Raw genomic sequence first — 50,379 nt, 5'->3', positions numbered from 1 at the left:
CTCCGGTATTCAGGTTCTTCTTCGTCGATGAACCCTCTACCGGAGGCCTCTTCGTCTATCGACGACCGACACACCTACTTCGAAACGCGCCCTAGGCCTCAGCGGTGCGGCCGGCCGGGTGGAGTGCCATCCGGCCGGCATCCCACCCGAGCGGGGAGCCGGCCGCTTCGTCCTGTCGCCGCGTATACCGGTGGGTGCGGCGGGCATGACGCATTTAGAGTCGGCTCGGTGGAGACCACGACCCAGATACTGCACAGGCTGACCTCCTACGAGCCGGGACGAGAGTGGGACGACGCCCTCAGCGACCCGCGCCTGGTCCTCGACCTTGAGCCCAACGACTTCGACCGTTTCCCGCTCTTCTACAAGCGGTACTCCGAGACTCTGCCGCGTTTCGCGCTGCCGCGTGCCCTGCCGTCCACCGAGCCGCCGGCCGTCGACGTGCTGGCCGGTCGCGCGGAGGTCGCCGCCGTCGACCTCGACGTGCCGCAGCTCGCCCGGCTGCTGCACCTGTCCGCCGGAGTCGTGCGTACCTCCAAGCGCAGCAACGGGATCACGCATCTGTTCCGCGCCGCCGGATCGGCCGGTGGCCGCTTCCCTCTCGAGCTCTACGTGCTCATCCCCGAGGGTCTCCCCGTGCCGGCCGGCGTGCACTGGTACGACCCGGCTGGTCACGCCCTGGTGCGAGTCGCGTCGGCACCGAGCGGCGGCGACGCGGCGATCGTGGTGACCGGCGTCCCGTGGCGCACGGGGTGGCGCTACCGTGAGCGCGGCTACCGGCACGTCTACTGGGACGCGGGCACGATGCTGGCCCAGACGCTGGCTCTGGCCCACTCGGCCGGGATCCCGGCCCGGCTCTACACCACGTTCCCCGACCGGGCGGTCACCGAGCTGGTCGGCGCGGACGGCGTCCACGAATGGCCGGTCGCCGTGGTCGCGCTCGGCTCACAGCAGCCCGCCCTGACGCCGGCCGGTCCCGCGGTCGCGGGCCAGGTCGACACCGATCCGATGGAGTTCCCGCTGATCACAGCGGCGCAGCGGGCCGGCGACGGCACCGTGCTGGGTGCGCCGTGGGCGGAGGGCGACCCGGTCGACGCGCCAGGGGCCGGGACCGAGCCGGTCGAGGCGGTCGTACTGACCCGTGGCTCACAACGGCGGATGGACCCGGCCCGCGGCGTACCGGCGGACGTGCTCACCACCGGCCTGCGGACGGCGGTGCGGGGGATCGACCTGCCACAGTTCGTGGCCGTGCACGACGTCGAGGGGGTGACCCCGGGCGTGTACCGGTGGCCCGACCTCCGTACGCCGATCCGTCCGGGCAACCACCGCGAGGAGCTCTACCGGGTGAGCCTGGAGCAAGGACTGAGCCGGGACGCAGCCTTCGTGGTGATCACCGCGGCCGACGTGACGAGCCTGGACGACCGGGGGTACCGGGCCGCGCAGCTGGGTGCGGGCCTGGTCGAGGGACGGTTGCACCTTGTCGCGTACGCGATGGGCGCGAGCGCCACCGGAATGACATTCCGCGACAGCGAGATCCCGGCGCTGGTCGGAGCGCCGCTGGACGCACTGCTCTTCACGTGCGTAGGGGTACCGGACTACCGGTCGACAGCGGGTGGACTGCCGGGCGCGCCGGCGGACGTGCGCCTCATGCAACACCGGGATTGAGGGAACGTGTCGAGCCGCCTTCACGCCGTGGCCCAATGGCTCCGAGGATCGAACCAACCTCGATCAGGGAACCATGCGATGCACCTGCCGAACGGGTGCGCCCAGACCCAGACATGGGTGACCTCGGGCGGCAACGCAGGAGGTTGATCCGGCAATCCGCCGTACTCGTTATGGAGGCTGTGAAAGGCGGACCATTCCTTCCCCAGCGGGAGCCCGACGAAGGCGTGGCGCTCGGCGGCTCCCGTCTCCTCGAGCTTCTTGCGCACGTCGGCTCGGTCAGGTGCACTCAGATACTCGGCCAGCCAGGTCATGAGCGCCAGCCAGTCCTGCTCTGCTGGACCGCCTATGCCTTGAGGATAGAGGAGGATCTTCGGCTCCTCGTCCGGCTGGGGCGGACGAGAACAGAGCCTCACGACACCGAGGCCATCGAGTCGGCGTAGCTCTTCCGTCGAGGAGCGGCCAAGGCTGCCGTCGGGCTGTGCTATTTCCAGAAAAACACCCGCGTCCTCCAAGCGTCGGAGGAATGGCTCCAGAGCAGGCTTGAGTGACTTGAGTCTGGCCGACTTCGAGACTGTGACGTACCAGATCCGGCCCAGCGAAGGAGCGGCCATCTGCTGGTCCCGAAGGACCAACTGATTCAGCTGGGCATAGTCGGGGTCGACGTCAGACACGATCTCCACAAATGCGGGTGGACGGTCGGCATACTCGATTCGAACGTCTGCCATTCCCTGCACGCTATTGTCGTCCTGGATGAACACGCGCTCACCCGTCAGCCGAGCAACGACACGTGCGGCCATGTACTCGAAGTCGCCCTCATAGCTGCGAGCGTCGCGCATTCGCATGTCAGCCGAGCGCAAGTCGATGGGGTATCCAGGCTGGAAATCGTCCATCGCCCTACGGTGCTCCTTCGCTGATATGCAGTGAAGAGTCTCCCATGGCACCGACGTTGACCATAAAAGCTGGTCGCTGTGGAGCGTCATCAACGGCCGTCGCGGCCAGCACGGCCACGGCCAGCCCAGGACGCCCAGCAACTCGGTGATGCGCGGCATCGACTGCCTTCGCGGGGAGGGCTGTCGGACGGTCGGCGCGGTGGCCTCGCCGTGAACGTCCATCAACCCCTGAACCCGGATTCGCCAGTCCATCGCGGTGCCGACGGCTCCGATCTCGGTCGGCACCGCGTAGGACCTGTCGGCACCGTCCGGAGGCGACCGTCAAGGCTCTACGCTGACAGCGCACCGCCCGCCGGTTCGTGGTGACTGACCGGACAGTCGCCGCTGGGTCAGCGGAGCGACCGGAAGGCGGCCCGCAGCTCCCGGGTGAACAGCTCAGGCTCCTCCCACGCCGCGAAGTGCCCACCCCGCCTGGCCTTGCCGTAGTACCGGAGAGTCGGATAGCTCGCCTCGGCCCAGCTGCGTGGCGCCTGGAAGATCTCGCCCGGGAAGGCGCTGAACGCCACCGGGACCGTCACCGGCGCCTGCGGGTGGCCGGCGGTCTGCGCCCTCTCCCAGTACGCGCGGGCGGCCGACTCGCCGGTCCCGGTCAGCCAGTAGACCGAGACGTTGTCGAGGACGTGCTCGCGGGTGAGGTTGCCGGACGGCGGGCCGCCGCGGAAGGCGCGAGAGATCTTGAGGTAGCTGTCGGTGTCGTGATCGAGCATCCAGGCCGCCAGGGCGACGGGGGAGTCCAGCAGGGCGTAGCCGATCGTCTGCGGCCGCGTCGACTGCTCGACCAGGTAGCCCCGGCCGGACGTGGAGAAGGCTTGCAGGGCGGCGGCCGCGGCCTTCTCCTCGTCGGTGTTCCTGGGCAGGTTGCCGGTGCCGCCCAGCGCCGGGACCAGCAGGTTCAGATGGATGCCGAGCAGTCCCCGCGGGGCCAGCCGGCCGAGGTTGTCGGTGACGGCGGCGCCGACGTCCCCGCCCTGGGCGACGTAGTGGGGATAACCGAGGCGGCGCATGAGTTCCGCCCAGGCGCGCGCCGTCCGGTTGGTGTCCCAGCCGAGCTCGTCCGGTTTGCCGGAGAAGCCGTAGCCGGGGATCGACGGCAGGACCAGGTGGAACGCGTCCGCCGCGGTGCCGCCGTGCGCGGTCGGGTTGGTGAGGGGGCCGACCGTCTCCAGCAGTTCGACGATCGAGCCGGGCCAGCCGTGGGTCATGACCAGCGGCAGGGCGTTGCGATGCTTCGAGCGGACGTGGACGAAGTGGATGTCGACGCCGTCGATCTCGGTCCTGAACTGCGGGAGAGCGTTCAGTTTGGCCTCGAACCGGCGCCAGTCGTAGCCGGTCGCCCAGAACCGGGCGAGCGCCTGCGCGGTCGCCAGCTGCACGCCTTGCGAGCGGTCGGCGACGAGCTCGCGGGACGGCCAGCGGGTCGCGGCGACGCGGCGGCGCATCTCGGCCACCTGCTCGCGCCGGATCGCGACCCGGAACGGGTGGATCCCCGTCCGGCCGGTGGCCGGGGTAGCGTGCGCCGGCGCGGGGCCGAGTGCGGCGGTTGCGGCGACGGTGACTCCGGCGGCGAGGCCGCCCTGCAGCAGTTGCCGTCGAGTGGGCTGGGAGGTCATCGGTCTCCACCTCGTGAGTTGTCGAGTGCCGTGTCGGTCTGCGGTGCTCGCAGCGGCCGGAAGGCGGCCCGCAGCTGGGCGGCGAACAGCTCCGGCTCTTCCCAGGCGGCGAAGTGGCCGCCCCGCTCGGCCTGCCCGAAGTAGGTGAGGGTCGGGTAGGACTGCTCGGCCCAGCTGCGCGGCGTCCGCCAGATCTCGCCGGGGAACGTGCTGAACCCCACGGGAACCCGGGGGTCGGGCAGTGGTGGGCGGCCCGCGGCGGGCGCGTCCGGCCCGTACGCCTCCCAGTACGACCGGGCCGTGGACGCTCCGGTGCCGGTCAGCCAGTAGGCCGTGACGTTGTCGAGGATGTGGTCGCGGGTGAGGTTGCCCGCGGGCCGGCCGTCGACGAACGCGCCGGCGATCTTGTAGTACGCGTCGGTGTCGTGGTCGATCATCCAGGCGGCGAGCGCGGCCGGGGAGTCCAGCAGCGCGTACCCGATGGTCTCCGGCCTGGTGGCCATCTCCACGAAGTAGCCGTTCCCGGTGGTCTGGAAGACCTTGATCGCGGCCAGCGCCGCGCGTTCCTCCTCGGTGTCGTCCGGCAGCGAGGCCGGGTCGTTGAGGGCCGGCACGAGCAGGTTGGTGTGGATGCCGATCAGCCCGTCCGGGCCCAGCCGGCCGATCGCGTCGGTGACCCCGGCGCCGACGTCCCCGCCCTGCGCCACATAGCGGTCGTAGCCGAGCCGGCGCATCAGCTCCGCCCAGGCCCGCGCGGTGCGCACCAGGTCCCAGCCGACCTCGGCCGGCTCGGCCGAGAAGCCGTACCCCGGCAACGAGGGCAGCACCAGGTGGAACGCGTCGCCGGCGGTGCCGCCGTGCGCGGTCGGGTCGGTCAGCGGGCCCACCGAGTCGATCATCTCGATGATCGATCCGGGCCAGCCGTGGGTCATGATCAGCGGCAGCGCGCCCGGGTGCTTCGACCGGACGTGGACGAAGTGGATGTCCACGCCGTCGATCTCGGTGGTGAACTGGGGCAACGCGTTGAGCCGGGCCTGTACGCGCCCCAGGTCGTACTTGCCCGCCCAGTACCGACCCAGCGCCTGCATGGTGGCCAGCTGCACCCCCTGGGAGCGGTCGCCGACCAGCTCCCGGGTCGGCCAGCGCGTGGTCGCGAGGCGGCGGCGCAGGTCGTCGAGCGCTGCCTTGCGGAAGTGGACGGTGAACGGCCGGATCGCTGTTCCGGCTTGCTGTTCGAGCGTGGTCATCTCACGCACACTGCCTTTCGGTCGGAATCCCGCACGACGTCGATGTCCCACCAGCCTCGCGAGGCCCGGGCGCGTAGCGCACCCGGGAGATGCCCTGGTCGACACGCCCTGGGGGTCGGTGCTTCCCTGGCCACGACCGCGGTGGTGCATGAAACGGCAGGTCAGGGACCGACCGGGCACGGTTGGTCGGATCCCGGCGACCGATCCCGGGCCGGATCGGGACCCGGGGGGACGGCCCGGGTGTCTCACCGGCGCGACGCCGCACCCGGGAGCGCGACCCTGGTGCCAAGTGCAGGGATCAGAAGGAGGAGGCGTGATGGCGAAGGTGCTTTTCGTGGTCTCAGGAGCCACGTACCTCGTGCTGAAGGACGGCACGCGATGGGCGACCGGATATTGGGCCGAGGAGTTCGCGATGCCGTACCGGGCGCTGACGGAGGCGGGTCACGAGGTGGTGGTCGCGACGCCCGGCGGCACCACGCCGAACGTCGACATGATGAGCCTGCGGCCGTCGATGGCCGGGGGCGAGCAGGGAGCCCTGGAGCTGGAGGAGATCATCCGGTCGGCCGAGGTCATGCGGCGCCCGCTGCGGCTGGCGGACGCCCGCCTCGAGGACTACGACGCGGTCTACCTGCCCGGTGGGCACGGCCCGATGCAGGACCTGGCCGTCGACGCCGACGCGGGCCGGCTGCTGACGGCGGCGCTGGTCTCGGGCAAGCCGCTCGCCATCGTGTGCCACGCCCCGGCCGCGCTGCTGGCCACCCGGATCCATGGCGAGTCGCCGTTCCGGGGCTACCGGATGACCGCCTTCACCAACGAGGAGGAAGAGGCCGTCGGGCTGGCGTCCCGGTGTCAGTGGCTGCTCGAGGACGAGCTGATGGACAAGGTCGGCGTCGAGTTCAGCCGGGGCCCGGTGTGGGAGCCGTATATCGTGGAGGACCGGAATCTGCTCACCGGCCAGAATCCGCACTCGGCTGCCACGCTGGCCGAACGACTGCTCAAGATTCTCGGCTGAGGACGCCCGCAGGGGGTTGATCATGACAGGCGTGCTCGCGCGGCAGGACTGTGCCGCCACGGTCCTCGGCGGTCCCACCGTGGTCATCGATGTCGGAGGTCTGCGGATCGTCGTGGATCCGACGTTCGACGCTCCGGGCCCGCACGGCTACCTGACCAAGGTGGCCGGTCCGGCCGCGGCCGAAGCGGAGCTCGGTGCGGTCGACCTCGTCCTGGTCAGCCACGACCAGCACCCGGACAACCTGGACGGCCGCGGCCGGGCCTTCGCAGCGGCGGCGCCCCTGGTGCTGACCGGCCCGGCGACGGCCGGCCGGCTGGGGCCGCCCGCCATCGGGCTGGCCACGTGGGCCGAACATGCGGTTCCCCGCGCCGACGGCGGCGGAGATCTGACGGTACGGGCGGTGCCGGCCGTCCACGGCCCCGAGGACGGTGAGCGTGACGCCGACGGCAACGTCAACTGCGAGGTCACCGGCTTCGTGCTGTCCGGCGCCGGCCTGCCGGTCATCTACGTCAGCGGTGACAACGCGTCGCTGCGGGCGGTGGCCGACATATCCCGGCGCATTCCGGATGTCGACGTGGCCGTGCTCTTCGCCGGGGCGGCCCGGGTGCCGGCGAAGTTCCACGGCCGTCCCCTGACCCTGGACAGCCGCCGGACCGCCGCGGCCGCCGCGGTCCTCGGCGCGGGCATGGTGATCCCGGCGCACTACGACGGCTGGACGCACTTCTCGGAGTCGGGGACGGACCTGGAGACGGCGTTCGACGAGGCCGGACTGTCCTCAATGCTGCGGCTGCGCGATCACGGGAGCTGGGTGTCTCTGCGACCGTGACCTTGGCTGAGCACTGTGGAGCAGCCGGCCCCGCCGATCAGCCGGTCAGTGCCGGTCGGGCAGCGCGAGCGCGAAGGTGCCCTCGCCCACGCCGGTGAGCGTGCGGGTGTACTGGCTCAGGTAGGTGTCGAGGAACGGTGACCGGTCGCCCTGGGTCGGCACGTCGTACCGGGGGTTCTGCAGGGCCAGGGCCAGCCGGGCCCGGCTGATCCGGATCGTGTTGCCGGACGGTGTGTCGAGCCAGCTCCCGCTGCCGATCGTCCCGACCTGGACGCCGAGCTGGTGACCCACCGCAAAGGTCCAGTCGGTGGATTTCAGGTCGAACGCCACCCGGCCGGCCCGTTCGATCAGCGAGACGTTCTCGTCGAACATCACCGCCGTACCGTCCGGAGCGACGTCCCACAGCCGCACCAGGACGTTGCCCGGCGCACTGGCCCGCAGCGTGATCCGCGGGGTGGCGGTGATCCGTACCCGGGACCTGACCGGCGTGGACCAGGTGAAATAGCTGTGGGTGTCCGCGGCCGCCGTCATCGGCGCGAGGCTCCTCGTGGCGGGCGGAGCCGGGTCCGTGGCGTGCTCCATGTCCCACTGCCGGCCGGCCGGTGCGGCCGGTGCGGCCAGGGTCGAGGCGACGCCGTCGTCGACGTACTGCCCGTCGGACAGGCGCGCCGCGGTGTACGACGACGGCATCGGCCAGGTCGGCTGAGCCCGCCACACGCCGGTGTTGTCCTCGATGGCGTACGCGGGGTCCTGGACCGACGGCTTGATGCCCTTGAGGTAGCGGTCGTAGAAGCGCATGACCTCGGCGAAGAAGCCGGCGCGGCCCTGGAGCAGCTGCCCCTGCTCGTTGGTGTCGTTGCCGCGGACGTGCTCCCACTGACCCAGCCAGCCCCGCTCCACGCCGCGGTGGTTGTCCAGGTACTCCTCCATGTCCTCCGGCTTGGTGTTGTTCTCGATGAAGCCCTGCGTGACGAACAGCGGGGTGCTCGTGCCCTTGGCCTGCGCCGCGAGGTTGCGGGCGCGCCAGTATGGTGAGCTGAGGTCGGGATTGTTGTTGTTCGTGAGGTTCTCGGTCAGGCACTCGGGGTGGGCGCTCTCGTAGGCGGCGTTGGCCCGGTAGCGCTCGGTGTCGTCGGGCAGCGCCTCGATCGTGGCGATGCTGTTGTAGGCGTCCGGTGTGGCGGTCACGTTGGGCCGGGGGACACCGTTGCTGAACAGGTAGTTGTACATGTTCCACACCGGTTCCTGGGCGACGACGGCCTTCAGCGCTCCGAGTCGCAGGTTGTTGCCGACCAGACCGGTCACCGCGTCGTACGACTTGCCGTACATGCCGACCTTGCCGGTCGACCACCGCTGGGTGGCCGCCCACTGGATCGCGGCCTTCACGTCCGCCTGCTCACCGGGACCGACCCAGTCGAGGCAGCCGGTACTGCCGCCGAAGCCGCGCAGGTCGACCATCACGTACGTGTAGCCGCGGGCGAACAGGTCCGTACCGCTGGTGAAGTCGGCGAACCGGCTGGAGGGACCGGTCCGGTCGAAGCCCTGCGGCCCGGTCTGGCCCGCATGGCTGAAGTAGGGACCGACGGCGAGGATCACCGGCGTCCTGGCCTGGGCCGGCAGGCCGGCCGGCCGGAGGACGTCGGCGTGGAGCTCGGCGCCGCTGCGGTCAGCGGACGGGAAGTAGGCCTCCGTCCACACGGCACCCTCGGGAACCCGGGGGTTCTCCTCGTGGGTGACGCCTGCTGGAGCGGGCGCCTGGACCGGCGCCTGCGCCGGAGGGGCAGCGGATGCTGCCGTGCTACTCACCGCGAGAGCCGCAATCGTGATCAGTGCGCCGGCCGCGGCGGTTGTCGTCCGCCTGCGAATGTTCATCTGAACTCCCCGAGCGATAGAGCAATGTCTCTGCGTAGGTCGACGCTAGCGTGTCGGCGCCGGGTTCGGTTGCTCGCAAAGACGTCTATATCGGGCCATTGGCCGGCTGCGGGGGAGCGCGCGCCACCATGGGCGGGAGTCGCCGGACGCAGCGGTGCCCGCCCACAACGGTGTGGGCGGGCACCGGTGGAACGCGACAGTCAGCGGCGGTTGCGGCCGTACAGCCCGGCCACGAGGGCGACGCCGACGGCGGCCACCACGACCTGGATGAGCAGCTCGATCCAGTCGATGCCGCCGGTGTCGTCGACGCCGAGCGCGGACGCGATGAACGTGCCGATGATGGCGGCCACGACACCGATGACCAGGGTGAGCCAGATCGGGATGTTCTGCTTGCCCGGCACGACCAGGCGCCCGAGCGCGCCGATGATCAGGCCGATGATGATGGCGGTGATGATCCCGGTTACTTCCACGTCAGCTCCTCGATGCGGGGTGGGCAGACAGGGGGTTCCCACTTCGAAGGGCTGATCAAACCTCGTTCCTCGTGACTTCGCCCTGGACCGGTCGCAGCTCCTGGGGGCCGATGACCGACAGCAGCTGGAGCTTGTCGTAGCTCTCGCTGCCCGGCACGGCGGTGTAGACCAGCAGGGAGTGCGACTGCTCGGGGTCGAGCAGCGCCTGGCAGCTGACCTCGAGGGCGCCCACCGCCGGGTGCACGAAGCGTTTGACGTGCTGATAGTGGACGCCTACCTCATGGTCGTTCCAGACGCTGCGGAACTCCTCGCTGCGTTCGAGCAGCAGGTGCTGGAGGTGCGCGGCCCACGACTGCGGCCCCCGTACGGTGACCACCTTGCGCAGGCCCGAGGCGAAGACGCGTGAATGCAGTTCGTGGTCGTCGGGGTGGTACAGCGTGCGGTACGCCGGATCGGTGAACCACCGGTAGCCGATGCTGCGGGCCGGGCCGCGGTAGCGGGTCAGGTCGCCGGTTAGCGCGACACCGAGCGGGTTCTGCCGCAGTGTCTCGCCCAGTTCGGTGACGATCTCGGCGGGGGTGTCGGTGAGCCGGTCGAAGATCCGCAGCATGCCCGGGCTGATGTGTTCGCTGCTCGGGCCGGTCGTCGGCGGGTGATGCCCGGCCAGGCGGAACAGGTGGTCCCGTTCCTCCCGGGACAGGTGCAGGCCCTGGGCGATCGAGGCGATCAGGCGCTCGGACGGGTGCGGGCCGCGCTCGCGCTCCAGCCGGCTGTAGTAGTCGGTGGAGAGGTGGCAGAGCGCGGCGACCTCCTCGCGACGCAGACCGCTGGTGCGGCGCCGCTGCCCGCGTGGCAGGCCGACGTCCTCGGGCTGCAACGACTCCCGGCGGCGGCGCAGGAACTCGGCGAGTCCCGGCCGATCGATCATGGCTGTGGTCCTTCACGGTTGACGGTCCTGCTTCGTTATACCGCCCATCGGCAGGCCCCAGCCTCGGACTGACAGACCGTGGTTAAGCCGGTTCCGGACCCGCATCCTGGGGTCATGTCACGTATCTCATCGACCACACCAGTTCCTGACCTCACCGGAAAGCTCGCGGTCGTCACCGGGGCGAGCGACGGCGTCGGTCTCGGCCTCGCTACGCGGCTCGCCGGGGCCGGGGCGGAGGTCGTCCTGCCCGTCCGCAACCGGCGCAAGGGCGACGCGGCCGTCGGCCGGATCAGACAGCAGCATCCGCGGGCCGCGGTCTCCCTGCGGGACCTCGACCTGTCATCGCTGGACTCGGTCGCCGCGCTGGGCGCCACGTTGCGCGCCGAGGACCGCCCGATCCACATCCTGGTCAACAACGCCGGCGTGATGACCCCGCCCGAGCGGCAGAGCACTGCCGACGGGTTCGAGCTCCAGTTCGGCAGCAACCACCTCGGCCACTTCGCGCTCGTCTCGCAGCTGCTGCCCCTGCTGAGCGCCGGCCGTGCGCGGGTCACCTCGCAGATCAGCATCGCCGCCAACCAGGGCGCCATCAACTGGGACGACCTGAACTGGGAACGGTCGTACAACGGCGGGCGTGCGTACAGCCAGTCGAAGATCGCCTTCGGCCTGTTCGGGCTCGAGCTGGACCGGCGCAGCCGGGCCGCGGGCTGGGGGATCTCCAGCAACCTGGCCCACCCGGGCATCGCGCCGACCAGCCTGCTGGCCGCCCGCCCCGAGCTCGGCCGGGCCCGCGACACCGCCGGCGTACGGATCATCCGGGCCCTGTCCGCCCGCGGCCTCATCGTCGGCAACCTGGAGACGGCCCCGCTGCCGGCCCTGCTGGCCGCGACAGCCCCGGACGCCGGCGGCCGGTTCTACGGTCCCAGCGGTTTCGGCCACCTGGGCGGCCCGCCCGCCGAGCAGGACCTCTACTCGCGGCTGCGCGGCGAGGACGACGCCCGCCGCATCTGGGACATCTCCGCGGACCTCACCCGCTGCGCCTTCCCGCCCGCGACCGTGCAGCCGCGTGATGGCCGTCCCGCTGCCTAGACTGAGCCGTGCCCGACCGACCGGAGATTGTCTGCATCTGCGGCTCCACCCGCTTCGCGGACGAGATGAACGCGGCCAACCGTGACCTGACGTATGCGGGGGTCATCGTCGTCGCGCCGGCCGTCTTCCCGCGCGCCGAGGATCACGAAGCAGCCGACATGATCACCGACGAGCAGAAGGCCGCGCTCGGCGCTCTCCATCTGCGCAAGATCGATCTGGCTGACCGGGTTCTGATCGTCAACCCCGGCGGGTACATCGGCGAGTCCACGAGCAGGGAGATCGCCTACGCCCGGGCCACCGGCAAGCCGATCTCGTTCACCGATCCCGGCTGACCGGTCCGGCACTGGCTCGACCACACCGCCCATGTCAGCGGCTGAAGATCGGGCAGACGACGTGGCGCGTTCGGGCCGCGGTGTGGCGGTAGCCGGGGCGGTGGTCGAGGACGCCGAGCGGTTGCAGGCGGAGACCGACGTCGACAACGTCGCCGCGCAACGCGGCCTGGCGAAGGCCGGTTTCCAGCGCGAGGGGTGTGGCCCGGCACGCGCAGTTCCGCAAGGGCACCGGGCACGACATGGTCGTCTACCGCCTGCTGCGCGGCGATCCCCGGCCGTGAACTGCGCCGGGGTGGCTCAGAGCCGGATGGCGATGCCGATCATGGGCGGGCGGCGCAACCGCAGCAGCTTGGCGACCCCGTTGCCGAGCCGGGAAGTGAGGTACCGCCGGCCGAGGAGCTTGCGGGCGTGGGCCGTGCCGGCCTCGTCGAGGAGCCGGGCCGTGCCGGTGGCGCTCGGGGCGCCCGGCTCCACCTTGCCGCGGAGGCTGCAGACCGTGACGACGACGTCGGGGTTGCGGCGGATCCGCTTGACCTTCCACGCCTCGGCCTCGGACACGATGACCAGCTCGTCGCCGTCCGGCACGTGCCAGACGGGCGTGGCCACCGGCGTGCCGTCCTTGCGGTAGGTCGTCAGGCTGACGTACTTGCTCCGGCGGATCTCCTGCGGCACGGTCATCGGCCGATCCTATCGACCGGCGACCGCGGCGAGAGTCGATCAGCCGCCCGTGCCGCTCGACCGGCGCGCGGACGAGGAGGGACGGGCTCAGCGCACCGCCCAGCGTTGAGCGCCGGTCCCGTTGCATTCCCAGAGCTGGACCAGCGTGCCGTTGGCGGTGCCGCCGCCGTTGACGTCGAGACACTTGCCCGAGGCGGTGACGACGATGGTGCCGTCGGGGTTGACGGTGAACTTCTGGGCCGGGGTGCCGTTGCAGGTCCAGCTCTGCACCTTCGTGCCGTTCGCGGTGCCCCTGGCGTTGACGTCCAGGCAGCGGTCGCCGAAGATCCGGAGCTCGCCCGCGGCGGTCCGGGTCCACTGCTGGTTGGCCTGGCCGTGACAGTCCCAGATGTGGGCCTGCGAGCCGTCGGCGCCGGACGATGAGGAGATGTCCAGGCAACGGGTCGACTGCGGGTTGCTCAGCAGCGCCACCGCATCCGTCGGGGGCGTCGTGAGGTGGCTCAGGCTGCGCGGCACGGACCGGAGCGCGGTGAACCAGCGGGCCGCCATCTTGTCGTAGCCGTCGGCGTTGGGGTGCACCCCGTCGGCCAGATCCGCCGTGGTGAGGGCGGAGTGCAGGTCGACCAGGTGGGTCATCGGGCCCTTCTGGGCGACGATGCCCGGCAGGGCCGCGTTGAAGGCCTGGGTCTTGGCCTCGTTGGCGGTGTTGCTGGTCGGGACGATCTGAGCGACGAAGAGCTCGACGTTGGGCGCCAGCACCCGGATGTGGTCGATGAGCGTGGACAGCCGGGCCGGCGCATTGGCGACATCGCGGTTCTGCCCGATGTCGTTGGTGCCGATGTGCAGCAGGATCGTCCGGGGGTTCGCGGTGCGAAGCCAGCCGGTGATGTTCGCGTCGAGCTCGTCGATGCGCCAGCCGGAATGGCCCTCGTGGTCGTGGTCACCGAGGTTCGCCGGTCCGTTGACCGCGGAGCCGACGAAGTCCACGGTCAGGCCGGCGCCGGCCGCCCGCTGCCACAGGCCGGTGCGGTAACCGCCGGGCACGTTGTACCCGTCCGTGATGGAATCGCCGAGCGGCATGACGCGTACGCCGCCGTTCGACTCGGCGTGCGCCGGGGTGCCGCCGCTGATCGTCAGCCACGCGGCCAGAGCGAGCCCGATCGTGGCCGCTCCCAGTCGCCTTGCACTCGTTCGCATAGCTCGGCCTTCCTGAGCGGTACGGGTCATTGGAGCGTGAGGGCGTACAGCTTGATCCGGGTGTCGTCGGGCAGGGTGACCGACCGCAGTTCCTTGCCCGGGTCGACGGCCACGGCGACCCCGAAGAGGTTGACCGCCGGCCCGTCGGTGCCCTGCCCGGCCTTGATCCGGTGCGGCATGGCCAGCACGGCCGGGCCGGTGGCGCACCAGTCCGGGACCGTCACGGTCGTCGCGGCGGTGCTGCCGTCGGCGTAGCGGACGGTCACCGTGCCCGGCACCGGGCCGTGGTCGGCCGCGACGACGAGCCGCAGCGTGCTGCGCCGCAGCGCGGGCAGCGGCAGGGTCTGGCGGCCGGCCGCGACGAAGTTCCTGGCGGTGCCCCCGGGCGGCGGCGCACTGTAGGTCACGCCCGACCAGCTCACCGGACCGGCCGCCGGCAGCAGGGCCGCGTCGTAGCTCCAGCCGCCGCCGTCGAAGTTGCCCTCGCCGGTTGCCGCGGTGGTGGCGGTGCCGTCCGTGTTGCGGGCCGAGGTGACGTCGATGCCGCACTGGGTGCCGGAGGTCAGCAGACATGCCGGGCTGTTGACCGACGGCGGTTGGTCGGCCGCGGCCGTGCCCCAGCTCGACGCGGCCGTGCCGACGGTGTGGGCGATCGTGCCGCCGCGGGCGACGGCCGGCCAGGTGAGCCAGTTCGCGTTCTGCGCGCGGCCGTTGACCTGGACGGACTGGATGTAGCGGCGGGTGTCGCTGACGTCCGGCGCGGTGATGGTCAGGGTGCCGCCCTGGTCGGTGTGGCTGCCGATCCGCACGGTGGCCGAGGGGAACTGCGGGCTGCTCACGGTCAGGAAATTGGCGCCGCTCATGGTCGGGTAGAGGCCCAGGGAGGAGAAGACGTACCAGGCGCTCATCGTGCCCAGGTCGTCGTTGCCGGTCATGCCGTCGGGGCCGGTGGTGAAGAGCGTCATCGCGGCCCGGACCACGGTGGCGGTCTTGGCCGGCGCGCCGGCCCAGTGATACAGGTACGGGGCCAGCAGATCCGGCTCGTTGTTCGGGTTGTACGTCGCCTTGCCGTAGTAGTCGTACGGCGCGGTGATCCAGTCCGTCCGCGCGGTGCCGGCCGGGTCGTTCAGCAGTTTCGGGTACGCGAAGAAGTCGTCCAGCCGCTTCTCGGTGGCCGCCCGCCCACCCATCAGCGACACCAGCCCGGCCGGGTCCTGCGGCACCAGCCACTGGTACTGGTAGGCCCCGCCCTCGTGGAACTGGTGCCCGGCGTCGACCGGGTTGTACGGCGTGACCCACGCGCCCGAGGTGGTCCGCGGCCGGAAGTGCTTGATCGAGGCGTCCCACAGGTTGTGGTACCACTGCCCGCGCGTGGTGAGCGTCCGGGCGTCGTCGGTGCGGCCCAGCGCGGTGGCCATCAACGCCAGCGCGGCATCGGCGGCCGCGTACTCCAGGGTGGCCGAGGCGGGATGCACGCAGTCGTTGTCGCCGCCCTGGTGGGCGCAGTCCGTGCCCACCGTCAGCCCGGACGGGACGTAGCCGTGGTCGCTGTAGTAGCCGTTCCCGCTGCGCCCGTTGTACGGCGAGCCGGCCGGCGGCCGCCCCAGCGCGTTGGCCCGCAACAGGGCGTACGCCTCCTGCTCGTACCCGGCCAGCAGCCCCTTGGACCAGGCCTCGACCAGGAACAGGGTGACCGGGTCACCGGTCATGATGTTGGTCTCGCTGTTGGCCAGCGCCCAGCGCGGCAACCAGCCCCCGTCACGCCCGATCGCCACCACCGACAGCGCCACGTCCCGGGCGACCTGCGGCACCAGCATTTCGAGCAGCTGGTTCTGCGGCCGGTAGGTGTCCCACAGCGAGAAGTTCTGGTACGGCGTGTACCCGCTCGCCGTGTGCACCTTGTCGTCGAAGCCCACGTAGCGGCCGTCGACGTCGCCGGCGACGTTGGGATGCAGCAGCGAGTGGTACAGCGCGGTGTAGAAGGCGCTCTGCCGGTCGGCCGTCCCGCCTGAGATCCGTACGGCGTCCAGCTGCTGCACCCAGGCCGCGCGCAGGGCGGTCCGGGTCGCGGCGAAGTCGTACGAGCTGCCGGTCTCGGCGGTGAGGTTCTTCCGCGCGCCGTCCACTCCGGTGTAGGACAAGCCGACCTTCACCACGACATCGCGGTCGGTGCCGGCGTCGAAGGTGACCCAGGCGCCGTTGCCGCCCGCGCCGGCCGCGTCCCGGCTGCCCTGGCTGCGGGTCGAGTCGCGCCACGTGCCGTACGAGGCGAAGGGCCGGTCGAAGCTGGCGGTGAAGTAGACGGTGTGGTCGTCCTTGCCGGCGCAGAAGTTGCCGGCGCGGACCCGGCCCTCGACGGTCCGGTCGCCGACGACGTGGATCTCGGAGTCGAAGACGTTCTGGTTGGCCTTGCCGGTGTTGAACAGGACGTTGGCCGCCCCGGTGGCCGGGAAGGTGTACTTCTGCCAGCCGGTGCGCGCGGTGGCGGTCAGCTCGGCGTTCACGCCGTATTTGGACAGGCCGACCCGGTAGTAGCCGGGCGTGGCCTGCTCGTCGGCATGGCTGTACGCCGAGCGGTAGACGTTCGGGTCGACACTGCTGACGGCGCCGGTGGTCGGCATGATCGGCAGCTCGCCGGCGACGCCGCAGCCGACCCCGGACAGGTGGGTCTGGCTGAAGCCGTAGATGGAGTTCTGCTGGTAGTCGTAGCCGCCCTGGCCGCCGGTGTCCGGGCTGACCTGCACCATGCCGAACGGTGCGCTCGCGCCCGGGAAGGTGTTGCCGAAGTTCTGCGTGCCGACGAACGGCCGCACCAGCTCGACCGGCTCGGCGGCGGCCTCGGCGGCGGTGCCGCCGGCGACCAGCGTGGCGGCGGTCAGCAGGGCGGCGGCAGCCAGCCGGGGGAGTCGCGATGCCACGAGGGGTGCCTCCGGATCAACGGCGGAAGAAGATGGTGACATCGTTGTCACACGAAGTTAAATGAGTCAATATCTTGGGCAGGACTTCCCGCCTGAGTGGAATGCAGGTCGCCTTCATGAAGCAGAGATTCCTCGCCTGTCTGACCACCGCGGTGCTGGTCGCCGGCGGAGTGGTCGCCACCGCGCTACCGGCCTCGGCCGCTCCGGGCGACTTCGTCACCGGGTTCGAGTCCGGCGATCCCCAGCCGACCTGGCAGAACAGCGTCGAGAGCACCGCCGGCGTCGGCGGCTACTGCTGCGGGCTCACCGGCATGGAGAGCGCGCCGCGCACCGAGACCGCGCACACCGGCTCGGCGGCACTGATGTACTCGGGCAACGACACCAGCACGACCTCGTCGTACTCGTACAACCGGGTCTTCGACGTTGATTTGCCGGTCACGGCGGCGACCACCCTGTCCTACTGGGTCTATCCGCAGTCGGGCGGGCACCTCGACGTCGCGGTCGACCTCGTCTTCACCGACGGCAGCACGCTGCGCGATTCCGGCGCCGTCGACCAGCGCGGCGTCCGGGTGCACCCGGCCTTCCAGGGCAGCGGCTCCGGCCTCGCCTTCGACCAGTGGAACTTCGTCACCTCGCGGATCGGGGACAACGTCGCCGGCAAGACCGTCGACCGCATCCTGATCGCCTACGACCAGCCGCTCAACACCGGCACCTTCCGCGGCTACTTCGACGACATCTCGATCCTGGCCGGTGGTGCCCCGAGCCGGCTGTCCGACCTGGTCGACACCCGGCGCGGGTCGAACTCCAGCGGCAGCTACTCGCGCGGCAACACCTTCCCGGGCACGACCGTCCCGAACGGCTTCAACTTCTGGACCCCGATCACCAACGGCAACAGCGACAGCTGGCTGTACGAGTACAAGGCCACCACCGTGCAGGGCTTCGGGATCAGTCACGAGCCCAGCCCGTGGATCGGTGACTACGGCCAGCTGCAGGTGATGCCGATGACCGGCGGCGTGAAGTCCACTCCGGACGCGCGGAAGTCCACCTTCAAGCACAGCAACGAGGTGGCCCGGGCGCACTACTACAAGACCCAGCTCGACACGTACGGAATCACCGCGGAGATCGCGCCGACCGACCATGCCGGCGCCCTGCGGTTCACCTACCCGTCCGCCGCCGAGTCGGTGCTGCTGTTCGACACCGTCGACAGTGCCGGCGGTTCGATCACCGTCGACACCGCCGCCCGCGTCATCTCCGGCTACGTCGACCACAAGGGTCAGCGGATGTACTTCTCCGGCGCCGTCGACAAGGCCATCGCGGCCACCGGCACCGTCAGCGGGCAGGGGGCGACCACCTGGATCCGCTTCGCGACCACGGCCGGCGAGAAGGTCAACCTGAGGATGGCCACCTCCTTCATCAGCGTGGCCCAGGCCGCGAGCAACCTGAGCCAGGAGATCGGCGGCAAGACCTTCGACACCGTACGGGAGGAAGCCGCGGCGATCTGGGACACGGCGCTGAGCCGGGCCCGCATCGAGGGGGCTACCGACGACCGGATGGTCACCTTCTACTCCAACCTCTACCGCGCGTTCATGTACCCGAACAACCGCTCCGAGCTCGTCGGCGGGGTCCGCAGGTACCAGAGCCCGTACGACAACGCCGTGCACGACGGTCAGATGTACGTCAACAACGGCTTCTGGGACACCGCCCGTGCCGTCTGGCCGCTGTATTCGCTGCTCACCCCGGGCAAGACCGGCGAGATGCTGGACGGGGTCGTGAACGCGTACAAGAACGGGGGCTGGACCCCGCGCTGGACCGGTCCGGGCTACATCGACATCATGGTCGGCACCAACCAGGACCTGGCCTTCGCCGACGCCTACGCCAAGGGCGTGCGCAACTTCGACTACCGGGCGGCGTATGCCTCGATGGTCAAGAACGCCAGCGTCTACTCCAGCTCCGGCTCCCGGGGCCGCAAGGGCGTCGAGGTCTCCACTTTCAAGCGGTACGTGCCCACCGACGTCCGCGGGGAGGCGGCCTCCTGGACGCTGGAGGACGCCAACAACAACTTCGGGATCGCGCAGCTCGGCCGGGCGCTGGGCTTCACCGAGGACGCCGACTACTTCCAGAACCGGGCGCTGGACTACGCCAACCTGTACTCCTCGTCGGTCGGCTTCTACCGCGGCAAGCAGAAGTCGGGCGCCTGGCGGACCGCGGACTCGGCGTTCAAGCCGAACGAGTGGGGCTGCGAGTTCACCGAGGGCGCACCGTGGCACTACGCCACCCCGGCCCCGCAGGACCCGCAGGGCATGGCCAACCTGTACGGCGGCCGGGCCCAGCTCTCCAGCAAGATCGACTCGGTCTTCGCGGCCTCCCGGGACTTCCTGCCCGGCTGTTACGGCGGCACGATCCACGAGATGACCGAGGCCTACGACACCAACATGGGCCAGTACGCGCACTCCAACGAGCCCATCCACCACATGCTCTACATGTACAACTACGCCGGCACCCCGGCGAAGACCCAGACCCGCGTCCGCGACGTGCTCACCAAGCTTTACGACTCGGGCGCCGGCACCGGCAACGGCTACCTCGGCGACGAGGACAACGGCCAGATGTCGGCCTGGTACGTGTTCAGCGCCCTGGGCTTCTACCCGGCCCGGATGGGCAGCACCGACTACACCATCGGCGCACCGCTGCACCCGAAGGCGACCATCACGCTGGAGGACGGCAAGACGTTCACGGTCAGCGCGCCCGGGGTGAGCGACACCAACCGCTACATCCAGAGCGCCACCCTCAACGGCGTCGCGTACCCGAAGAACTACCTCACCCACGCCGACCTGATCGCCGGCGGCACCCTCACCTTCACCATGGGCCCGTCCCCGTCGTCCTGGGGCACCGGAGCGAACGACATCCCGCCCTCGATCACGACCGGCAGCGCGGTGCCGCGGCCGCTGGCCGACAAGGCCACCGGCGGGACCCTCACCGCCAGCGGCGAGAACGGCACCGCCGAGGGCCGGGCGAACCTGGTCGACGACACCTCGCTGACCAAGTGGCTGACGTTCCAGAACACCGCGACGCTGGAATACCGTTTCGCCGGCACCGGCACAGCGGCGGTCCGGCAGTACACCCTGACCTCGGCCGACGACAGCCCGCAGCGCGACCCGAAGAGCTGGACGCTGCAGGGCTCGACGGACGGCACGACCTGGGTCACTCTCGACACCCGCAGCAACCTGGACTTCAGCGACCGGCGCCAGACCCGCGCCTTCGTCATCGCCGGTCCCGCCGCCTATCCCCGCTACCGGTTGCAGATCACCGCCAACCACGGTGCCGCCGAGACCCAGCTGGCCGAATGGGAGCTGCTCGGCTGACCGTCCTCCGGCGCCGCCTCAGCACCATGACCACCGCGAGGACGGTCCCGGTGAGGAGCACGGCTGCGACGACCCGGTTCCGGTACGGGTGGCCGCAGTCGTGCACCGGGTCGTCGTGGGTGAGTGCGCAGATCATTTGCGCACCCCGGTCGTTGCCGTACCGGGTGGTCAGTTCGGCCCGGAAGTCGCGCCACTGCCGGCGGCTCTCGGCGATCGCGCCGGCCACCGCGTCCGCGAAGTGAAGTCGGCCGATGGCCGCACGTCCGTCCGTGCTGGTCGAGCAGCAGGCCGGGGCCGGGCCGGTGCAGTCGGGTGGGTTCCGCCCCGCTGAGGATGATGACCTGACCCGCGTACCCGGTTTGCTCGGCATGGCGATCGCGCCGCACCGTACGGGCAAGTGGTCCTGCTCGGCCTGCAGCGCAGGGGACCGGCCCGCCTCGCCCTGATTGTCGTCGGTATCTCCGAGATCGTGCTGGCCCTGGTGCTGCGCCGGTCGGCCGCGAAGCCGGACACGGCGATCAGCTGGTCAGGTCACCGAGCCGGCACCGCCCGGCAGTAGACGTCACCGGCGTTGGCCTCGTGGGGGAGGGCCATGATCTGGTCGGCCATCGCCTGCGGGGTGACCCACTCGCCGAGTTCCAGCCGCATGCTCTCGCCCATGGCCCGGTTGCAGAGCACGGGCCCCGACGCCGCTATCCGTTGCAGGCAGCGGCCGGCCACGTCGCGCTGGATCGTCGTGAACTCGAAGGACAGGGCCGGCAGGCGGTGACTGAGGCCGGACAGGACCACATCCTCGTAGCCCTCGACGTCGATCTTCACGAAGGCGGGGGTTCCGTAGCGCTCGATAAGTCCGTCGAGCGTCACGGCCGGCACCCGCATCTCGGCGTCCCAGACCTCCTGGTGCCAGCCGCCGGCGTTGTCGGCCGCCGCCACGAAGTCCGTCGACGCGGTGGAGACCGTGGGGTTGGCGGAGTTGACGAAGAGCGTGACCGGTGCCTCGGACGCACCGCACACAGCCTCGATGAGAGTCACGTCCTCGTCGTCGGCGTAGATCTCCCGGATGGCGCGGCCGCACAGCGGCTGGGGCTCGACGGCGACCACCCGCGCCCCCAGCCGCCGGAAGCTGCCGATCCGGTCGCCGACGTGCGCCCCGATGTCGAACACCAGGTTACCGGCCTGGACGAACTGCGCATACAGGGCGTCCATCGCGGCGTCCTGGCCCGGGTCGCCGTAGTAGTAGTCCAGCGAGCGGCGGATCGCGGCGTACGCGGGGTCGGCCTTGAGCGACGCCGCGTGGGCACTCGGAGTCATGTCTTTCAGCTCTTTCCACCGGCTGCGGCAAGGGAGCGCCGGCTCCGGAGCCACACGACGTCCGTCCCGAAGGACCAGGTCAGGAAGCCCAGCGCCAGCGCCACGACGATCTGCGCCTGCCACACCGGAACGAGATCGGCGCTGGCCACGACCAGGACAGCGCCCTGCAGGGCGGCGATGGCCTTGCGCACCATCCGCGGCGGCAGCGCGCCCCGCAGCCACGGCCAGGCCCAGGACGCCGCGACGAACGCGTACCGGAAGAGGCCGATCGCGGCCACCCACCAGCCGAGCGAGCTGGCGACGAAGAGGCTCAGGATGAGCACGAGGATCGAGTCGGCTTCCATGTCGAAGCGGGCGCCGAAGGCCGAGGTGGTCTTCGTGCGCCGGGCCACCTGACCGTCGACGGCGTCCAGGGCGGCGGCGACCGCGGCCAGGCCCACCAGCGTCATCAGCATCGTGCGGCCGGTCAGCGCCTCGGCCACCAGCGCGGCGACGCCACCGGTCAGGGCCAGGCGGATCAGGGTGATCGTGTCCGCCGGCCCCCAGCTGCGCGCCCCGGTCCGGCGGATCCCCTCGGCCAGCACGGACCAGGCCAGTACGCCGAACGCCACGCCTGTCGCCCAGCCGATCGCACCCAACCCCACGGTCGCCGCCAGCGACATGATCACACCGGCCTGCACGGCGGCGCCGAGCCCGGCCGGATGGATCTGCAGGGTCATCTCGCGACGGGCGAGAAGCGTCATGTGTTCCTCCTGGTAAGCGGTCGCCGGAGCGCACGCGCATGATGGCCGTCTACTTCAACACGGCTCACAGCAGTGATCGGTTCACCCCGGTGGGCTGACTCACCGCTCGTAACGGGTGACCGCGTCCCGCAGGCGCTCGCCGGGTCCGCGGACGAACAGGCCGCGGATCTCGGTGAACGGGTTGCAGACCGGCGGCGATTCGTCCTCGTCGTCCTCGTCCTCCGCCCCGGGTTCCTCGGGGAGCTGGACGAACGGGGTCTTCGGCTGGTCGGGATGGGTGGGCTCGACCGGGTTGCGGTGCCACACCGTGCCGTGGGTGCGGTTGAGCACCTCGCCGAGATACCAGCCGGGCACCATGACCGCGGGCTGCTCGGCCTCCTCGGCCACGAGCAGGTCGTCCCAGCCGGCGAACCGCTCCCGCAAGACCTGCTCCAGGCGGTCCAGGGAGTCCACAGTGAAGTCCCAGGCTTGCCCGGTCTCCCGGGACCAGGCCGCGAAGGCCTGCTGCTGGGCCGCCAACCAGGTGTTCAGCCGCGGGTTGTCGGTCCAGTCGGTCATGCCCGGTCTCCGCTCGGCGCTTGATAACAAAAAGGTACCCATAGTCGACGATCGATCGAATCGGGGCTGCGCCGATACGGTTCCGTTCCATATGGTGCCACACGGCGCCGGGCACCAGAGGCCTACAAACGGGGAGATTCCGGCGCGTGCTCCCCGGACGGGGACCCCTATGAGCTACCCCAGAGTCCGGCTCCGCATACACCTGTTGTTCCGCGGTCTTGTCGCGGCCGTGTGCGCCGTGCTGTTGTCGATCGGCGCCCCTCCCGTCGCTTCGGTGGCCGCTCCGCTGACGCTGACCGGCAAGCGCTGCGACGTGAAGTTCAAGCTGACCGGTAACCCGGCGAAACCGGGCACGCTGCCGGGTGGTGACGCCAGCCGGATCAAGTCGGCCTGGGACACCTACGACTACGTGAACCAGCGGCAGTCGATGGACGGGCTGGCGGCGCCCACGGCCCAGGACCTCGCGGCGGCCGGCACCGACGCGAAGAAGTGGCCGGAGGGCGACCCGCGCAAGGTCTACGCCAGCTACAACAACCGGCAGAGCGGCTCGAACCCGTACACGGGGACGTTCCAGGACTGGCTCAACGACGCGTACATCGACAACGCCGCGCGTCGCACGCGCGGCGAGGCCTTCCACAAGAAGGTCGTCCAGGACCTGAACCTGGTCGGCCCGGACTGGCTCTGCGAGGTCGAGGTCAAGGACGCGGACGGCAAGGTCATCCGCCGCTACGACGCGGTCAACCAGCGGACCCGGGAGTTCGTCGAGATCAAGTCCGGTGGGGGCATCGTCGACAAGCAGCTGCCCAACGACCGTCAGGTGCTCAAGGACCCCCGGTTCAAGGACTACTCCCTGCGCTACGTCTACGGCCAGGAGCCCGAGGCCCGCACCAGCACCAAGCTGCGTGAGCTCGGCGCCGACGCCGGCCGGCACCCCGACGGCCGGTCCCGGGTCACCGTCTACCAGCACCGTTCCACCCCGGTCGTGCGGTTCACCCCCGGCCCGCACACCCGGTTCGACCCCACGCTGAACCCGAATCCGACGGCCAACGCCGGCTCCCGCGGTGGCCTCAACGACATGCTCAACCAGTCGAAGCCGACCCCGGAGACCATGCGCCAGCAGATCGAGCGCATCCGGCAGGGTGACGCCACCGGCCAGCGCCTGCGGGGCCCCGGCGGCGTCGACTTCTCCACCCTCGAGCTGCGTTTCGTCGGCGCGCCGGTCAAGGGTGAGGGCCTGGACTACTCGTTCACCGCCGAGAAGATGCCCGACCCGGACACCAAACCGGGCTTCGGCGGCCGGGAGAAGGCCGAGCTCATCTCCGACTCCTTCTTCACGTGGCTGGCACTCACCCCGGAGAAGTTCTGGGTGAACCTCAACCCGGACGAGCCGCAGCGGGTCATGGACGCCCAGTTCGGCAAGACCGACGCCGGGCGGGTGCTGCTCGAGGCCGACCTGCAGATGAAGCACGACTTCGCCGCGGCGCTCAACCCGAAGACCGAGCTGGGCAAGAAGTTCTGGGACGAGAACCAGCTGACCGACGGGCTGCCCTGCCTGCACGGCATCCGCAACTGGATCGAGCCGGAGCCCGCCCAGGTGCGCGAGCAGGACGGCGGCATCTACATCCTGGACGCCCCGCTGAAGGTCAACTCGGTGCCGCAGGAGTTCGCCCTCGATCTGCCCGGCGACCCGTGCCGGCCGACCAAGGCGCAGATCGAGCACAACCAGAAGGTCGTCGAGAAGCTCATCGTCCCGGCGGTCGAGAAGAAGATCAACGAAGATTCCGCGTACGCCGACCTGCGCCGGGTCTACACGTCCCGGGTGGCGGCCGAGTGGATCCGGCTGCAGGACGCGCGGAAGTCGACCGACTATCACAAGATCATCAACAGCGACGACGCGTCGAAGTGGCCGATCCGCGGCGAGAAGTGGGACTTCAACGAGACGTGGCAGCGCTACCTGAAGTCCTTCCGCGACGGTGACTACAAGTTCGAGTGGGAGTCCGGCGGCCAGGTCTACGTCTACACGATGGGCGGCGTCGACTTCTCCAAGTCACCCAAGAAGAACGTGTCCAAGCAGCAGTTCACGTCGAAACACCAGTACCTGCCGCGGAGCACGAGGACGTCGGTGCAGACCATGACCGACGACGCCGAGAGCGACGACCTGCTGCTGCTCGGCGGCAACACCAGGGCCAAGCCGACGACCGGCGACCACGCCCCGCCTCCGGGCGACGACGACCCGCCGGGCGGCGGTCAGGGCGGTGGTGACGACGACGGCGGTCTGCCGATCACCGGCGACACCGTTCCGGTGCTCTGGCTGGTCTCGCTCGCGCTCGCCCTGATCATCGCGGGCGCGGCCCTGGCCTGGTGGGCCCGCCGGCGGCGGACCTTCGTCAGTTAGCGATCCCGGTACGCACAGCGGCGGCATCCTCGGGGTGCCGCCGCTGTCTGCTGTCCGGACTACCACCGATAGCTCGATCAACTGTATATTGGCAGGCATGCGGCGACCGAGCTTTCTGATCCTGTCGGCGCTGGCTCTCGGCCCGCTCCACGGATATGCGGTGATCAAGGAAGTGGAGCGGCTGTCGGCGGACAGCGTGCACCTCGCCGCCGGCACGCTCTATGCGGCGCTCGACCGGCTCACCGACGAGGGCCTGATCGAGGTCGACCGGGAGGAGACCGTCGACGGCCGGCTCCGCCGCTATTACCGGCTGACCGTTGCGGGCACCGCCGCGCTGGCCGCCGCGGCCGAGCAGATGCGCCGGGACGCCCGGATGGTGGCCCGGCGACTGCGCGGCGCGGGCCCCGCCGGTGCCCCCAGTCCCGCCTGACGACGCGAACGGCGTACCCCCTGAAGGGACCGACATGCCCGACGACCTCCGGACCACGCTGCTGGCTCGCCGATACCGTCGGTGGCTGCTGGCGTACCCCCGGGCCTATCGGCGCGAACGCTGCCCGGAGATCCTCGCGACGCTGCTCGACGCCGCCGATCCGGGCCGATCCCGGCCGCCCGCCCGGGAGGCGGCCCTGTTGCTGCGGCACGGACTCGGCCGGCGCGTCGCCGAGGCCGGGCGCCGGGCGTTCGTCGTCGCCGCGTTCGCCGCCGTGCTCGGCGGGCTCAGCGGCATCGCGCTCGGCTCGTGGCTGTCCTGGCGCGACGTGGACACGATGGCGCCGGACAAGGCCACGGCGGTCAGCTTCGCGCACTCGGTCCTGCCGGGGGTCTTCGGGGACAAGGCCGGTCAGTACGGGCGCAGCACCTTCTGGAACCCGTACAGCGACAACAGCCTGCACGGCGGCACCGGCGTACGGGTCGGCAGGACCTCCGTGACCGCCACCGCGCCGCCGCCCGGCGGTCCGGAGCAGGTCGCTGCTGCTGTGCGGCAGCAGATGAAGGCCCAGGGCTGGCGCGACGTGCGCACCAAGGTCGTCCGGAACGGGCCGAGCACCTCGCCGCCGGCGATCGCCGAGGTGACCGGCACGCGTGCCGGGTACCTCGCGTCGGTGCAGGTAACTCCGGACCTCAGTTTCGACCTGATGTGGGCCGAGCCGCCCGGCCATCTGCGCGACACCGTCCTCGGCGGCGTGGCCGGTGCCCTGTTCGGCGCGTTGTTCGGGCTGGGCACCTCGATCCGCATGCGCCGCTACGGCCGGGGCCGGCAGCGGGTGTACTCGGGGCTCTGCGTCGCCACGCTGCTGATGCTCACCCCCGCCTGCCTGGGCAACATCCCGACCTCGACCGGCTCGCTGCTGGCCAACACCAACCGCAACGGCGCCGGGCCCTCGGTGTACTGGGGCGGCTTCGTGATCTACGGGGCCGAGCCGCTGGCCATCCTCTCCCTGCTGCCGCTCCTGGCCGTCATCGTCGCCTGCGCCTGGCCGCAGCCTGCGGCCGCTCGTACGTCCACCACGGCCTGAGCCCTAGGGCACGTCTTCAAAGGATCATGACCGTGGATGATGTACGGCGTGATCCGCCGCTATGAGCTGACCGATGCCGAGTGGGATTCGTTGTCGCGGTATCTGCCCTCGACGGTGACCGGCGGTCGTCCTCGCAGCGACGACCGCCGGGTCCTGAACGGCATCGTGTGGAAGATCCGTTCGGGTGCGCCCTGGCGTGACGTGCCTGCCCGGTACGGGTCCTGGAAGTCGGTCTATACACGTTTCCGCAGGTGGGCCCTCGACGGCACCTTCACCAGGATGCTCGCCGGTGCACAGGCCGACGCCGATGCCGACGGTGACATCGACTGGCTGGTCAGCGTCGACTCCACCATCGTGCGGGCTCACCAGCACGCCGCCGGCGCAAAAGGGGGCAGCGAGAAACGGATAAAGCGGATCACGCCATCGGACGATCCCGCGGCGGGCTGAGCACCAAAATCCACCTCGCCTGCGACGGCACCGGCCGCACTCTGGCGTTCGTGCTGACCGGCGGCAACGTCAACGACTGCACCCGCTTCGAACAGCTCATGGCCGCCATACGCGTCGACCGGCGGGGCCCAGGACGACCGCGGATCCGGCCCGAGCATGTCATCGCCGACAAGGGCTACAGCAGCCGAAGCATCCGCGCCTACCTGCGCCGACGCGGCATCGCCCACACCATTCCGGAACGCAGCGATCAGCAGAACAACCGCCACAACCGCGGACCGCGCGGCGGTCGGCCACCGACGTTCAACAAGCTGATCTACCGCCACCGCAACGTCGTGGAACGCTGCTTCAACCGGCTCAAGCAATGTCGGTCAGTGGCCACCCGCTACGACAAGACCAGCGCCTCGTTCCAGGCCACCGTCACCATCGCCGCACTTCTGCAATGGCTGTAACCCTTTGGCGACACGCTCTAGGGCACGTCTTCAAAGGATCATGACCGTGGATGATGTACGGCGTGATCCGCCGTTATGAGCTGACCGATGCCGAGTGGGATTCGTTGTCCCGCTTCGAACAGCTCATGGCCGCCATCCGCGTCGACCGGCGGGGCCCAGGACGACCGCGGATCCGGCCCGAGCATGTCATCGCCGACAAGGGCTACCGCAGCCGAAGCATCCGCGCCTACCTGCGCCGACGCGGCATCGCCCACACCATTCCGGAACGCAGCGATCAGCAGAACAACCGCCACAACCGCGGACCGCGCGGCGGTCGGCCACCGACGTTCAACAAGCTGATCTACCGCCACCGCAACGTCGTGGAACGCTGCTTCAACCGGCTCAAGCAATGCCGGTCAGTGGCCACCCGCTACGACAAGACCAGCGCCTCGTTCCAGGCCACCGTCACCATCGCCGCACTTCTGCAATGGCTGTAACCCTTTGGCGACACGCTCTAGCGCCCGGCCAGGCCCTCCAGGAGCAGGGTGCAGACGACGTCGAGCTCGTGCTCGATGCCCGGGTCCGTCCATCCGCTCGCCATGCCGGGGTGGTGGAAGTGGGTGGTGGCGGTGAACACGGCCCGGGCGGTCCCGGCCGGGTCGGCGCCGCGGAACGAGCCGTCAGCCACGCCGTCGGCGATGATGGCTTCCAGCTGGCCCAGGAGGTCGGCCACATGGTCGACCGCTGCGGCGCTGTCCTCGGTGACCAGCATCTTGTACGCGGCGAACAGTTCCGGATCGTCGTGGGCCTTCGCCTGCTTCGCGGCCAGCAGGGCCGCGAGCCAGGAGCGTAGCCGCCGGGGCGGTGCGACCTCAGCATCGCGCGCGATGGCCGCAAGGGCCTCGCGATCGCGGTTGAGCCAGCGCCGGGAGACCGCCTCGCGCAGGGCCGCCTTGGACGGGAAGTGCTTGTAGACGGCCGCGTGGCTGACGCCCAGGGCCTTGCCGACGTCGACGACCGTTGCCTTGGCCGGTCCGTGGCGGCGCAGCACGTCCTCGGTGGCCGACAGGATCGCCTCGGCATCCAGGGGCCCGCTCGTCCGCATCGCCCGAGCATACCGATCCGCATCGGGCCTTGTTACAGGTTTCAAATTCTGTAGAGTGAAACCATGACCATCTTGGTGACCGGTGCCCGCGGACATGTCGGCGCCGCGGTGCTGAACGAGCTGGTGGCCGCGGGAGCGCAGGTTCGTGCGTCCAGTCGTGCTCCGCGGCCAGGCGACTTCCCGCAGGGCGTCGACGTGGTGCGGGCCGACCTGGCCGATCCGGCGACCCTGCCGCCGGCGCTGGCCGGCGTCCGCAAGGTCTTCCTCTACGCCCACCCGGAGACCGCGGCGGAGTTCGCGGCAGCGGCCCGCCGGGCCGGCGTCGAGCACGTGGTCCTGCTGTCGTCCTACACGGTGCTGGCTCCGGACGCCGCGTCCCATCCGATCGCGCTGCGGCACACCGCGGTCGAGCGGGCGCTGGACGATGCCGGGCTGGCCCGGACGTTCGTGCGACCGGGCTACTTCGCCACCAATTCCTTGCGCTGGCAGTCGATCCGCCGCGAACGCGTCCTGCGCACGGCCTTCCCGGACGCGACGACCGCGCCGGTCCACGAACGGGACATCGCCGCGGTGGCGGCGCGGGCCTTGCTGGACGACGCCGGGGACGCGGCCTATCCGGTCCTCGGGCCGGGTCCGGTCACCATTCGCGACCAGGTCGCCGCCATCGCCGAGGCGATCGGTGAGCCGGTGCGGCTGGCGGAGGTGGACGTCGAGACCCATCGGGCCGATCTGTTGACGCAGCTGCCCGCGCCGCTGGTCGAGATGGTGCTTCAGGCCGGCGGCAGTGTGCCGCAGCTGCCCGCGGACGTGGCCGTCGACGCGGTGCCCGATCTTCTGGGCCGGCCCGCGCTGACGTTCACCGCATGGGCCCGCGACCACGCCGACGACTTCCGCTGACCGGATTCCCCGGGGCGCAAGGACTCCGTACCAACTGTGCACTGGTGACAACTGCTGATCTTTCCTAGCTTCGGAGTCGGGGAAGCCGGGCCGGAACGCGCAGTTCCGCGCGGACGGCCGGTCCGAAAGAGGAATCGTCGTGATCGACTGGGTTCCGCCGTGGAGAAATGGCTGCCGCCGGGCACCAGACGGCGGGCCACCCACGACTGGGTCAGCCGGCAGTTGCACACCCGCGGCGGGTTCATCCCGGTCGGGCGGTACCTCGTGACCATCACCTCGGGCACGGTCCGGTACAACTACCGCAACTACGTGCTGTTCACGATCATCGGTGGCACCGCCTGGAGTGCCTACACCGTGCTGGCGGGCTACGTCGGGGGCGTGCTCTTCCAGGACAACGCGTTGCTGGCCTTCGGGGTGGGAGTGGGGCTGGCGGTGGTGCTCTCCGGTGCGATGGAGCTGATCCGCCGCGTCAGCATCCGCCGGAGCGCCGTCACGGACGTCGCGGAGTGATGACCCGGCGGATGCGGTCGCGGAGCCACTGGTGCGTACGGTCGCTGTCGTTGCGGGGATGCCAGGCCATCTCGATGGTCGGGGTCGGCAGACTCAGCGGCAGCTCGAAGGCGTGCAGCCCGAGCGCGGTGACGGTGTCGCGCCCGGCGCGGGCGGGCGCGATGCAGACGACGTCGGTCGCGCGGGCCAGGAACAGCGACGCCGCGTAGGTCGGCACCACGGCGACGACCTTGCGGGTGAGCCCGAGCTCGTCGAGGCGGTCGTCGATCGGTCCGCGCCGTCGGCCGCGGCGGGAGACGGCGACGTGGTCGGCCGCGGCGAACTGCCGGACCGTCACCTTTGCCCGGCGCGCGAACGGATGCTCCGAGCGGACGACACCGACCAGCGTCTCGGTGAACAGGGGCTCGCTGTGCACCTCGGGGTCGTGCCGGCCCAGAATGCCGACGTCGAGGTCGATCAGGCCGTCGCGCATCCCGGTGTCGTCGGGGCCCTCCGGCCGCAGCCGCAGGGTGATGCCCGGCGCCTCGGCACGGACGTCGGTGATGAGCTGCGCGGTCACCGTCATCGAGAAGATGTCGGACATGCGCAGGTCGAAGACGCGCACCGTGTGGGCCGGGTCGGACGCCGGTGAGGGTTCGAGGAGCACCCGGGCCCGCTGCATCACGTCGTGCACCTCGGCGCGCAGCTCGAGCGCGCGGCGGGTGGGCACCATGTCTCGCCCGGCCCGCACCAGCAGGGGATCGCCCAGCAGCCGGCGCAGCCGGGCCAGTGATCGGCTCATGGCCGGGGGCGAGGTGTGCAGCCGGGCCGCGGCGGCGGTGACGCTGTTCTCCGTCAGCAGCGCGTCCAGCGCCACCATCAGGTTCATGTCCAGCATCTCCACTCCCGGATTATCACAGGTGGAATGGCTCGATATCAAAGATGCATTGGTGATAACCACGGGGCCTGACCTAGCGTCGGACCCATGTCCGTGGATCTGAATCTGCTCACCGCGCTGGACGCCCTGCTCGAGGAGCGCAGCGTTATGGGCGCGGCGGAGCGGCTGCACCTGTCGTCGCCGGCGGTCAGCCGGACGCTCGGCCGGCTCCGCAAGCTCACCGGCGACGACATCCTGGTGCGCACCGGCCGTTCGATGACGCCCACGCCGTACGCGCTGGCGATCCGCGACGACGTCCGCCAACTGATCCGCCAGGCCCACGACGTGCTCACGCCGCGGCGCGAGGTGGAGCCGGCCGTCCTGGACCGGATCTTCACCGTCCAGTGCAACGACGCCCTCGCGACCTCACTGGCACCTGTACTGGTCGCCGGGATCCACGCGCAGGCGCCCCGCGTACGGCTGCGGATCGTGGGCGAGAGCACCGTCGACACCGGCGGCCTGCGGCAGGGCCACGTGGACCTGGAGCTGGGCACCGGCCGCCCGAGCCTGCCCGAGTTCCGCTGCGAGACCCTCGGCCACGACTCCCTGACCGTCGCGATGCGCCCGGACCATCCCTGCGGCAAGAGCCTCGACCTGCCCTCGTACGCGGCCGAGCAGCACGTGCTCGTCTCCCGCCGGGGGCGGCTGACCGACCCGATCGACGACCTGCTCGCCGCCGTTGGCCTGGGCCGCCGGGTCGTCGCCACCGTCGCGAGCCTCACGATGGCCCTGCGCATCGCCAGCCGCAGCGACATGCTGGTCACCACCACCGCGCTGATCAGCCGTCCCGTCGTCGAGAGCTTCGGCCTGATCACCCGCCCGCTGCCGGCGCCGGTGCCGGCAGCCCCGATCAACTGCACCTGGCACCAGCGCAACGACTCGGACGCCGCGCACGCCTGGCTCCGTGACCGGATCCGGGACGCGCTGGCCGAGATCTGCCGGCCGGCGCCGGCTACCGGTTGAGCATCCAGCGCGTGAAGGCCACGTAGTTGGTGGCGAACTCGTCGGGGGTCGCCGAGTTCTCCACCTTGCTGGACAGCTCGTTGACCTGGGCGTAGTGCGGCAGCCGGTCCCGCTCGTACGCGGCCAGCGCGTCCGGGATCTCCGGCGTCGAGGTGAGCAGCCGGGCCAGCACCAGCGGGTCCTGCACGCCCAGCGACGCGCCCGCGGTGATGTGCGGGGACAGCGCGTGCGCGGCGTCACCGACCAGGGCGACGCGGTGCGAGACCCACCGGGTCAACGGTGGGACGAGCATGATCTGGTTGTGCAGGATCGTGTGGTCGGGACTCGACTCGATCAGGGCCAGCATGGCCGGGTTCCAGCCCGTGGTGTCCAGGAACCGGGCCCGTTGCGCGGCCTGGTGCTTCGGTGTGCCCTCCAGCGGATCCGCGTCGAACTGGTTGACCAGCCAGTACACGGTTCCGTCGGCGGTGGGCACGTACCCGCCGCGGGTGCGCTTGTCGCCCAGCACGATCACGCTCGCGTCGATGGAGACCCCGGGAGGTGGCGGGACGACCGAGCGCCAGGCGTGGTGTCCCTCGTGCTCGATCGCGTCGCTGCCGGGCACCAGCAGGGACCGGACGACCGAGTAGGCGCCGTCGGCGCCGATCAGCAGGTCCGCCTGGGCGGATGTGCGGTCGTCGAAGTGGGCCGTCACGCCGGCGTCGGTCTCCTCATAACTGACGAGACGCGAATTCAGGCGGATGTTGTCGTGGCCCACCGCCTCGGCCAGCAACGCGTTGAGCTTGGGACGGTTCACCAGCAGGTAGCGGTGATCGTCCGGGGAGAATCCGGGCGGGTCGATGAGCCGGCCGGCCGGGTCCCGGAAGTACATCTCGGCCGGCCGCCCGATGGCCCGCAGCTGCTCGCCCAGCCCGAGCTCGTCGAAGACGGCCAGCGCGTTGGCCCACAGCCCGAGCCCGGCGCCCGCGGCGCGGATCTCGGGCGCCTGCTCGTGCACCACGGCGTCGATACCCGCAGCCCGCAGCGCGATGGCACTGGTGAGTCCGACGATTCCGCCGCCGGCGATCATTGCCCGCATGTGGTCGATCCCTTCTGATTCTCTGCTACGACCCGGTGCTTTCCTTTGCTGGCCATGCGGTACAGATCAGGGTTTCCCTCCCAGGGCGCGGTGCGTACGACGGCCCAGCGCCGGATCAGCCAGCGCTGCTGCGGTGAACGGGTCAGTTCCAATTGCCAATAGCCGCGCATGACGCAGAAGTCGACGCCCGGTGCCGGAAGGTGGTGATAGGCGACCATGTGCGCCCGGCCGGTGACGCCCGCACCGGTCACCTCGACGAGCAGGTCGGAGCTCGCGTGGTGGGTGGCGGCGAATCCCTCCAGCACAGTGCGGGCCTTGGCGGTCAGTTCGTCGGCCGTCAGTTCCTCGGCGGGTGCGCCGGACTGCCCGGACTGATCGAGCGTCACCCGGTCGGCGAACAATTGCCGGAAGCGTTCCCAGTCCTTGTCGTCCTGGGCGTGGGCCAGAGCGGCGACGACTCCGGCGATCTGCATGTGGTCGAGCGGTGTGATGTTCATCGTGGGAACAACGCTAAGAAAACTCACCGGCAATAGCCAATGCGAAATGGTGAAGCAGCGATTTACCGTGACGCAATCAATCAGGTGAGCGCGCGCACCAGCAGGACCGAGCCGATGGCGGTGCCGAAAGTGACGATGAGCGCCTTCAGAATGCGCGGGGGCAGCCGCCGGGCCAGCAGCGCACCCGCGTAGCCGCCGACGACGGTCGACGGAGCCAGGATCAGCACGACCGGCCAGTCGACCGGGCCGAAGAGCGCGAACGTCAACAGAGTGACGGCGCCGACGGTGGCGGACAGGACGTTCTTGAGAGCGTTGAGACGGTTCAGCGTCTCGTCGAGGACCAGGGCGAGTGCGGCCACGTACATGACACCCATCGCGGCGCCGAAGTAGCCGCCGTAGACTGCCCCGGCGAAGACGACGACCTGCAGCGCGATCGCCTGCCGGCGGGGGCTGAGCGCGCGCGGATGACCGACCAGGCCGCGCAGCCGGTCCTGGAAGTGCAGCGCCGCGGCCGCGGCCAGCACCAGGAACGGCACGATGAGCTCGAACGCGCGAGCCGGCGTGACCAGGAGCAACGCGCAGCCGGCGGCCGAGCCGGCGACACCCGCGGGCAGCACCCGGCCGAGCCGGTGCTGTTGCCCGGCGAGGTCGGCCCGGCTGCCCAGCACGCTGGACAGGTAGCCGGGAAAGACCGACACGGAGTTCGTGACGTTCGCCCCGACCGGGGCAGGCCGGTCATGAGCAGAGCCGGGAACGTGATCAGTGAGCCGCCGCCGGCCAGCGCGTTCACCCCTCCCGCGAGGACGCCGGCCAGGATCAGCAGGAGGACGCGTTCGAGATCCACGTGGTCTGCCGGCCTTTCACCGGGATGCCGGCCCGCCAGACCGCCGAGATCCTGGCCGGGTCGGCGAGCAGGGAGACGTCGCGCAGCGGGTCACCGTCGACGATCACGACGTCCGCGTCGTAGCCCGGCCGCAGCTGCCCGGAGAGCGGCGCCTGCCGGCCCAGGGTGGCCGGGCCGTTGGCGGTGGCGGCCTCGATCACGTCCAGCGGCTCCATGCCGATCTCGTGGAGCAACGCCGCCTCGCGCCCGTGCCGTCCCCAGGCGGCCGGGCATCGCCGGTGCTCTGGATGTCCGACCCCATCGCGATCCGCACGCCGGCCCGGTGGGCCCGGGCGATGTTCTCCCGGTGCAGCTGGGCGATGCCCCGCACCTTCCGGATCGCGTACGGCGGGAGCAGCTCGCTGTCCAGCAACTCCTGGACGATCGTGAGGGTGGGCACCAGGATCGCCCCGGCCTCCGTCATCGCCTCACAGGCCTCGTCGTCGAGGTAGCTGCCGTGCTCGATGGTCAGCGCCCCGGCCTCCAACGCCGCCATGATCCCCGGCTTGCCGTGGCAGTGCGCCGCGACACTGCGCTCGGCGAGCCCGGCCACCTCCACCACGGTGCGCAGCTCCCGGACGGTCAGCTCCTGATGGATCGGATCGTCGATGACGCTGAGCACGCCGCCGGACGCGCACACCTTGATGATCCGGGCGTTGTGCCGGAGCTGCTCGCGTACCGCTTTGGCGCACTCGGCCTCGCCGTCCGCCAGGCGGAAGCCGGCGCCCGCGCGCCCGCAGTCGTGCACCCAGGCCGTAGGCAGGGTGTGGATGTCTCCGTGACCGCCGGTGGCCGACAGCACCGAGCCCGCCGCGTAGATCGCCGGGCCCGGCACGAACCCCTCGGCGACCACCGGAGCCAGGTGCAGCCCCATCCCGCCGAGCTCCCGGATGCTCGTGACACCGGCATCGAGCGCGCGGCGCAGGCTCTGCGCACCCCGGGCCGCGCGGGTCGCGGGATGCTCCTGCACGAGCTGGGCGAAATCGAAGGAGCCCGGGCGGCCGCCGTTGAGATGCGTGTGGCAATCCCACATTCCCGGCATGACGGTACGGGCCCGGACCGGCTCGGCCGTCGCGGATCCGGCCGGAGCACCGCCGCGCGGACCCGCGTAGGTGATGACCGGGCCGTCCATCACGACGACACCGTCGTGGACGGGCGCGCCGCGGCCGGGGATCAGCAGGTCCGCCTCGATGCGCTGCACGCTCACGGGGTCCTCGCGATCACCGGCACCGTCAGCCGGCTCGGATGCCGCGGTCCGTGGAAGATGCGGTTCACGGCGACCTCGACGCCGGCCGTGGGGTTGCGGTCGTAGCGCGGGAAGTCGCTGCTGGACACCTCGAGCCGGATGCGGTGCCCGGGCAGGAAGACGTTGGAGGTCACGCCGAGCCCGATCGTCGCCTCGACGATCTCGCCCGGCTCCAGCGGCTGCGGCCGGCTCAGCGAGCTCCGGTACCGCATCCGGCAGATGCCCTCGCACAGGATGATCGCGCGACCGTCGGGGAAGACGTCGACGAGCTTGCCGGTGACGTCGGTGTCGGCCGCGGTCGAGGACACGTGCACGGTCAGGGTGACATGGCCGGTGACCTCCAGCGGCGCCACGAGCGATTCGCCGGTGTAGCAGAGGACGTCGTCACGACGTTCCACCTCCGCCTGATCGGTGGGGCCGGCGAGCCCGTCGACGCCGAGGGTCGCTCCGCCCACGGTCGGGACCGGGTGGCGCGGATCGTAGGAGAACGAGTCGCTGCGTTCCTCGACAGCCGGGGCCCGGTGGAGCCGTCCGTCGCCCTCGGAACTGTTGGCCCGTCCCGCACTGTGCAGGAAGCGGTCCTCGTACCGGGTGCCGGGCAGGGGCCAGTCGTCCTCGTCGCGCCACTGGTCGAGGCCCATGACGAAGATGCGTACCCGCGCGCCGGGGTCGGTGTCGTCGTGGCCTTTGACCCACCGGTCGAAGAACCGCAGATGCGCCTGGGTGATTGCCGCCGCCCTGACCGACCCGGCGAGGCCGAACGAACGGTCCGGGAAGACACCGAGATCGGCACCGTCACCGTGCCCCCACGGGCCGATGACCAGCCGCTGCCCTTCCCGGGCCGCCGCACTGCCACCGCTGCGGCGCATGGTGGTGTACGAGCGGACGACCTCCCGCGCGAACACGTCGTACCAGCCGGTCAGGTTGAACGCCGGAACGGTGATCGCCGCACTGCGCTCCAACGCGGACCGGGATCGCCAGTACGCGTCGTACTCCGGGTGGGCCAGCATCTCGCCGAGCCAGGGCAGGCCCCGGACGATGGCGTCGTGGCGGCCGATCAGCATGTCGACATCGCCGAGCGCGTCCCGGATCTCTGCCGAGGGCCCGTCGCTCTCCTCGCGTGACAGGTTGGCCATGGCCATGCGGGCCGACCAGTTGAGCAACGTGCCCTGCGCCAAGGCGCCCTGCGCCGAGTGCCAGGCCCCGTACGGGTCGGCCGAGGTCATCAGGGGAGCGATCGCGCGCAGCACCGGCGGGGCCTGGGTGGCCGCCTGCCACTGCGGGAAGCCCATGTAGGAGGCGCCCCACATCCCCGCGCGGCCGTCGCACCAGGTCTGCCCGGCGATCCAGGCCAGGGTGTCGACGGTGTCGCTCCGATCGAAGCGGTGCGGTTCCAGCCGGCCGGGGGAGTCCCCGGTGCCCCGGACATCCTGGACGACGACCAGGTAGCCGTGGTCGGCCAGAGCCCGGATGTCGGGCAGTTTCGGATTGCCCAGGTGCGCGGTCGAGGTCCGCCCGTACGGGGTGCGCGTCAGCAGGACCGGCCACGGACCGTTCCCGGCCGGGCGCCACAGATCGGTCGCCAGGGTGACGCCGTCGCGCATCGGCACGGCGACACCGGACTCGATGACCAAACTCATGAGAGCGTGGAGGAGCCGGTCGGCGCCAGCCGTACGGTGACCGCTGCACCGGCCAGAATGTGACCGAGACGCGGCCTGATCTCGGCTTCGAAAAGCGGATCCCGGTGCACCCGAGCCACGATTTCTTCGCGTTCCTCCGCATCGCGGAACTTACGGATCCAGACGAAAGCGTCCTCGTCCTCGATATCGGTGAACGCGCCCACGACCATCATTCCGGCGGCCTCATGCACGGGAATGACCTGCTCGTCCATCCACTGAGCCAATTCTTTGCCGCGGCCCGGCACCGCCGTTTCCCGTCGGATCTCGTAGAACACGCCAAGCTCCTTTTCGGCTTCCCGGTTGCCTTGCGGCCAGGCTAAGCCGGGAGCTCGACGTGATCCAATGTCCTTTGGTTAACCGGCCATTTACCGTCGTGCAATTGCCAGCCGGCGATCGATCAGGCGACGACGCCGAAGCCTCCGGTCCAGGCGATCTTCTCGCCGGCCGCCAGGGTGAGCTGGAGGAAGCCGATCGCTTCGAGCTCCCGGGCCCGGCTCAGGACGCCCGCGTCCACGGCGCGCAGGCCGCCGGTGGTGATCACACCCGCCAGCAGGGCCTTGGCGTCCGCGTCGTCGCCGGCGATCAGGACGGTGGTCGGCAGCGAGCCGACAGCCCCCGAGACCAGGGTGGCGGCGAAGTTGGTGTTGAACGCCTTGAGCACCCGCGACTGCGGCAGCGCGCGGGCGATGTCGGCGGCGGCCGAGGAGTCGGCGGCGACGTTCAGCGAGTCGAACGTCTCGAAGTTCAAGGGGTTGGTGATGTCGACGACGACCTTGCCCGCGAGCTGGTCGGCGCGCTCGGCCAGGATGGCCGGCACAGCCCCGTGGGGGACGGCCAGGACGACGATGTCGCCGGTGACCGGCTTGCCGGTGTCGGAGGAGCTGAACACCTCGACGGTGTTGCCGCCCTTGGTGACCAGGCCGGCGATCGCCGAGCCCATGTTCCCGGTGCCGATGATGCTGATGTGCGCCATGACCGTTCCTCTCGTGGAAGTGGATTTACTTGAAGCAACAACTAATACGGTAAGCTGAATTACTTGAAGCTGCAACTACCTGGGGCAAGATGTAACGGGAGACACCCCGCTTCGACCACGAGGTCGGCGCGCTGGTGATGGACCGGGTGACCCGGCTGCGCCGGCTGAACGCCGGTCCACGGCGAGATCGAGGCGGAGGGCACCGCGATGATCGGCAACGACGCGCCGTGCGGCAGCCGGGTGGCGGTCCGGCCGAGCAGGAGGTTGCACACCGATCCGTGCCCACGGTTGCTGATGACGAGCACCGCCGGTGCCGACGCGGAACCGTCGGTGGCCCAGGCGATGGTCGTGCACATGGCCCCTCCTCAAGGAGTCGGACCTCCTCGCCGAAACGGGGGAGGAGTTGAGGCTCGCAACGTGCCGTGGTTGCCGACGCGCGGCAATGGGGAACGGCCGTTGCTGCATGCGGCGCGCATGTCGGCGTGGTCGGGACCGCGTCACCATCGGACCAGGCGTCGGACCTGACCGATCGCCGTCGCAGCACCCGTGGGCACGCCGAGACATCGAACGCCACGGTGCGCGTTCGCCGGCCTTCCCCCGTGGGCCGCTGGAGTGCATCGTCGCGAGCGCGTTCCGATGTACCGCCCTCGGCTGTGTGACATGCCGGTGCGCGAGGCGACCCCGGGCAGGTCCGACGCTTCTCCCTGCCGTTGCCCCGGAACGGCTACGGCCGTGGCGGTCGCCGGTCGTCGGGGGAGCGGAGGTGGTGGGTCAGCCAGATGCCGCCGCTCACGGCCGCCACGCACACCGCGATGAGCGCCATTCCGCGGCTGCCCATCAGCACGGCGAAGCCCATGACCAGCGCGGCCGCGAGCAACCACCCGCGTGCGGTCATGCCCCGCCATTCCTGGGGCGAGCGCAGCGGGAGCCGGCCGAATCGCTGCGTGAACTCCGGATCGTCGGACCGCGGTTCCTGTTCGATCTGCGTCAATCGGCGCTGTTCGGCGTCGTTGAGCATGTCTGTCTCCCTTCGGGTCGGCGACGGTGTCGTCGCGTCAATGCACGTCCTGGGGTGCGGGAACCACCAGCACCGGGCACGAGGCGTGCTCGATCAGGCTTCGCGACGTCGAGCCCATCACCAGGCCGCGGAAGCCACCCCGGCCTCGCGTACCGACGACCAGCAGGCCGGCCGCGGTGCGGTACGCGAGGTCGATCAGTGCGGACCCGACCGAATCGCCCGACACGACCTCGGTGCGGTACTTGACGTCGGGGTGGCGCGTACCGGCCCCGAGCGCACCCGCGTCGCCCGCTGTGGCCCAGAACGCGGAGCTGCTGCCGGCCGGCTGGTGGTGGGCCACGATCAGCTCGACGTCGCGGAGCTGCGCCTGCGCGAAGGCGACCTCGGCCGCCCGGTTGGCCCCGGGCGAGCCGTCGGTGCCGAGCACGACCGGCGCGCCTTCCAGCGGACTGTCGCCGCGTACCACCACGACCGGGCAGCGGGCATGGGCTGTGGCCTGGGTGGCCACCGAGCCGACCAGGAGCCCGGCGAAGCCGCCCAGGCCGCGATGACCGAGGACGAGCAGCTGGGCATCGCTGGAGGCGTCGACCAGTACCCCGCCGGGTGATCCGTCGATCAGCCGGGTGGTCACCGGCACGAGCGGATGGACGGCGCGGACCTCGTGCGCGGTCTGCGCCAGGAGATCCAGCATCGCCGCCCGGGGGCCCTGATCATGCTGATCGTAGGGCGCGTGGAACGGCGGCAGGATCACCGGCCAGCCGAACGCGTGCACGATCTGCAGGCCACAGCCGCGCCGCAGCGCTTCGCCGGCGGCGTGGTGAACAGCCGACAAGGCTGCCGTCGAACCGTCGAATCCGACAAGTACCGGCAGCGGTGAAGGGGAACGCATGATGTCTCCTTCCTGATCCGTATCGGAGCCCTCCGGCGATTTCAGCCGCCACCTCCACCATGGGCTCGGCCGCGGCGTACCGGCAGGTTCCGCGGCGGACAAGTCGGCGACCGTGGGCTGCCGATCACCGGCAACGTGCTGGTACGGCTGCCGCGTTGACTGCCGGCCGTCGGCAACGTGGAGCTCCCGGATTGGTGGCTCGCTCTCCTGCCCTGTCGCCGAAGTCGCGACAACCATGGTGCTGCGGACCCGTTCCCGTGACTGGAGGCAGAGATGAGACACCTCGACGTCGTCGTCGGCATCGACAGCTCGGAGCAGAGCCGGGCCGCGTTGCGGTGGGCCGCTACGGAGGCCCGGCGCAACGACTCTCCACTGAAGATTGTGACTGCTCACGAGGCGTCGGATGTTTTCGCGCAACAGCCCGACGAGATCGCGGCCGCGGCCGTCGCGGAGGCGCGGGCTCTGGCGCCGGGCGTCGAGGTTTCCGGCGCCGCCGTCGTCGGTGATCCGGCCTCGGTCCTGCGGCAAGTCGGCCGCACCGCCGCCATGCTCGTGGTCGGCAACCGCGGGCGCGGCGGCTTCACCAGCCTGCTGCTGGGCTCGGTCAGCCAGCAGGTGGTCACCCGGGCGGCCTGTCCCGTGGTGGTCGTCCGCGGCCGGCGGGAAACCCCGTCCGGCCCGGTCGCGGTCGGCGTCGACGGCTCGGTCCCGGCGAACCGCGCTCTGGCGCGGGCGTTCGACCAGGCGCAGCGGCGTGACGGCGAACTGCTCGTGGTGCGCAGTTACCCCATGCCGATGCCGCCGTACGGGATGGCTGTGCCGCCGTTGCCCTACGACCCGGACGCGGTCCGGCGGGATGTGGCCCGTGACCTCGACACGACCCTGACGCCGTGGCTGGACAGGTACCCGGCGGTGCGGGTGAGGACCCGCATCGAGCCGGGCAGCGCCGCGAAGAACCTGATCGACGTCTCCCGCGCGGCGGGTCTGCTGGTCGTCGGCAGCCGTGGGCACGGCGCGCTGGTCGGCAGTCTGCTCGGCTCGGTCGGCCAGCAGCTGCTCCACCACGCCGACTGCCCGGTCATGATCGTCCACCCGGAACAGCGGACCGGCCTGCGTCAGCGCCGGGGGAGCGGCCGGCCGGCGCGGCTGGTTGCCGGGCGTCGGCAGGAAGTGAGGCCGTAGATCGGCCGATGCCGCCCCTCGCCGGCCGGCCGGCCCGCGGAGACGATGGTGGGTCGGTGCAACCGCAGAGATGAGGTACGACGTGTCTTCCTGGTATCAAGGGCGTGGCTCGCCGGGTGAGGTCGCGGTCATCGGGGCGGGGATGGTGGGCCTGTCCACCGCCTGGTTCCTGCAGGAGGCCGGCGTGCAGGTCACGGTGTACGAGCGGCAGCACGTGGGCGCCGGCGCATCCTGGGGCAACGCCGGATGGCTGACGCCGGTACTGACCGCACCCCTGCCGGAACCCGCAGTGCTGCGCTACGGCCTGCGCGCCGTGCTGAGTCCCCGGTCACCGGTGTATCTGCCGCTCCGGGCCGACCGCGACCTGCTGCGTTTCCTCGCCTCGTTCGTCAAGCACAGCACAGCTCGGCGGTGGAAACGCGGGATGGCCGCCTACGTCCCGCTGAACGAGCGTGCGCTGGAGGCGTTCGACGTGCTGGCCGCGGGCGGCGTCACCGCGCCCACGACGAAGGCGGCCGCCTTCCTCGCCTGCTTCGCCCGCGAGCGCGACGCCCACGGTCTGCTGGCCGAGCTGGAACAGATCGCCGCCGCCGGTCAGGAGGTCGACTACCTACGGGTCTCCGGCCGGCGGGCCCGGGTCATGGAACCGGCGCTGACCGGCCAGGTCGGCGCTGCCGTGGAGATCCGCGGGCAGCGCTATCTGCACCCGCCGGAGTTCGTCCGGTCCCTCGCCGGAGCGGTACGGGCCCGCGGCGGCCGGATCGTCGAGGACGCCGAGGTGACCGACCTGCGGCACGGTGCCGACGAGGTCGATGTGGTCTGCCGATCCGGCGAGCAGACCCGGCACGACGCGGTGGTGGTCGCCACCGGCGCTGCCCTGGGCGCCCTGACCGCGAGCTTCGGGGTGCGGCAGCCGGTCCAGGCCGGTCGCGGCTACAGCTTCAGCGTGCCGGCCGCGCGGATGCCCGCCGGGCCGCTGTACTTCCCGCGGCAGCGGGTCGCCTGTACGCCGCTGAACGGCCGGCTGCGGGTAGCCGGGATGATGGAGTTCCGGCGCCCCGGCGACGCCCTCGATCCGCGGCGGATCGCTGCCGTCGTGGACGCCGTACGCCCGTTCCTGACCGGCGTGGACCTCGACGACCGCCGCGACGAGTGGGTGGGTTCCCGCCCGTGCACCGCGGACGGGCTGCCGCTGGTCGGCCCGACCGCCGCCCCGCGGGTGTTCGTCGCGGGCGGGCACGGCATGTGGGGCATCGCGCTCGGTCCCGTCACCGGGCAGTTGCTGGCCCAGACCGTGCTCAAGGGCGAGGCGCCGCCTGAGCTGGCGCCGTTCGACGCGCTGCGCTGACCGCTCCGCCGGCGCACCGGCTGTCGAGCCCGGCGCGAACCGGCCGAGGCCCTCCCGCGGAGTCGTTGCATCCAGGAACGACCACCAGGGCGAAGCCACGCAGCTTCGGCCCCGTTTTGTTTTCCCGCTTCTTTCTCGAAAGGCAATCCCATGAGCATCGACCACCGGACCGTCGACCACAGTTGGCTCGCCGACTTGCGCGCATCCCTGTCGGCCGACTTCGCCACCCAGACCGCCCGGCTGCGGGAACTGACCGAGATCAACGCCGACACCGGGGACCCCGGCGAGGCCCACAACCGGGCCGAGCTGCTGGTCGCCACCCGGCGCACCATCGAGCAGATCACGGGTGCTCTGCGCCGGATCGCCGAGGGCACCTACGGCGTCTGCGAGAAGTGTGACCGCAGCATTCCCGTGGAGCGGCTGGAGGTGCTTCCGCACGCGCGCTTCTGCGTGCCGTGCCAGGAGAGGGTCAGCGGATGACGTAGGCGGCGGTTGCCGTGCCACCGCGGCGGCACGGCAACCTGTCCGTCACAAGCGAGCGTCAGCTGCCGTACCGGTCGAACGGGACCGTCCAATCGCCCAGGCCGTTCCAGATCGGCAGCTCGCGGGGGGTGTTCTTGACGTCGACGATGTCGCCGACGAGGAAGGTGTTGTAGACCCACTTGGCGTCAGCCGTGGTGAGGTTGATGCACCCGTGCGACAGGTTGGCCCGGCCCAGTGAGCCGTTCCACGGAGCGGCGTGCAGATATTCGCCCGAGTAGCTGATCCGGGTGCAGAACTCGATGTTCTCCGACACGTAGTAGTTCGGGTCCTTGGGGTCGGTGACGCCGTAACTGGCCGAGCTCATCGTGTGCTTGCGCTTCTTGCCCAGCACCACGTGCGGACCGCCCGCCGTCCAGTAGCTGATGCGCTCGCCGTTCGCCCCGGTCGTGCCGCCGCCCTTGCCGAGGCTGCTCTTCATCGTGCGGACGAGCTTGCCGTTGATGTAGACCTTGGTCAGGTGGGTGCGGTTGTCGCTGACGGCGATCAGCTGCCGGCCGATCCGGAAATTCGTGGACGCGTTCTTGGCGCCGTAGGTCGTCTTGCCGAGCTTCACGCCGTACATGTTGACGTTGACCTTGATGGTCGTCCCGGCGGCCCAGTATTTCGCGGGCCGCCAGTGCACGGTCTTGTCGTCCTTCCAGAAGAACTTGCCCTTCACCGCGGGCAGGGTCGTGATCTCGATGGCCTTCTCGGCCGCTTTCTTGTTGACCGCGCGGCTGAACGCGACGATCACCGGCTGCCCGGCACCGTACGTTTTGCCCTCTTTGAGGGCGAGCATGCCGTTGGCCTGGAACGTGACCCGGGCGACGTTCTCCGGCTTCAGCGTGCTGAAGGTGGTGCTCTCGGTGGTCGCCTTGCCGGCACTGTCGGCCGCGGTGACGGCGACCGTGTACTTCTTGCCGTACGCGAGGTCCTCCGTCGACTGCCAGGTCCCGTCGTCCTGTAGCTTGCCGTCGATCTTGGCCTTGCCGGCGGTGACGGTGACCGACTGGAGCTTGCCGTCGGCGGCGCTCACGACGATCGGCTTCACCGGGAGCACATCGGTGTCCCCGTCGGCCGGCGTCACGCTGAGCGTGACGGGCTTGGCGACTGCCTGCTCGATGTTGGCGGCCGGCTCGACCCAGCCCGCGTTGTCGTCCGCCTTGCCGGACGAGGAACACCCGGCCGCCGTGGCAACCGCGGCCATGCCCACCGCGCCGATGATCACCTTGCGTCGCTGAATCATTACTCTCACATTCGAGGGAAGCCGACCGGCGCCATCCAGGCCCTGCCCTCATAGACGGGAGGGGGACCCGAAACGTTGCGTCCTTCTTCGAAAGAGGATCATCTTGACAGATCTGGATCCCGGCCGGTACCCCGGATCCATCGACAGGGGCGGTCGTGCGGCCCGGGCGGTCAGGCGGTCAGTGGGTGACGGCCGGCTTGGCGCTCGCCCAGAGCAGGGCGAAGTGGCCGGCGAAATGCGCGCCCAGCTTGCTGTCCGACGGGAACTGGAGGAAGACGCGTTCGTCGAACCGCACCGGCATCGGCCCGGACAGCAATCCGACGAAGCCTGCGAAGAATGTCTGATCTGCTCGGATCAGGTGCGGTCCCGGTGGCGTGCAGTACCGGCGGTAGCCGATCCGGCGCTGGGCGGCCGCCGGCCAGGTGGCGACATGACCGGCGACTCGCCGCTCAGCCTCGAGCAGCTGCGGTCGCAGCTGTTCCGGTTCGTAGACGGCGGCCGCCTGCATGACAGTGGCGCCGTAGCCGCAGCGGCTGCGGCACGGATCCGCAGGGCGGCCGCGTCGGTGCCGTAGAGAGTGCGGACCAGGGCGCGTTCATTGCGCTGGGCCCGGCGCACCGCGCGGACGCGGATGAGGGTGAGTGCCGTGAGAGCCAGGCCGAGCAGCCCTGCCGCGGTGTTCACCAGGTCGAGAACCACAAGCCTCACGGTCGCACACCGTGACAACATGGTTACGCATTTAAATGATTGCAGTGGTGCGCTCCGACCGTCGTGGCTACCCTCACCGCGACGTTGTTGCTGACGATGGCCCGGGCACGCCGCGAAGTGCCCTGCGTGATGACTGCTGATTCGAGGGGGCGTGGTCGCTCCACCGCGCTGAGTCCCGCCATCCGGGTGCGGTCCGGGAGGGACCTTCAGGCCGCCCGCCGACGCCGCGGGCATCGCGCCGATGCACGGGACGAACCTCGGCACGCTCCTGCGTACCTGTGACGCGGTGGGCGCGTGTCTGGCCGTACCGCCGTTCCGATGGGCTGATGAAGCCCTCGCCCGAGGCAACACGCTGCGCCGGCCCACCTGCGTGCACCGGGTCGGGGATCCGGCCGGCTGGCTGGCGGCCGAGCGGGCCGGCGGCTCGCGCATCGTCGGGGTGGAGCTGGCCGACGAAGCTGAGCGCTCAGCGGACGTAGTGCCGCAGCCGCACCGCCTCTCCGCGGGGACCGCTCCAGCCGGCGGTCGTGGTGTGCGTGTACCGCCAGCCCGTGGCCTCGGCGAATGCGGCTGCGGGGGAGCCCGGCTTGTCGACGAGGCGCAAGATCAGCCGGCCGCCGGCCCACACGCTCACGTGGTCGAGCAGGGCGCCGGCAACCTTCAGGCGCCGGGCCGCGGGCGCCACGAACAGGCGGGTGACCTCCCGGCCGTTCTGGACGGCGACGTGCCCGTCGATGACCTCGGGTGAGCTCTGGGCGACCCAGGCCTGGTCGAGCTGCGGCCGGTCCAGCCAGGCCCGGGGATCCGACGGCCATTTCATCGGATAACCGTCGGTCAGGCGCACCTCACGCAGCATTTCCACACACCGGTCGAGATCCTCGGACCGCCGGGCTCGGATGGTCAGGGGCCGGATGGTCAGGTTGCTCACCCCAACATCATGACCCAACGCCGGCGCGGCCCCGACGGCGCAGGCGGACGCGCCAAGCCGATCCGTCGCGCTTTGCCGGTTGACCCAGCCCCGTCCGTCAGCAATAGTAAGGCGCGTGCCTAAGTATCACGATGATCTCGACGCCGTGCTCCGCGCTCTCGCGGATCCGACGCGCCGCGCCGTCGTGGAACGGCTGGCCAAGTCGCCCGCCGTCGTGTCCGAGCTCGCGGCCCCGTTCTCGATGGCTCTGCCGTCGCTCATGCAGCACCTGCGCGTCCTCGAGGACGCGGGGCTGGTCACCTCGGAGAAGCACGGACGCGTCCGCACCGTGAGCCTGCGACCGGGCGCCCTCGACGTCCTGCACCTGTGGCTCGACGAGCAGCGCACCCCGGCGGAACGACAGGCCGACCGGCTCGGCATTCACCTGACCCGCACCAACCCGAAGGAAACCTGACATGACCCGTGTTCGTATCGACCTGTTCGCCTCGCTCGACGGCTACACCTCGGGCGGCCAGGGCCCGGACAACCCGATGGGGGAGGACTGGGGTCCCCTCACGGCGGCCTGGGCCGCGACCCGAACGTTCCATGAGCGCGTCTTCGGTGACACCAGCGGCGCCGGCACCACCGGCGTCGACGACAGGTACGGCTCCGCGCACTTCGAGAGCATCGGCGCCGAGATCATGGGTGCGGCCATGTTCGGGCTGCACACGTTCCCCGACGACCCGGACTGGAAGGGCTGGTGGGGTGACGAGCCGCCGTTCGGCACCCCGGTCTACGTCCTGACCCACACCGCGCCGCGTCCGTCGATCCCGATGCCGGGCGGCACGACGTTCCACTTCCGCAACACCGCCATCGAGGACGTGCTGGCCGAGGCGACCGAGGCGGCCGGCGGTCTGGACGTACGCGTCGGCGGCGGGGTGACCACCGCCCGCGCTTTCCTGCGCGCCGGCCTGGTGGACGACCTGCATGTCATGATCGCGCCGATCGTGCTCGGCCGGGGTAACCGGCTGTGGGACGACCTGCGCGGCCTCGAACACACCCACAAAGTGACGACGGAAGTGGCCGAGAGCGGCACGATCCACGTCACCTTCACGCGATAGGACCCCACCGATGACGATCGAACGCCGCCTCGCCCGCTCCGGGTTCAGCCTGACCCGCGACTACCCTGTCCCCGTCGCGCGCGTCTGGGACTCGTTCGCCGAGGAGAAGCAGAAACTGGCCTGGTGGGGCGCCGGCGACGCGATGGAGCCGAGCGAGTGGGCCTTCGACTTCCGCGTCGGCGGACGCGACGTCGCCGAGGGAAGATTCCATAATGGACCGCTTTCCCGGTACGAGGCCACGTACACCGACATCGTCGAGCACGTCCGCATCGTCACGACGTACGACATGTGGCTCGACGGGATGCACATGTCGACGTCGGTGGCGTCGCTGGAGCTCGACCCGATCGACGACGGCACCCGGTTCACGCACGTCGAGCACGGCGTGTTCTTCGACCAGTTCTGGGCCGACGGGCCGGAGCGGGAGCGAGGCAGCCGGGGCCTGCTCGAATCGCTGGGCCGATACCTGAAGTGACATAGTCGCGGCAGATGATCGACGAGAGGACCGTCATGGGTGGGTCGGGGTGGGAGTACTACGTTCCGTACCAGTCAGATCTGCAGGCGGCTCTGGACGAGCTGCGCCGGCGGGTGCTGGACAGTGGTGATTACTGGTGGGCGGTCCCGTACGAGTTCGGCCGGCCGGCCCGCGAATACCCGGACCGGCCCCGGACCGAGGACGAGCTGTGGGCCGCGGAGGCCGTTCAGGAGTCCGGCACGCACTCCATTCTGGACGTCAGTGAGGTGGTGACCGATGACGGGACGCCCGATCACGGGGCCGTCCAACCGGTCACCGAGGCGGAGGCGATGGAACAGCTGGGCGTCGCCCAGCTGACCCGCGCGCACGTGGGGGCGCTCCAGTCGCTCGCCGCGGAGCGATGGTCCGGCCGCTGCGCGGTCCTGTACGACGCCGCCGGCGAGCCCAGCGAAATCTATTTCTGGGGCTCCTCCGGCGATTAGCCGCCGCCGTGCCGATCGCGCTGTGACGCTATGGGAGACAGGGATGACCCAGTTCTGGCTTGAAGTGCAGCTGAATGTCGACACCAGCCGGGGATCGCTCGCCGATGCGGCGTACGTCTGGTTCGACACGCTGACCGAGGCGCTGACCCCGGCCGAGCGGGCCGAGCTTGCCGGCCTGCCGGCGGCGACCCGGCTCAACCCGCTGGCGGATGGCCCGCAGGGCGAGCCGGGCGGGTTGTACGGCCTGATCGAGGTGGACCGGTCGGTCGGCGGCGGCTACCCGACAACCCAGCGGCGTCATCTGTCCGACGAAGGCTGGGCGTGGCTGCGAGCCGAGCTGACCGATCTGCCGAAGAAGGTCACGGTGTGGATCGGCCGCTTCACCGAGAACGGCTTCCTCGGCGGTCGGTTGATGTACGCCAGGGCGTGGCCGTTACGGGACACCCCCGGCTGGCTGGTCCTCGACGCTCAGGTGCCGGCCGACGACTTCACCGACCCCGGCTCCGGGCCGGCCGAGCAGCAGCGGTGGCTCGATGCGATCCGGCAGGCCGCGGACCGGCTCAACCCGAGCTACGGCCAGATCGACTACTGGCGGGACAAGGGCAACACCGCGCTGGAGAGATGCTCCAAGGGGCTAACGCGGAACGCGCAACTGGCGATTCCCCAGACCCGGGAGCGGCTACGCGGCTACTCCTGGCTGACGATCGCCGCGCAGGAGGTCGCGGAGAAGCTCGGTGGTGCCGCTGCGCTGGCTGCCACCGGCGCATTCGCCGAGGTGGAACCGCTCGCCGAGGGCGGGGTCTGGCTCCTGGCCACGGAGGACTTCGCCGACTACGGGATGAAAGCCGCGGAAGTGGTGTTCCGCGCGGTGGCTCCGGCACTGCCGCCGGGCGCGCCCCGGCTACGCGACGTCTACGGCGAGCCGCCGACGTTCGTGGTGATCGCCGATCCGTCAGCGTCGGACAAACTGCAAGACTGCCAGGCACCCGCGCAGAGTCGCGGAGGCGCGGAGGCGGCAGCCGGCCCGGAGTAGTCAGCCCGCCGACCAGGTGGCCAGTTCAGAACCTGCCGGGTTGTCATTGCAGGACCGGGTTCGATCAGGATTCCTCTTTACTCCCGAGTTGCCGCTGGGCCCGCTCGGTGACCTCTCCGGAGACCTTGCCGATCATCGATCTGGCCCGTCCGAGAGCATCCGTACTGAAGCGACTGGCGACCCCTACGCCCTCCGCCCCGGTCTCCAGGACTTTGTCCTTCACCTCCGACCCGGTGTCGAGGACTCTGTCGCGCACTTCCACGGCCGCGTCCCGCCATCGCTTGGCACTGCGTGACTGACGATCGCCTTCGATGCCGAGTCGTCCGTTGAAGGCGACCACGTGGGTTGCCACGTGGTTGGCCGAATGGACCACGGCGCGCGACGTGGTCGGGTTCAGCAGGACCTTCGCGTTGGCCGTGCCGGCGGCCGCGTCCATCCGCGCCATCAGGCGCTCGGTGCTGCGCGAGATGAGTTCGAGGCGTTTCCGCCGGGCGGTCCGGATGGCGACGCGATGCTCTTCCAGCCCTTCCGGGGACGCGTCCAGCACCCGGTCGAGTTCGAGCACGGCGACCGCGTCCTGGAGTTGGAAACAGCGGGCCAGCACGGCGAGCCACTCCTGAACCTTGATCTCGGCTTCCCTGGACGTCTTCGCCAGCTCACCGACCTTGGACTGGGTCTCCAGCTTGTCGGCGATGGCATCGAGCTGTCGCAACGCATACGCCTGGGTCCGGGCCAGTGGCAGCGGCGTGGCCTGCACTTTCGACCAGGTGACCGCGGAGACCCGGCCCACCTGTTCCCGGATGGTCAGCGCCTCGTCGATGACCAGTTCCACCCCGATCATGTCAGCCACCACGGCGTCGGTCTGGGCTCGGAGCACGGCGTCGACCTTCGCGTCGATCACGGCGAGATAGTCGGTGATCTCGTCCATGGCCTGTTGCATCGCGAGTTGCGCCATCAGCCCGGCAGCACCGGTCAGGAGAGCCGGGTTGGTCAGCACCCCGCTGACGGTCTGCCCCCGCACAATCTCCAGCAGGCCGGTGATCTTGCCGTGGTCGGTCAGCACGGCGCGGCTGACGTCGCTCTGCGAGCCCGGCATCAGGTTGTACTTCTTCATCGCCTGAGCAGACTCGGCGGTCAGCTGAACCCAGCGACCGG

50 protein-coding genes and 2 pseudogenes (1 of these 52 only partly in view) are annotated in these 50,379 nt (G+C 70.5%); 23 read left to right on the top strand and 29 right to left on the bottom strand.

The genetic code is table 11. From position 1 onward, the window contains the following. Positions 1–228: 228 nt before the first annotated feature. Positions 229–1,662: a hypothetical protein gene (locus ACWEOZ_RS21205; RefSeq protein ID WP_451912396.1), complete on the top strand. Its 1,434-nt coding sequence runs from the start codon at positions 229–231 to the stop codon at positions 1,660–1,662. Positions 1,663–1,682: 20 nt separating this feature from the next. On the opposite strand, the gene ACWEOZ_RS21200 is transcribed toward ACWEOZ_RS21205, so the two are convergent. The 3 genes from ACWEOZ_RS21200 to ACWEOZ_RS21190 form a co-directional block, all read right to left on the bottom strand. After that, positions 1,683–2,552, bottom strand: a complete 870-nt coding sequence (locus tag ACWEOZ_RS21200) for a hypothetical protein (RefSeq protein ID WP_451912395.1) — start codon at positions 2,550–2,552, stop codon at positions 1,683–1,685. Between the two features lie 389 nt (positions 2,553–2,941). After that, the gene (locus tag ACWEOZ_RS21195) at positions 2,942–4,222 is read right to left on the bottom strand and encodes an epoxide hydrolase family protein (RefSeq protein WP_451912394.1); all 1,281 of its coding nucleotides are present in this window, start codon (positions 4,220–4,222) and stop codon (positions 2,942–2,944) included. Further along, positions 4,219–5,469 (bottom strand): epoxide hydrolase family protein, encoded by a 1,251-nt coding sequence (locus ACWEOZ_RS21190; RefSeq protein ID WP_451912393.1) that lies wholly within the window; start codon positions 5,467–5,469, stop codon positions 4,219–4,221. Before ACWEOZ_RS21190 ends, ACWEOZ_RS21195 begins: the two co-directional genes overlap by 4 nt. A gap of 316 nt (positions 5,470–5,785) precedes the next feature. On the opposite strand from ACWEOZ_RS21190, the gene ACWEOZ_RS21185 reads away from it, so the two are divergent. Continuing rightward, a complete protein-coding gene (locus ACWEOZ_RS21185; protein ID WP_451912392.1) occupies positions 5,786–6,481 on the top strand; it encodes a type 1 glutamine amidotransferase domain-containing protein in 696 nt (231 codons plus the stop codon). Between the two features lie 22 nt (positions 6,482–6,503). Beyond that, the gene (locus tag ACWEOZ_RS21180) at positions 6,504–7,307 is read left to right on the top strand and encodes an MBL fold metallo-hydrolase (RefSeq protein ID WP_451912391.1); all 804 of its coding nucleotides are present in this window, start codon (positions 6,504–6,506) and stop codon (positions 7,305–7,307) included. A gap of 45 nt (positions 7,308–7,352) precedes the next feature. Here ACWEOZ_RS21180 and ACWEOZ_RS21175 read toward each other — a convergent pair whose 3' ends face one another. From ACWEOZ_RS21175 to ACWEOZ_RS21165, 3 genes are all read right to left on the bottom strand, one after another. Continuing rightward, a complete protein-coding gene (locus ACWEOZ_RS21175) occupies positions 7,353–9,179 on the bottom strand; it encodes a CocE/NonD family hydrolase (RefSeq protein ID WP_451912390.1) in 1,827 nt (608 codons plus the stop codon). Positions 9,180–9,379: 200 nt separating this feature from the next. Next, positions 9,380–9,649: a GlsB/YeaQ/YmgE family stress response membrane protein gene (locus tag ACWEOZ_RS21170; protein WP_451912389.1), complete on the bottom strand. Its 270-nt coding sequence runs from the start codon at positions 9,647–9,649 to the stop codon at positions 9,380–9,382. 55 nt (positions 9,650–9,704) lie between these two features. After that, on the bottom strand, positions 9,705–10,577 hold the full coding sequence (locus ACWEOZ_RS21165; protein WP_451912388.1) for a helix-turn-helix transcriptional regulator: 873 nt from the start codon (positions 10,575–10,577) through the stop codon (positions 9,705–9,707). 114 nt (positions 10,578–10,691) lie between these two features. On the opposite strand from ACWEOZ_RS21165, the gene ACWEOZ_RS21160 reads away from it, so the two are divergent. Both ACWEOZ_RS21160 and ACWEOZ_RS21155 read left to right on the top strand, forming a co-directional pair. Next, positions 10,692–11,666 (top strand): SDR family oxidoreductase, encoded by a 975-nt coding sequence (locus ACWEOZ_RS21160; protein ID WP_451912387.1) that lies wholly within the window; start codon positions 10,692–10,694, stop codon positions 11,664–11,666. 8 nt (positions 11,667–11,674) lie between these two features. Further along, on the top strand, positions 11,675–11,998 hold the full coding sequence (locus ACWEOZ_RS21155) for a hypothetical protein (RefSeq protein WP_451912386.1): 324 nt from the start codon (positions 11,675–11,677) through the stop codon (positions 11,996–11,998). A gap of 297 nt (positions 11,999–12,295) precedes the next feature. On the opposite strand, the gene ACWEOZ_RS21150 is transcribed toward ACWEOZ_RS21155, so the two are convergent. The 3 genes from ACWEOZ_RS21150 to ACWEOZ_RS21140 all read right to left on the bottom strand — a co-directional run bounded on the left by ACWEOZ_RS21150 (position 12,296) and on the right by ACWEOZ_RS21140 (position 16,791). Beyond that, a complete protein-coding gene (locus ACWEOZ_RS21150; RefSeq protein ID WP_451912385.1) occupies positions 12,296–12,676 on the bottom strand; it encodes a PPOX class F420-dependent oxidoreductase in 381 nt (126 codons plus the stop codon). 87 nt (positions 12,677–12,763) lie between these two features. Next, a complete protein-coding gene (locus ACWEOZ_RS21145) occupies positions 12,764–13,873 on the bottom strand; it encodes an RICIN domain-containing protein (RefSeq protein ID WP_451912384.1) in 1,110 nt (369 codons plus the stop codon). Positions 13,874–13,899: 26 nt separating this feature from the next. Beyond that, complete coding sequence (locus ACWEOZ_RS21140; protein ID WP_451912383.1) at positions 13,900–16,791, bottom strand: GH92 family glycosyl hydrolase; 2,892 nt, start codon at positions 16,789–16,791, stop codon at positions 13,900–13,902. A gap of 116 nt (positions 16,792–16,907) precedes the next feature. On the opposite strand from ACWEOZ_RS21140, the gene ACWEOZ_RS21135 reads away from it, so the two are divergent. Together ACWEOZ_RS21135 and ACWEOZ_RS21130 are read left to right on the top strand one after the other, a co-directional pair. Continuing rightward, positions 16,908–20,150, top strand: coding sequence for a GH92 family glycosyl hydrolase (locus ACWEOZ_RS21135; protein WP_451912382.1), 3,243 nt, complete (start codon positions 16,908–16,910; stop codon positions 20,148–20,150). Between the two features lie 397 nt (positions 20,151–20,547). Next, positions 20,548–20,709 (top strand): hypothetical protein, encoded by a 162-nt coding sequence (locus ACWEOZ_RS21130; protein ID WP_451912381.1) that lies wholly within the window; start codon positions 20,548–20,550, stop codon positions 20,707–20,709. Here the strand turns inward: ACWEOZ_RS21130 and ACWEOZ_RS21125 are convergent. The 3 genes from ACWEOZ_RS21125 to ACWEOZ_RS21115 all read right to left on the bottom strand — a co-directional run bounded on the left by ACWEOZ_RS21125 (position 20,682) and on the right by ACWEOZ_RS21115 (position 22,762). Then, positions 20,682–21,461, bottom strand: a complete 780-nt coding sequence (locus ACWEOZ_RS21125) for an FkbM family methyltransferase (RefSeq protein WP_451912380.1) — start codon at positions 21,459–21,461, stop codon at positions 20,682–20,684. The genes ACWEOZ_RS21130 and ACWEOZ_RS21125 overlap by 28 nt on opposite strands. Positions 21,462–21,466: 5 nt before the next feature. Then, the gene (locus ACWEOZ_RS21120) at positions 21,467–22,204 is read right to left on the bottom strand and encodes a CDP-alcohol phosphatidyltransferase family protein (protein ID WP_451912379.1); all 738 of its coding nucleotides are present in this window, start codon (positions 22,202–22,204) and stop codon (positions 21,467–21,469) included. Positions 22,205–22,303: 99 nt separating this feature from the next. Further along, complete coding sequence (locus tag ACWEOZ_RS21115) at positions 22,304–22,762, bottom strand: hypothetical protein (RefSeq protein WP_451912378.1); 459 nt, start codon at positions 22,760–22,762, stop codon at positions 22,304–22,306. A 169-nt stretch (positions 22,763–22,931) separates the two neighbouring features. Here ACWEOZ_RS21115 and ACWEOZ_RS21110 point away from each other — a divergent pair, with 169 nt between their 5' ends. The 5 genes and pseudogenes from ACWEOZ_RS21110 to ACWEOZ_RS21090 all read left to right on the top strand — a co-directional run bounded on the left by ACWEOZ_RS21110 (position 22,932) and on the right by ACWEOZ_RS21090 (position 28,046). Next, complete coding sequence (locus tag ACWEOZ_RS21110; RefSeq protein WP_451912377.1) at positions 22,932–25,157, top strand: hypothetical protein; 2,226 nt, start codon at positions 22,932–22,934, stop codon at positions 25,155–25,157. Between the two features lie 97 nt (positions 25,158–25,254). Beyond that, positions 25,255–25,587 carry a PadR family transcriptional regulator gene (locus tag ACWEOZ_RS21105; protein WP_451912376.1) on the top strand — a complete coding sequence of 111 codons (333 nt, stop codon included), beginning with the start codon at positions 25,255–25,257 and terminating at the stop codon, positions 25,585–25,587. 34 nt (positions 25,588–25,621) lie between these two features. Next, a complete protein-coding gene (locus ACWEOZ_RS21100; protein WP_451912375.1) occupies positions 25,622–26,674 on the top strand; it encodes a hypothetical protein in 1,053 nt (350 codons plus the stop codon). Between the two features lie 51 nt (positions 26,675–26,725). Continuing rightward, a pseudogene (locus ACWEOZ_RS21095) lies at positions 26,726–27,570 on the top strand (IS5 family transposase). Between the two features lie 62 nt (positions 27,571–27,632). Next, entirely contained in the window at positions 27,633–28,046 is a 414-nt protein-coding gene (locus ACWEOZ_RS21090; RefSeq protein ID WP_451912374.1) for a transposase, read from the top strand. A 17-nt stretch (positions 28,047–28,063) separates the two neighbouring features. Here ACWEOZ_RS21090 and ACWEOZ_RS21085 read toward each other — a convergent pair whose 3' ends face one another. Continuing rightward, a complete protein-coding gene (locus ACWEOZ_RS21085) occupies positions 28,064–28,654 on the bottom strand; it encodes a TetR family transcriptional regulator (RefSeq protein ID WP_451912373.1) in 591 nt (196 codons plus the stop codon). A gap of 63 nt (positions 28,655–28,717) precedes the next feature. Here ACWEOZ_RS21085 and ACWEOZ_RS21080 point away from each other — a divergent pair, with 63 nt between their 5' ends. Then, complete coding sequence (locus ACWEOZ_RS21080; protein WP_451912372.1) at positions 28,718–29,551, top strand: NAD(P)H-binding protein; 834 nt, start codon at positions 28,718–28,720, stop codon at positions 29,549–29,551. A gap of 159 nt (positions 29,552–29,710) precedes the next feature. Further along, positions 29,711–30,061 carry a DedA family protein gene (locus tag ACWEOZ_RS21075; RefSeq protein WP_451912371.1) on the top strand — a complete coding sequence of 117 codons (351 nt, stop codon included), beginning with the start codon at positions 29,711–29,713 and terminating at the stop codon, positions 30,059–30,061. Here the strand turns inward: ACWEOZ_RS21075 and ACWEOZ_RS21070 are convergent. After that, complete coding sequence (locus ACWEOZ_RS21070) at positions 30,042–30,938, bottom strand: LysR family transcriptional regulator (protein WP_451912398.1); 897 nt, start codon at positions 30,936–30,938, stop codon at positions 30,042–30,044. The genes ACWEOZ_RS21075 and ACWEOZ_RS21070 overlap by 20 nt on opposite strands. Before the next feature lie 87 nt (positions 30,939–31,025). On the opposite strand from ACWEOZ_RS21070, the gene ACWEOZ_RS21065 reads away from it, so the two are divergent. Further along, positions 31,026–31,940 carry a LysR family transcriptional regulator gene (locus ACWEOZ_RS21065; protein ID WP_451912370.1) on the top strand — a complete coding sequence of 305 codons (915 nt, stop codon included), beginning with the start codon at positions 31,026–31,028 and terminating at the stop codon, positions 31,938–31,940. On the opposite strand, the gene ACWEOZ_RS21060 is transcribed toward ACWEOZ_RS21065, so the two are convergent. From ACWEOZ_RS21060 to ACWEOZ_RS21010, 11 genes and pseudogenes are all read right to left on the bottom strand, one after another. Continuing rightward, complete coding sequence (locus tag ACWEOZ_RS21060; RefSeq protein ID WP_451912369.1) at positions 31,930–33,018, bottom strand: FAD-dependent monooxygenase; 1,089 nt, start codon at positions 33,016–33,018, stop codon at positions 31,930–31,932. The two genes, ACWEOZ_RS21065 and ACWEOZ_RS21060, sit on opposite strands and share 11 nt — an antisense overlap. Continuing rightward, positions 33,006–33,515 carry a nuclear transport factor 2 family protein gene (locus ACWEOZ_RS21055; protein WP_451912368.1) on the bottom strand — a complete coding sequence of 170 codons (510 nt, stop codon included), beginning with the start codon at positions 33,513–33,515 and terminating at the stop codon, positions 33,006–33,008. The genes ACWEOZ_RS21060 and ACWEOZ_RS21055 overlap by 13 nt, the downstream gene beginning before the upstream one ends. A gap of 80 nt (positions 33,516–33,595) precedes the next feature. Beyond that, positions 33,596–34,359 (bottom strand): annotated as a pseudogene (locus ACWEOZ_RS21050) (sulfite exporter TauE/SafE family protein). After that, on the bottom strand, positions 34,332–34,574 hold the full coding sequence (locus ACWEOZ_RS21045) for an amidohydrolase family protein (protein ID WP_451912367.1): 243 nt from the start codon (positions 34,572–34,574) through the stop codon (positions 34,332–34,334). The pseudogene ACWEOZ_RS21050 and the gene ACWEOZ_RS21045 overlap by 28 nt, the downstream one beginning before the upstream one ends. Further along, positions 34,556–35,605 (bottom strand): amidohydrolase family protein, encoded by a 1,050-nt coding sequence (locus tag ACWEOZ_RS21040; protein ID WP_451912366.1) that lies wholly within the window; start codon positions 35,603–35,605, stop codon positions 34,556–34,558. The genes ACWEOZ_RS21045 and ACWEOZ_RS21040 overlap by 19 nt, the downstream gene beginning before the upstream one ends. Next, positions 35,602–37,284 carry a CocE/NonD family hydrolase gene (locus tag ACWEOZ_RS21035; protein WP_451912365.1) on the bottom strand — a complete coding sequence of 561 codons (1,683 nt, stop codon included), beginning with the start codon at positions 37,282–37,284 and terminating at the stop codon, positions 35,602–35,604. The genes ACWEOZ_RS21040 and ACWEOZ_RS21035 overlap by 4 nt, the downstream gene beginning before the upstream one ends. After that, entirely contained in the window at positions 37,281–37,598 is a 318-nt protein-coding gene (locus tag ACWEOZ_RS21030; protein ID WP_451912364.1) for an NIPSNAP family protein, read from the bottom strand. Before ACWEOZ_RS21030 ends, ACWEOZ_RS21035 begins: the two co-directional genes overlap by 4 nt. Positions 37,599–37,720: 122 nt before the next feature. Further along, a complete protein-coding gene (locus ACWEOZ_RS21025) occupies positions 37,721–38,296 on the bottom strand; it encodes an NADPH-dependent F420 reductase (RefSeq protein ID WP_451912363.1) in 576 nt (191 codons plus the stop codon). A gap of 59 nt (positions 38,297–38,355) precedes the next feature. Then, complete coding sequence (locus ACWEOZ_RS21020) at positions 38,356–38,652, bottom strand: hypothetical protein (protein WP_451912362.1); 297 nt, start codon at positions 38,650–38,652, stop codon at positions 38,356–38,358. Positions 38,653–39,020: 368 nt separating this feature from the next. Continuing rightward, complete coding sequence (locus ACWEOZ_RS21015; RefSeq protein ID WP_451912361.1) at positions 39,021–39,314, bottom strand: DUF3040 domain-containing protein; 294 nt, start codon at positions 39,312–39,314, stop codon at positions 39,021–39,023. A 37-nt stretch (positions 39,315–39,351) separates the two neighbouring features. Then, on the bottom strand, positions 39,352–40,203 hold the full coding sequence (locus ACWEOZ_RS21010; RefSeq protein ID WP_451912360.1) for a universal stress protein: 852 nt from the start codon (positions 40,201–40,203) through the stop codon (positions 39,352–39,354). Between the two features lie 273 nt (positions 40,204–40,476). On the opposite strand from ACWEOZ_RS21010, the gene ACWEOZ_RS21005 reads away from it, so the two are divergent. The 3 genes from ACWEOZ_RS21005 to ACWEOZ_RS20995 all read left to right on the top strand — a co-directional run bounded on the left by ACWEOZ_RS21005 (position 40,477) and on the right by ACWEOZ_RS20995 (position 43,213). Then, the gene (locus ACWEOZ_RS21005; RefSeq protein WP_451912359.1) at positions 40,477–41,385 is read left to right on the top strand and encodes a universal stress protein; all 909 of its coding nucleotides are present in this window, start codon (positions 40,477–40,479) and stop codon (positions 41,383–41,385) included. An 82-nt stretch (positions 41,386–41,467) separates the two neighbouring features. Beyond that, positions 41,468–42,733: an NAD(P)/FAD-dependent oxidoreductase gene (locus tag ACWEOZ_RS21000; RefSeq protein ID WP_451912358.1), complete on the top strand. Its 1,266-nt coding sequence runs from the start codon at positions 41,468–41,470 to the stop codon at positions 42,731–42,733. 150 nt (positions 42,734–42,883) lie between these two features. Beyond that, complete coding sequence (locus ACWEOZ_RS20995; protein WP_451912357.1) at positions 42,884–43,213, top strand: TraR/DksA family transcriptional regulator; 330 nt, start codon at positions 42,884–42,886, stop codon at positions 43,211–43,213. Positions 43,214–43,274: 61 nt separating this feature from the next. Here the strand turns inward: ACWEOZ_RS20995 and ACWEOZ_RS20990 are convergent, their stop codons facing one another. From ACWEOZ_RS20990 to ACWEOZ_RS20980, 3 genes are all read right to left on the bottom strand, one after another. Further along, positions 43,275–44,501, bottom strand: coding sequence for an Ig-like domain-containing protein (locus ACWEOZ_RS20990; RefSeq protein WP_451912356.1), 1,227 nt, complete (start codon positions 44,499–44,501; stop codon positions 43,275–43,277). Between the two features lie 178 nt (positions 44,502–44,679). Next, on the bottom strand, positions 44,680–45,009 hold the full coding sequence (locus ACWEOZ_RS20985) for a hypothetical protein (protein WP_451912355.1): 330 nt from the start codon (positions 45,007–45,009) through the stop codon (positions 44,680–44,682). A gap of 666 nt (positions 45,010–45,675) precedes the next feature. Next, positions 45,676–46,137 (bottom strand): GNAT family N-acetyltransferase, encoded by a 462-nt coding sequence (locus tag ACWEOZ_RS20980; protein WP_451912354.1) that lies wholly within the window; start codon positions 46,135–46,137, stop codon positions 45,676–45,678. 115 nt (positions 46,138–46,252) lie between these two features. Between ACWEOZ_RS20980 and ACWEOZ_RS20975 the strand changes: the two genes are divergently transcribed. From ACWEOZ_RS20975 to ACWEOZ_RS20955, 5 genes are read left to right on the top strand one after another with little or no spacing between them, the layout of a single operon-like run. After that, positions 46,253–46,591 carry an ArsR/SmtB family transcription factor gene (locus ACWEOZ_RS20975; RefSeq protein ID WP_451912353.1) on the top strand — a complete coding sequence of 113 codons (339 nt, stop codon included), beginning with the start codon at positions 46,253–46,255 and terminating at the stop codon, positions 46,589–46,591. A 1-nt stretch (position 46,592) separates the two neighbouring features. Beyond that, positions 46,593–47,237: a dihydrofolate reductase family protein gene (locus ACWEOZ_RS20970; protein WP_451912352.1), complete on the top strand. Its 645-nt coding sequence runs from the start codon at positions 46,593–46,595 to the stop codon at positions 47,235–47,237. A gap of 10 nt (positions 47,238–47,247) precedes the next feature. Then, positions 47,248–47,709 carry an SRPBCC domain-containing protein gene (locus tag ACWEOZ_RS20965; RefSeq protein ID WP_451912351.1) on the top strand — a complete coding sequence of 154 codons (462 nt, stop codon included), beginning with the start codon at positions 47,248–47,250 and terminating at the stop codon, positions 47,707–47,709. 14 nt (positions 47,710–47,723) lie between these two features. Beyond that, positions 47,724–48,191: a hypothetical protein gene (locus ACWEOZ_RS20960; protein ID WP_451912350.1), complete on the top strand. Its 468-nt coding sequence runs from the start codon at positions 47,724–47,726 to the stop codon at positions 48,189–48,191. A gap of 43 nt (positions 48,192–48,234) precedes the next feature. Then, positions 48,235–49,224, top strand: a complete 990-nt coding sequence (locus ACWEOZ_RS20955; protein ID WP_451912349.1) for a hypothetical protein — start codon at positions 48,235–48,237, stop codon at positions 49,222–49,224. A gap of 64 nt (positions 49,225–49,288) precedes the next feature. Here ACWEOZ_RS20955 and ACWEOZ_RS20950 read toward each other — a convergent pair whose 3' ends face one another. Beyond that, positions 49,289–50,379, bottom strand: partial view of a hypothetical protein gene (locus tag ACWEOZ_RS20950; RefSeq protein WP_451912348.1) — the 3' portion only. The gene runs 187 nt beyond the window's last position; only the last 1,091 of its 1,278 coding nucleotides appear in the window; its start codon lies beyond the right edge, outside the window; its stop codon occupies positions 49,289–49,291.

This window comes from Actinoplanes sp. NPDC004185, assembly GCF_053603475.1.
Note: the sequence above shows the minus strand (reverse complement) of the source record. Positions and strands in the feature narration are given on the sequence as shown.

Excerpts from the sequence above, each read along its gene's own strand:
- ACWEOZ_RS21200 (WP_451912395.1), bottom strand. The coding sequence starts at position 2,552 with ATGGACGATTTCCAGCCTGGATACCCCATCGACTTGCGCTCGGCTGAC.
- ACWEOZ_RS21195 (WP_451912394.1), bottom strand. The coding sequence starts at position 4,222 with ATGACCTCCCAGCCCACTCGACGGCAACTGCTGCAGGGCGGCCTCGCC.
- ACWEOZ_RS21190 (WP_451912393.1), bottom strand. The coding sequence starts at position 5,469 with ATGACCACGCTCGAACAGCAAGCCGGAACAGCGATCCGGCCGTTCACC.
- ACWEOZ_RS21185 (WP_451912392.1), top strand. The coding sequence starts at position 5,786 with ATGGCGAAGGTGCTTTTCGTGGTCTCAGGAGCCACGTACCTCGTGCTG.
- ACWEOZ_RS21180 (WP_451912391.1), top strand. The coding sequence starts at position 6,504 with ATGACAGGCGTGCTCGCGCGGCAGGACTGTGCCGCCACGGTCCTCGGC.
- ACWEOZ_RS21175 (WP_451912390.1), bottom strand. The coding sequence starts at position 9,179 with ATGAACATTCGCAGGCGGACGACAACCGCCGCGGCCGGCGCACTGATC.
- ACWEOZ_RS21165 (WP_451912388.1), bottom strand. The coding sequence starts at position 10,577 with ATGATCGATCGGCCGGGACTCGCCGAGTTCCTGCGCCGCCGCCGGGAG.
- ACWEOZ_RS21160 (WP_451912387.1), top strand. The coding sequence starts at position 10,692 with ATGTCACGTATCTCATCGACCACACCAGTTCCTGACCTCACCGGAAAG.
- ACWEOZ_RS21150 (WP_451912385.1), bottom strand. The coding sequence starts at position 12,676 with ATGACCGTGCCGCAGGAGATCCGCCGGAGCAAGTACGTCAGCCTGACG.
- ACWEOZ_RS21145 (WP_451912384.1), bottom strand. The coding sequence starts at position 13,873 with ATGCGAACGAGTGCAAGGCGACTGGGAGCGGCCACGATCGGGCTCGCT.
- ACWEOZ_RS21135 (WP_451912382.1), top strand. The coding sequence starts at position 16,908 with ATGAAGCAGAGATTCCTCGCCTGTCTGACCACCGCGGTGCTGGTCGCC.
- ACWEOZ_RS21125 (WP_451912380.1), bottom strand. The coding sequence starts at position 21,461 with ATGACTCCGAGTGCCCACGCGGCGTCGCTCAAGGCCGACCCCGCGTAC.
- ACWEOZ_RS21120 (WP_451912379.1), bottom strand. The coding sequence starts at position 22,204 with ATGACGCTTCTCGCCCGTCGCGAGATGACCCTGCAGATCCATCCGGCC.
- ACWEOZ_RS21115 (WP_451912378.1), bottom strand. The coding sequence starts at position 22,762 with ATGACCGACTGGACCGACAACCCGCGGCTGAACACCTGGTTGGCGGCC.
- ACWEOZ_RS21110 (WP_451912377.1), top strand. The coding sequence starts at position 22,932 with ATGAGCTACCCCAGAGTCCGGCTCCGCATACACCTGTTGTTCCGCGGT.
- ACWEOZ_RS21105 (WP_451912376.1), top strand. The coding sequence starts at position 25,255 with ATGCGGCGACCGAGCTTTCTGATCCTGTCGGCGCTGGCTCTCGGCCCG.
- ACWEOZ_RS21100 (WP_451912375.1), top strand. The coding sequence starts at position 25,622 with ATGCCCGACGACCTCCGGACCACGCTGCTGGCTCGCCGATACCGTCGG.
- ACWEOZ_RS21085 (WP_451912373.1), bottom strand. The coding sequence starts at position 28,654 with ATGCGGACGAGCGGGCCCCTGGATGCCGAGGCGATCCTGTCGGCCACC.
- ACWEOZ_RS21080 (WP_451912372.1), top strand. The coding sequence starts at position 28,718 with ATGACCATCTTGGTGACCGGTGCCCGCGGACATGTCGGCGCCGCGGTG.
- ACWEOZ_RS21070 (WP_451912398.1), bottom strand. The coding sequence starts at position 30,938 with ATGCTGGACATGAACCTGATGGTGGCGCTGGACGCGCTGCTGACGGAG.
- ACWEOZ_RS21065 (WP_451912370.1), top strand. The coding sequence starts at position 31,026 with ATGTCCGTGGATCTGAATCTGCTCACCGCGCTGGACGCCCTGCTCGAG.
- ACWEOZ_RS21060 (WP_451912369.1), bottom strand. The coding sequence starts at position 33,018 with ATGCGGGCAATGATCGCCGGCGGCGGAATCGTCGGACTCACCAGTGCC.
- ACWEOZ_RS21055 (WP_451912368.1), bottom strand. The coding sequence starts at position 33,515 with ATGAACATCACACCGCTCGACCACATGCAGATCGCCGGAGTCGTCGCC.
- ACWEOZ_RS21045 (WP_451912367.1), bottom strand. The coding sequence starts at position 34,574 with ATGGAGCCGCTGGACGTGATCGAGGCCGCCACCGCCAACGGCCCGGCC.
- ACWEOZ_RS21035 (WP_451912365.1), bottom strand. The coding sequence starts at position 37,284 with ATGAGTTTGGTCATCGAGTCCGGTGTCGCCGTGCCGATGCGCGACGGC.
- ACWEOZ_RS21025 (WP_451912363.1), bottom strand. The coding sequence starts at position 38,296 with ATGGCGCACATCAGCATCATCGGCACCGGGAACATGGGCTCGGCGATC.
- ACWEOZ_RS21020 (WP_451912362.1), bottom strand. The coding sequence starts at position 38,652 with ATGTGCACGACCATCGCCTGGGCCACCGACGGTTCCGCGTCGGCACCG.
- ACWEOZ_RS21015 (WP_451912361.1), bottom strand. The coding sequence starts at position 39,314 with ATGCTCAACGACGCCGAACAGCGCCGATTGACGCAGATCGAACAGGAA.
- ACWEOZ_RS21010 (WP_451912360.1), bottom strand. The coding sequence starts at position 40,203 with ATGCGTTCCCCTTCACCGCTGCCGGTACTTGTCGGATTCGACGGTTCG.
- ACWEOZ_RS21005 (WP_451912359.1), top strand. The coding sequence starts at position 40,477 with ATGAGACACCTCGACGTCGTCGTCGGCATCGACAGCTCGGAGCAGAGC.
- ACWEOZ_RS20995 (WP_451912357.1), top strand. The coding sequence starts at position 42,884 with ATGAGCATCGACCACCGGACCGTCGACCACAGTTGGCTCGCCGACTTG.
- ACWEOZ_RS20990 (WP_451912356.1), bottom strand. The coding sequence starts at position 44,501 with ATGATTCAGCGACGCAAGGTGATCATCGGCGCGGTGGGCATGGCCGCG.
- ACWEOZ_RS20985 (WP_451912355.1), bottom strand. The coding sequence starts at position 45,009 with ATGCAGGCGGCCGCCGTCTACGAACCGGAACAGCTGCGACCGCAGCTG.
- ACWEOZ_RS20970 (WP_451912352.1), top strand. The coding sequence starts at position 46,593 with ATGACCCGTGTTCGTATCGACCTGTTCGCCTCGCTCGACGGCTACACC.
- ACWEOZ_RS20965 (WP_451912351.1), top strand. The coding sequence starts at position 47,248 with ATGACGATCGAACGCCGCCTCGCCCGCTCCGGGTTCAGCCTGACCCGC.
- ACWEOZ_RS20960 (WP_451912350.1), top strand. The coding sequence starts at position 47,724 with ATGATCGACGAGAGGACCGTCATGGGTGGGTCGGGGTGGGAGTACTAC.
- ACWEOZ_RS20955 (WP_451912349.1), top strand. The coding sequence starts at position 48,235 with ATGACCCAGTTCTGGCTTGAAGTGCAGCTGAATGTCGACACCAGCCGG.